Origin of the sequence: Micromonospora zamorensis (assembly GCF_900090275.1) — a bacterium.
Classification (GTDB): Bacteria; Actinomycetota; Actinomycetes; order Mycobacteriales; family Micromonosporaceae; genus Micromonospora; species Micromonospora zamorensis.
In genome coordinates this window covers 4,336,112-4,393,288 of record NZ_LT607755.1, presented here as the reverse complement: position 1 = coordinate 4,393,288, position 57,177 = coordinate 4,336,112, and the positions used below count along the sequence as shown (strand labels likewise).

Sequence of the window (57,177 nt, the reverse complement as noted above, 5' to 3'; positions counted from 1 at the left end):
CGAGCTGTTCGAGCACCCGCCGCAGGACCTGGGTGGTGACGAACTCCCGCAGCAGTCGAGCGGTCCACTCGTTGCTCACCGCGGAGCGCAGCAGTGCCTGGGCGGCGCTGCCGGCCGGTGAGTCCCAGACGCCGAGGAAGGTGCGCACCAGTCGCTCACCGGCCCCGTCCGGGTCGCCGGCGATCACCTTCGGCACCAGCTCACCAGGGTCGACCGGGAAGTTCATCGCGGTGAGGAAGAGCTGTTCCTTGCTGCCGAAGTAGTGGTGCACCAACGCCGGGTCGACGCCTGCCGTGCCGGCGATGGCGCGGATCGAGGCGGAGTCGAAGCCACGCTCGGCGAACGCCGTGCGCGCCGCGTCGAGGATCGCCTCCCGGGTGTCCGGGTTGCCGGGTCGCCGGCCGGTCCGCCGCGTCATCGCCGCCCTTCGTTCGTCCACCTGGGCAGCCGTGGGCCGGTCCGCCCACGGCTGCCGCAGCCTCACCCGCTGCGTCGACGCAGGGTGGCCGCCGCGAGCACGAGCGCGAGCACCACCGCCCCGAGCACCACCGCCACGTCCCGCCACATTCTGCCGGTCGGCTCGGCGTGGGCACCGACCTCCTGCAACGCCTCGATGGCGTACGACAGGGGGAAGGCGTCACTGAGCGCCTGGAGCCAGCCGGCCATCTGGTCGCGGGCCACGAACAGCCCGCAGAGCAGCAGTTGGGGGATCACCACGACTGGCAGGAACTGTACTGCCTGGAACTCGGTGCGCGCGAAGGCGCTGCACAGCAGCCCGAGGGCGACACCGAGCACGGCGTCGACGACGGCGATCCCGATCACCAGACCGATGCTGCCGGCGGTCTCCAGGCCGAAGATCCAGTACGCCACACCGGCGGCGACCGCGGCCTGCACGGCGGCAGCCAGCCCGAACGCGATGCCGTACCCGAAGAGCAGGTCGAGCTTGCCCAGCGGTGTGGTGAGCAGCCGCTCCAGGGTGCCGGAGGTGCGTTCGCGCAGCATGGCGATGCTGGTCACCAGGAACATGATCACGAAGGGGAAGATGCCCAGCATCACCAACGCGACCCGGTCGAACGTCGTCGGCTGGCCGGGCGGGGTGGGCTGGTCGGCGTACATGAAGTAGACCAGGGTGAGCAGGACGGCCGGCACCACCACGAGCAGCGCGATGGTCCGCCGGTCGTGCCGGAGCTGGCGCAGGATGCGGCCGGTGGTGGCCGCCAGGATCCGCGGGTTCATGACTGCTCCTGTCCGGCTGTCGTGGCGGTGGTGGTCGAGCCCGCCTCGCCGGCCCGGATCAGGCGCAGGAACGCCTCGTCGAGGTCGTCGACACCGGCGGCGGTGCGGATGGCGGCGGGGCTGTCGTCGGCGATCAGCCGTCCCTGGCGGATCAGCAGGAGCCGGTCGCAGCGGGCCGCCTCGTCCATGACGTGACTGGACACCAGCAGGGTGGTGCCGGCGGCGGCCATCGCGTGGAACCGGGCCCAGAGGTCGGCCCGCAGCACCGGGTCCTGACCGACGGTCGGCTCGTCGAGGATGACCAGTTCCGGCTCGCCGACCAGCGCACAGGCCAGGGAGGCCCGGCTGCGTTGGCCGCCGGAGAGGGTGGCGACCAGTTGGCCCGCCGCATCGGTCAGCCCGACATCGCTGACCGCGCGGTCGGCCTCGACCCGCCCCCGCCCGTACAGGGCGGCGAAATAGCGGGCGTTCTCCCGAACGGTCAGGTCGGCGTAGACGCTCGGCGCCTGGGTCAGGTAGCCCACCCGGTGGCGCAGCGCCGGGGTGCCCGCCGGTTGGCCCAGGACGGTGATCTCCCCGCCGCCGACCACCTGCACACCGACCACCGCCCGCATGAACGTGGTCTTGCCGCTGCCGCTGGGGCCGAGCAGGCCGGTGACCGCCCCGCGAGGGACGCGGCAACTGATGCCGTCCAGCACCCGCCGCCCGCCTCGGTCGACGACCAGGTCGCGGACGGCTATCGCGTCGTCCATCGCGCACCTCCAAAGAAACTCATCATCTGTTGAACTCAACGCTAGATGAAATACCGATCCGGGCGCAACGGTCGAGGCCGGGGTCTGACTGCCCGCCGTCGCGTACAGCGTGAGAACGGGCAGTAGGCTCCGGACCGGACAGCGAGTCCGCCAACGGGCATTGCGCGCTGATCGGACGTACGGCACGATGGCGCGGTGGGTCACGCTCCGTTACCGGACAGCGGTTTTCTTGAGGACTGGGCCGCGCGGTTGCGACAGGGCGCCGAGCGGCCGGTCGTCGGCATCCTGCTGCGCGGCAGTCACGCCCGCCGCGCCGCCACCGCACACAGCGACGTCGACCTCGACGTGCTGGTCGGCGGTGCCCCGTACGCCGCCCGACAGGCGTACCTGGCCGAGTCCGCAGGCCGGGTCACCCACGTCTCGGTGGCCGCCCGTGACGTCCGCTCCTGGGTGCACCGACTCGGCGAACCGGCCGACTGGGCGTTCGGACTGCCGGTCACCACACCGGCGCGACTGCTCTGGGCCGACCCGCACTGGCGGCCCCGGATCGATCTGCCGGTGCTCTGTCAGCCCGCCGAGCCACCCCGGCTGGAGGAGCTGATCGCCACGCTCGGTAAGGCCGCCGCCGCCCGCGTCGCCAACGACCGCGTGGGGGTCCGGCTCGCCGTCGCCGACCTGGCCCGCCTCTGCCCGTCGGTGCTGCGCCCGGCCAACCCGTCGGTGCGGGTCCACTCCCGTCGGGCGGCCTTCGCGGCGGCCCTGGAACTGCCGGTCGCCCCACCCGGCTACCGGTCGGACATGCTGCTCTGCCTCGGGCTGCGTCCGGGCGCCACCAGCCAGCTGTGGGCCGCCGCCGTACGGCTGGTCGCCGGCACACTGCCGCTCATCCGGCCGTACGCCGAGGAGATCGCCGACACGGCTGGCGCGGACCTGGCCGCCGCCCTGGTCGACGGTCGGCTGGACCGCTACGTGGCCCAGCTGGCCCGGCCCGCCGGGTCTGCGTCGCAGCCCGGGCGGGAGCGGTCGCCGGTACCCGCACCGCGTGCGGGACAATTCATCACTGTGCCCGTACCTGACCCGCCGCTGACCGGCGTTCCCAGCGATCCGAGCGACCCGGTGGTGTCCGAGCCGGCTCGCCCGTCCCGGCTCGACCCGGCCATCGCGGCCCAGCTGCGCCGCTCCGCCGACGGCCTGGTGGCCGCCGTGGTCCGCGCGCACGACTCCGGTGAGGTGCTGATGGTCGCCTGGATGGACGACGAGGCGCTGCACCGCACCCTCACCACCGGCCGCGCCACCTACTGGTCACGCAGCCGACGCGAATACTGGGTCAAGGGCGCCACCTCCGGGCACCACCAGTACGTCCGTTCTGTCGCGCTGGACTGCGACGGGGACGCGCTGCTGGTGAGCGTGGACCAGGTCGGAGCGGCCTGCCACACCGGCCACCGGACCTGCTTCTTCACCGAGCTGCCCGTCACCACGCCGGAGGCACGGTGAGCGCGGCGTGGCCGAGCCCCACGGCCGTGAACGAAAGGCAGACCCAGCCATGACCGACGGCATCGTCAGCCCCGACCTGGCCGCCTTCACCGAGCTGGCCACCGGCTGGCGGGTGGTGCCGGTCACCCGGCGGTTGCTGGCCGACGCGGAGACCCCGGTCGGGGTCTACCGGAAGTTGGCCGGCGGGCCGGGCACGTTCCTGTTGGAATCGGCCGAGCAGGGCGTCGGGTCCGCCGGCATGGCCTGGTCACGGTATTCGTTCATCGGCGTACGCAGCAGCGCCACCCTCGTCGAGCGGGACGGCGTCGCGACCTGGCTCGGCCAGCCGCCGGCCGGGCTGCCCACCGAGGGTGACCCGATGCGGGTGCTGCGGGAGACGGTGGCGGCGCTGGCCGGCCCGGTGGGGGACCCGTCCGACGGCCTGCCGCCGTTGACCGGGGGCATGGTCGGCTACCTGGGTTACGACCTGGTCCGCCGTTTCGAGCGGTTGCCGGAGCTGACCGAGAACGACCTCGGCGTGCCGGAGCTGGGCATGATGCTCGCCACCGACCTGGTGGTGCTCGACCACTACGACGGCTCGGCGATCCTGGTCGCCAACGCGGTGCTGCCACCACCGGACGCCCCGGACCGCGCCCCGCAGGTGACCGCCGCCTACCACCACGCGGTCGGCCGACTGGACGCGATGACCACCGCCCTGTCGCGGCCCATCCCGCCGATGATCTCCACCGTCGAGCGACCGCCGGCCGGGGAGGTGCTCTGTCGTACGCCCGACGACGGTTACCCGAAGGCGGTGGAGGCGGCCAAGGAGGCGATCCGGGCCGGTGAGTGCTTCCAGATCGTGCTCTCCCAGCGCTTCGAGCGGTCGATCCACGCCGACCCGCTGGACGTCTACCGGGTGCTGCGCACCAGCAACCCCAGCCCGTACATGTACCTGCTGCGCTTCGACGGGTTCGACATCGTCGGCTCGTCGCCGGAGGCACACCTGAAGGTCACCGGTGGCGTGGACGGGCGACGGCGGGCGCTGCTGCACCCGATCGCCGGCACCCGGCCGCGCGGTGGCACCCCCGCCGCCGACGCAGCGCTCGCCCAGGAGTTGCTCGCCGACCCGAAGGAGCGAGCCGAGCACGTGATGCTGGTCGACCTGGGCCGCAACGACCTGGGTCGGGTCTGTCAGCCGGGCAGCGTGGAGGTGCCCGAGTTCGCCACCATCGAGCGGTACAGCCACGTCATGCACATCGTCTCCACCGTCACCGGCACGTTGCGGGACGACCAGACCGCCTTCGACGCGCTCGCCGCGACCTTCCCGGCCGGCACGCTCTCCGGCGCGCCCAAGGTGCGGGCCATGGAGATCATCGAAGAGTTGGAGCCCGTCCGCCGGGGGGTCTACGGGGGCACTGTCGGTTACTTCGGCTTCGGCGGCGACCTGGACATGGCGATCGCCATCCGGACCGCGCTCATCCGCGACGGCCGCGCGTACGTGCAGGCCGGGGCGGGGGTGGTCGCCGACTCGGACCCGGCCGCCGAGGACCAGGAGACGCGGAACAAGGCCGCTGCCGTGCTGGCGGCGATCGCGGCCGCCGAAACCCTGCGGCCGGCTCGGTGAGCGCGAGGAGTGCAGCGCAGCGGAGCCCCGCAGTCGCGAACGGAAGGTGGGCTCGGTGAGCGCGAGGAGTGCAGCGCAGCGGAGCCCCGCAGTCGCGAACGGAAGGTGGGGCCGGTGAGTGCCGAGGAGCGGTCCGCCGTGGGTCGGCGCGAGTTGACGTACGCGGTGTTGCTCTGTCTGGCCGGCGCGGGCCTGGCGTTGTGGGCGGCGACGCGGAGCTGGTCGGTGGAGCTGACGGTGCGCCCGGCGCCGCTGCCGCCGGTGCGGGACACCCGCAGCGGCGGCGGGCTGCTGCCCTGGCTGCCGGCGTTGGCGCTGGTGGCGTTGGCGGGTGGTGGAGCGGTGCTGGCCACCCGGGGTCGACTGCGGCAGGTGCTCGGTGGGCTGCTCGGCGCGCTGGGGCTGGCCGTGGCGGCTGGCGGCGGGTACGGGCTGGTCGCCGACATCGGCGGTTCGGTGAGCCGGCAGTGGCCGGCGCTCTGTCTGCTCGGCGGTCTGCTGGTTGCCGCTGGCGGGTGGTGGACGGCGTGGCGTGGTGGCGGTTGGCCGGCGATGGGCGCCCGGTACGAGCGGCCGGTGCGTTCGGCCCCTGCGACCACGTCGGTGCCGGCTGGTTCGGAGGGTCCGCCGGCTCCGCTGGCGGGGCGGCGGACCACCGAGGCGTGGGACGCCCTGGATCGGGGCGAGGACCCGACGGCCGACTGACGCGGCGGCCGGCGCGGTGGGCGGGGGTCAGCCGACCGGCTGGTGCTCCCGCTGGGCTCGGCGACCGGCGGCGCGGGCGGCGGTCAGTTCGGCTACCAGGCGGTTCAGCTCGGCACGCTGGTCGGCGCGGGCCCGGTCGGCGCAGACGGCCTCCCAGGCGTTGCCGCGGGCGGTCCGCATCCGTCCTTCGCCCACCACGGCCCGCTCCACGCTGTGCACCACGCCGACGGCGAGCGACGCCACAGTGCGCGAGATGGTGGTCAGGCCGATGGTCGGCTGCGGCTCGGAAATGCTCATGGTCACCTCGCACGAGGAGTTGCGACGGTCGGGGTAGGCGCGCCATTGAGTCTGCCCGAGGACGATGCTCGCCGGCTGACGTTTCGCCGCCGTGAACGCCCGGTCAACTGTCCCGCCCTGGCCCTGACCAGGTCCGGCTGTCAAACCTTGAGCTTGCTCACAACATCGACCGGCGTCGTTGTCGCCGAGCGCCGTCCGCCGACTGGTGGCATGATCGATGGATCGGCCCGGTTCGACCGTGGTCGCCAGGCCCCGTACCCGTGACGGTGGTCGATATCGGAGGTGGCGCTGCGTGACACACCGTTCACGGCAAGTCGGCCATTATGCCGCAGCCCTTTTCGTGAGCAGCGCCATACCCCCGGCGTCCGGCGTAGGTCGGCTGCCCCTAGCATCGGCCCATGACGCCCGGAGAGGGGAGTCCGTTGGTGACTGCTGAGCATGCGCACGCGGAGGGGGACGACGCCGGTCAGGCAGCGTCCGTAAGCGTGCTCGACGAGATTCTGGCTGGCGTACGTGAGGACGTCGCCCGACGCCAGGAGCAGGTTCCGCTCGAGCGGATCCGTGAACTGGCAGCGGCTGCGCCGCCGCCGCTGGACGCGTACGCGGCGCTGCGCAAGCCCGGCGTCGCCGTGATCGCCGAGGTGAAGCGTTCCTCGCCGTCCAAGGGCCGGCTGGCCGAGATCGCCGATCCGGCCGACCTCGCCGTCGACTACGCGGCCGGTGGGGCTCGGGCGATCAGCGTGCTGACCGAGGGTCGCTGGTTCGGTGGTTCACTGGACGACCTGGCGGCCGTCCGGGCCGCGGTCACGGTTCCGGTGCTTCGTAAGGACTTCGTGGTCTCCAGTTACCAGGTGCACGAGGCGCGCGCGCACGGCGCCGACCTGGTTCTGCTGATCGTCGCCGCGCTCGAACAGAACGTGCTGATGGGTCTGCTGGAGCGCATCGAGTCGCTGGGCATGACCGCGCTGGTCGAGGTGCACGACGAGGAAGAGGCCGACCGCGCTCTGGAGGCCGGCGCGCAGGTGATCGGGGTCAACGCCCGTGACCTGCGTACCCTGGAGGTCGACCGGTCCGTGTTCGAGCGGATCGCGCCCGGCCTGCCCAGCAGTGTCGTCAAGATCGCCGAGTCCGGCGTCCGTGGCCCGCACGACCTGATCCGGTACGCCTCGGCGGGCGCCGACGCGGTGCTCGTGGGCGAGGGCCTGGTCACCCAGAAGAGCCCCCGCGAGGCCGTCGCCGAACTGGTCAACGCGGGCAACCACCCGGCAACGCCCAGGCCGGTGCGCTGACCTCGCACCGGACGCCCCACCGAGAGGATTTTCCGATGAGCGCCGACGCGCTGGCCCCGGTGGCCGGCTCGCAGCCCGACTCCGCCGGCCACTTCGGCCGCTTCGGCGGTCGGTTCGTTCCCGAGGCCCTGGTGGCCGCGCTGGACGAGCTCGACGGGGCGTGGCGCACGGCGACGGCGGACGAGTCCTTCCGGGCCGAGTTCGCCGCGTTGCTGCGTGACTATGCCGGCACCCCGTCGCTGCTCTACGAGGCCCGGCGGTTCTCCGCGAAACTCGGCGCACGGGTGCTGCTCAAGCGGGAGGACCTCAACCACACCGGCGCGCACAAGGTGCGCAACGTGCTCGGCCAGGCGCTGCTCACCAAGCGGATGGGCAAGACCCGGGTGATCGCCGAGACCGGTGCCGGGCAGCACGGCGTGGCCACCGCGACCGCCGCCGCCCTGTTCGACCTCGAGTGCGTGGTCTACATGGGCGAGGTCGACACCGAGCGGCAGGCCCTCAACGTGGCCCGGATGCGGATGCTCGGCGCCACCGTCGTCCCGGTCACGAACGGCTCGCGCACGCTCAAGGACGCGATGAACGAGGCGATGCGCGACTGGGTGGCCAACGTCGACGAGACGCACTACCTGATCGGCACCGCCGCCGGCCCGCACCCGTTCCCGGCGATGGTCCGCGACTTCGTCCGGGGCATCGGCGACGAGGCCCGCCAGCAGTGCCTCGACCTCACCGGCGCGCTGCCGGACGCGGTCACCGCCTGCGTCGGTGGCGGGTCCAACGCGTTGGGCATCTTCCACGCCTTCGTCGGCGACACGGACGTGCGGCTGTACGGCTTCGAGGCCGGCGGTGACGGCGTGACCACCAGCCGGCACGCGGCCAGCATCACCGGCGGGTCGGCCGGCGTGCTGCACGGTGCCCGCACCTACGTGTTGCAGGACGCCGACGGGCAGACGCTGGAGTCGCACTCGATCTCCGCCGGCCTGGACTACCCGGGCGTCGGGCCCGAGCACGCCTGGTTGCACGACACCGGCCGGGCGACCTACCTGCCGGTCACCGACGACGAGGCGATGGCCGCGTTCGAGCTGCTCTGCCGCACCGAGGGGATCATCCCGGCGATCGAGAGCGCGCACGCGCTCGCCGGCACCCTCACGCTGGCCCCGAAGCTCGCCGCCGAGCTGGGCCGCGAGCCCACCATCGTGGTGAACCTCTCCGGGCGGGGCGACAAGGACGTGCACACCGCCGGTGACTACTTCGGCATCCTCGACAAGGAGCGGTGAGATGAGCCGGATCGGGGTGGCCTTCGACAAGGCCCGCGCCGACGGGCGGGCACTGCTGGTCGGCTGCATGCCGGCTGGTTTCCCGACCGTCGAGGGCAGCATCGCCGCGATGACCGCCATGGTCGAGGCCGGCGTCGACGTCATCGAGGTGGAGATCCCCTACTCCGACCCGGTGATGGACGGGCCGGTGATCCAGAAGGCCAGTGACATCGCCCTGGCCGGTGGCGTACGCACCGCGGACACCATGCGCATCATCGAGGCGGTGGCGGCCACCGGCGCTCCGGTGGTCACCATGACCTACTGGAACCCGGTCGAGCGGTACGGCGTGGACGTGTTCGCCCGTGATCTCGCCTCCGCCGGCGGCACCGGGCTGATCACCCCCGACCTCATTCCCGACGAGGCCGACGAGTGGCTGGCCGCCTCGGACGCGCACGGGCTGGACCGCACGTTCCTGGTGTCGCCGTCGTCCACCGATGCCCGGCTGGCGATGACGGTGGAGCACTGCCGCGGTTTCGTCTACGCGACAGCGGTGATGGGGGTGACCGGTGCCCGGGCGAGCACGTCCGACGCCGCGCCGACGCTGGTCTCCCGGGTCCGGGCGGTCACCGACCTGCCGGTCGGTGTCGGTCTGGGCGTGGGCACCGGTGTGCAGGCCGGCACCGTCGCCGGGTACGCCGACGGGGTGATCGTCGGCAGTGCCCTGGTCCGGTGCGTGCTCGACGCGCCCAGCGAGGCGGAGGGGCTGGCCGCCCTGCGTACCCTCAGTGCCGAACTCGCAGAAGGCGTCCGCAACCCCACCCGCTGACGGCGCGGCGGGCCTGTCTGTCTCAGGCGTGCGATGCCGGTGAGTCATCCTGATGACTCACCGGCATCACGCTCGAACGGGTGCTGCCCGTCCGGTCGGCGTCGGGCCGCTCAGTCGTGTCGGCGCGGTCCGGGGCGAAGTGGGGCGTCCGCCGCCGTCTCACCACGTTGTTCCGGCGGCTGCGCCACGACCCCGTGCCCGTCAGGCCCGTTCACCGGCTCTCCAATGGGCTCGGGCGGTGCCCACGAAGCGTCGCGGAGCACGCCGGAGCGGCCGGCGCGAGCATCGGTGACGGCGGCGTGGGTGAGCGGCGTGACCGACTCGGGCAGCGCGTCGGGGGAGTGCCAGGACAACCGGCAGCCCGGCGGCGGGTCGGCGGCGGGTCGGACCCTGGCGGCGCGGGCCCGGAACACGTGCACGAGGACGTCCGGCAGTGGCCCGGCGCGCCCGGGGGACGTCCGCCAGGTGGGGCCGGTCAGGTGGTAGACGCCGACCAGGTCGACCAGCTCGATCTCCCAGCCGGTCTCCGCGCGGATGTCCCGCAGGGCCGCCTGCACCGGGCTCTCGGCCGGGCGTAGCCGCCCGCCGGGCAGCGCGTATCGGCGCTCCCCCCGGCCCTGCCGGCAGAGCAGCACCCGGCCGGTGTCGTCACTGACGACCGCGGCGACCGCCCAGGTGAGCGCGCTCATGGACAAAGAGCGTACGGGGGTGCAAACCAGAAGTCACCGGGATGCGCACTCCAGCGGCCCGGGGTGCCGCTGCGGGGGTGTGCAGCGGTAGCGTGTGCACCCGTGACCCTCGCCTCGCTGTCCCCCCAGGCGGCCCTGCCCAGCCCCAGCACCGCGGTCTGGCAGCTCGGACCGGTGCCGATCCGGGCCTACGCGCTCTGCATCATCGCCGGCATCGTGCTGGCCTGCTGGGTGACGGAGCGCCGGCTGCGGCAGCGCGGCGTCGCGCCCGGTGCCGTGCTCGACATCGCCGTCTGGGCGGTGCCGGCGGGCATCATCGGCGCCCGCATCTACCACGTGATCACCTCACCGGAGAAATACTTCGGCGCCGGTGGTGAGCCGATGAAGGCATTCGCCATCTGGGAGGGCGGTCTCGGCATCTGGGGCGCCGTCGCCGGTGGCGCGCTCGGCGCCTTCATCGCGGCCCGACAGCTCGGCATCCCGTTCGGGGTGGTGGCCGACGCGTTGGCACCCGGGCTGCCGCTGGCCCAGGCGGTCGGCCGGCTCGGCAACTGGTTCAACAACGAGCTGTTCGGTGGCCGGACCACCCTGCCGTGGGGTCTGGAGATCCACCGGATGGACCCGGACAATCCGGGGCACGCGCTGCGCGACGATGCCGGGCAGCCGATCCTCGAACCGGGCCTCTACCAGCCGACCTTCCTCTATGAGGCGCTGTGGAACCTCGGCGTGGTCGCGTTGGTCCTCCTCCTCGACCGCCGGCTCAAGCTGGGCCGGGGCCGGGCGTTCGCGCTCTACGTGATGGGCTACACCGCCGGCCGCTTCTGGATCGAGCTGATGCGCACCGACGAGGCCAACCAGATCCTCGGCGTACGGCTCAACGTCTGGACCGCCGCGCTGGTCTTCCTCGGCGGGTTGATCTACTTCGTCCGGGTGCGCGGCCCCCAGGAATTCCTGATCCCGATCGGCGCGGCGGCGACGCCGACCACGCCCCCCACGTCCGACCTGTCCCAGGTGGACCTCTCCGAGCGGGAGACCCCAGCGCAGGCCGCCGCCCCGGAGGGCTACCGGGTGGTCAGCGAGGAGCAGTACGCCGCCTGGCAGGACACCGGCGTCGTGCCGCCCGAGCCGACCGCCGACGAGGACGTCCGGCCCGGTGGCGCCGAGCCGCTGGGTGACGAGTCGCGTGTCGATGAGGCAACCGTCGACAGCCCGTCGACCGACGAGGACCCGGCGGACGACCCGTCGGCCACCCGTACCGACCGGGCCGACGCCACTGGCGCACGGCCCGCCGACCGGGACAGCTGAGCGGGGGCGGCACCGATGCGAAGCGCGGTGGTGGTCGGCGCAGGGGTCGGTGGCCTCGCGGTGGCCGGCGCGCTGGCCCGCTCCGGCTGGCAGGTGACCCTGCTGGAGCGCGCCGAACGGGTCCGTCCCGAGCCGACCGCCGTGGTGCTCTGGCCCAACGGCGTCCGCGCGCTGCAGGCCCTCGGTCTCGGCGCGGGCCTGGCTGCCATCGCCACGCCGCTGCCCGACGGTGGGGTCCGTCGCCCCGACGGGCACTGGCTCGTGCAGCCCCGACCCATTCCCGCCGACCGGATGCCGGTGGTGGTGCACCGCGAGGACCTGCACGACGCGCTGATCGCCGGCCTCGGCGAGCGGGTCGAGCTGCGGACCGGTGTGACGGTGCGCCATGTCCGGGTCGAGCCCGGTGAGCGGCCGGCGGTCAGCGACGGACGGCAGACCATCGAGGTCGACCTGGTGGTCGCCGCCGACGGCACGGACAGCGGCATCCGCCGCCAACTCGCCCCCGAATCCCGGGTGGTCAGCTCGGGCTGCGCCGCCTGGCGGGCCGTCATTCCCTGGTACCAGGCCCCTCGGCTACCCGACGACCAGCCACTCGCCGGCGAGATCCTGGGCGCCGGCTACCGGTTCGTGGCCGCGTCGCTGGGCGAGCGCGGCTCGTCCGGCGGGTCCACCCGGGGCGGCATCTACTGGGTGGCCACCGCCGCCGGCGCACCTCGCCCGGAACCACCGGAGACCCAGCTCGCCCTGTTGCGCCGCTGGTACGCGGGCTGGCCCGACCCGATCGGGGCACTGCTCGACGCCACCGACCCGGCCGACCTGGTCCAGCAGGAGGTCCGCGAGCTGCGACCGCTGCCCCGCGCGTACGGCTTTCCGTGCGGGCCGGGCGGCGTCGTGCTGCTCGGCGACGCGGCGCATGCCATGCCGCCGCACCTCGGGCAGGGCGCCTGCCTCGCGTTCGAGGACGCCGCCACCCTGGCCTCTCTGCTGCGGGAAGCCCGGCTGCCCGACGCCGTTCAGGCGTACGACCGGATTCGCCGCCCGCGGGCCGCGACAGTGGTCCGGCAGACCCGACGGATGTCGGCGGTGCTCCAGGCTCGGGGCCGGTTGGCGTTGCGAGCCCGGGACGCCGCACTGGGCACGATCAACTCGCGACTGCTCTCCAGCGCCGCTGCCTCCGCGGCCCAGTGGCGCCCCCCAACCTGACCCACCCCGGTCAGGAGATCAGGGCGACCGGTTCGGCGATGCAGGCGGTGCCGATGCGGCGGAAGCCGACCCGCAGGTAGACCCGGGCGATCTCGTCGCTGCCAGCGGAGAGGAAGACCAGGTCGGTGCCGGCGGCGACGAGCTCCCGGGCCAGGGTTGCGGTGAGCGCGGCGCCCAGCCCGCGTCGGCGGGCGGCGGGCAGGGTGGCCACCCCGGCGATCTCGGCGACGTCGCCGACGCGCATGGCCATGCCGCTGGCCAGCGCACCGTCGGTGGGCGTGCCGGCCAGCGCGGAAATCCGTCGACCGTCGGCGATCCGGGAACGCTCCTCGTCGAGCGCGGCCAGTTCGAGTTCGGTGACGGCGGCGTCCCGCTCGGCCGGGCCGGCCTCGCCGGGCGCGGTGCCGGCGGCGGCGAACGACACCGCTGCCACCGCACGCCGTGCGGCGACATCGGCGGCGAAACCGGGGGAGTCGGCGGCCAGCACCCGCACCGCCACGTCGGACAGCGTCGCCGGGTCGGGCAGCGCGGCCGGGTCGAGCACCATCAGCGGCGCCTCCAGCACGTGCAGCCCCGCCGAGCGGGCCACCGCCAGCAGCTCGGGGCTCGTCTCGTGCACCCACTCGAAGGCTTCCGGCAGGCCCAGCTTCCGCTGCCGCTCGCGGACCGAGGTCACGTCGGCCAGCGACGGCGGCTGGGTGGCGTCGATCCGGGGGCGGGCGTAGAACGGCCAGCCGGCGCCATCGCGGACGAACAGCACCAACCCGCCGTGCTCCTCCGCACCGGCGACGTCGCGGGGCACCGCGTCGTAGAAGCGTTCCAACCGGTCGAAGACGTCCTTGTGTAGCTGATCCACCGCGCGAGACTACACGTCCCAGCCTGTGGACGGTGTGATCAATCTCAGGTGGCCCTGCGACCCCGGCCCTAACGTAGACTCAATAGACCCCGGGCCGACGTCGTCCCCACCATGATCCAACCTGAGTGACGACAGGAGGCCCGGTGGCTCAGCCGTACGCGGACAAGATTCAGCCGTATCCGCACAGCCCGCAGGCGTCCCCGATGCCCGGCTCCCGCCCGCCCGCGCAGGGCCTCTACGACCCGGCGCAGGAGCACGATGCCTGCGGGGTGGCCTTCGTGGCGGACCTGCACGGCCGGCGTTCGCACGCGGTCGTCGCCAACGGGCTCGGTGCCCTCTGTCGACTGGACCATCGCGGCGCTCGCGGTGCCGAGCCGAACACCGGCGACGGCGCCGGCATCATGATCCAGGTCCCCGACACCTTCCTGCGCGCGGTGGCCGACGTCGCGCTTCCCCCGGCGGGCGAGTACGCCACCGGGCTGGTCTTCCTCCCCGACGACGACGCCGCCGAGGCGCGTGCCCGGCGGGTGATCGAAAAATACGCACTGGTCGAGGGAGCCGACCTGCTCGGCTGGCGCGACGTGCCAATCGACCCGAGTGAGCTTGGTGAGACGGCCCTGGCGGCGATGCCCCGGGTCCGGCAGCTCTTCCTGGCCGCGCGCCGGCTCACCGACTCGCCAGAGGGGCCGGCCGGTTCGCCGCTGCGCGGCATCGACCTGGACCGGGTGGCGTTCAGCCTGCGCAAACAGGCCGAGCGGGAGACCGCCGAGCGGGGCGTGCCGGCATACTTCCCGTCGCTGTCCAGCCGCACCATGGTCTACAAGGGAATGCTGACGCCCGACCAGTTGCCGGCGTTCTACCCGGACCTGCGCGACGAGCGGATCGACAGCGCGATCGCGCTGGTGCACTCCCGCTTCTCCACGAACACCTTCCCGTCCTGGCCGTTGGCGCACCCGTACCGGTTCATCGCCCACAACGGCGAGATCAACACGATCCGTGGCAACCGCAACTGGATGCAGGCCCGCGAGGCGCTGCTGCGCTCGCCGAACGTGCCGGGCAACATCCGGCGGGTCTTCCCGGTGTGCACGCCCGGCGCCTCCGACTCGGCGAACTTCGACGAGGTCCTGGAGCTGCTGCACCTGGCCGGACGGAGCCTGCCGCACGCGGTGCTCATGATGATCCCCGAGGCGTGGGAGAACGACCCCGGCATGGAGCCGGCCAAGCGGGCCTTCTACCGCTTCCACGCGAGCCTGATGGAGCCGTGGGACGGTCCCGCGTCGGTGGCCTTCACCGACGGCGAGATCGTCGGCGCGGTCCTGGACCGCAACGGGTTGCGCCCGGGGCGCTGGTGGCAGACCGACGACGGGCTCGTGGTGCTCGGTTCCGAGGCGGGCGTGCTCGACCTCGACCCGGCCCACGTGGTCGCGAAGGGGCGACTCCAGCCGGGCAAGATGTTCCTGGTCGACACCGTCGCGGGTCGCATCGTGCACGACGAGGAGATCAAGTCCGAGCTGGCCGCCGCCCAGCCGTACGGCGAGTGGCTGCACGCCGGGCTGATCGAGCTGGGCGACCTGCCGGCCCGCGAGCACACCGTCTACACCCACGACTCGGTGCGCCGCCGGCAGCAGACCTTCGGTTACACGGAGGAGGAGCTGAAGATCCTGCTCGGGCCGATGGCCCGCACCGGCGCCGAGCCGCTCGGTTCGATGGGTACGGACACCCCGATCTCGCCGTTGTCGACCCGGCCGCGGCTGCTCTACGACTACTTCCACCAGCTCTTCGCCCAGGTCACCAACCCGCCACTGGACGCCATCCGCGAGGAGCTGGTGACCAGTCTGGCGTCGACGATCGGGCCGGAGGGCAACCTGCTCGACCCGGGCGCGGCGAGCTGCCGCCAGATCGTGCTGCCGCACCCGATCATCGACAACGACGAGCTGGCGAAGATCCTCTCCATCGACGAGGACGGCGACCTGCCCGGCTTCAAGGCGGTCCGGGTGTCCGGGCTGTACCGCATCCGGGAGGGCGCGGCCGGGATCAAGGCACGGCTGACCGAGATCTGCCGGCACGTCTCCGAGGCCATCGAGGACGGCGTCCGCATCCTGGTGCTCTCCGACCGGGACTCGAACGCCGACCTCGCGCCGATCCCGTCGCTGCTGCTCACCGCCGCCGTGCACCAGCACCTGGTGCGGGAGCAGACCCGCACCCAGGCGGCGCTGATCGTGGAGTCCGGCGACTGCCGGGAGGTGCACCACGCGGCGGTCCTGATCGGCTACGGCGCCGCGGCGGTCAACCCGTACCTGGCGTTCGAGTCCGTCGAGGACATGATCGCCACCGGCGCCCTGGCCGGCGTCGAGCCGGCAGCCGCGGTCCGCAACTACGCCAAGGCGCTCGGCAAGGGCGTCCTGAAGATCATGTCGAAGATGGGCATCTCGACGGTCTCCTCGTACTGCGGGGCGCAGGTCTTCGAGGCGGTCGGCCTGGACACCCGGCTGGTCGAGCGCTACTTCCGGGGCACCCCCAGCCGGATCGGCGGGGTGAACCTCGCGGGCGTGCACGCCGAGGTGGCCGCCCGCCACGCGCTGGCCTGGCCCCCGGCGGGTTCCGCCGCCTCCGACCGGTTGGAGGTCGGTGGCGAATACCAGTGGCGCCGCGAGGGTGAGCTGCACCTGTTCAACCCGGAGACGGTCTTCCTGTTGCAGCACGCCACCCGCAGCCGGCAGTACGACGTCTTCCGGGAGTACACCGCGAAGGTCGACGCGCTCGCCGCGCAGGCCGGGTCGCTGCGTGGACTGTTCACCCTGCGCACCGGGCTCCGCCCGGCGGTGCCGATCGACGAGGTCGAGCCGGCCAGCGAGATCGTCAAGCGGTTCGCCACCGGCGCCATGTCGTACGGGTCGATCTCCGCGGAGGCGCACGAGACGCTCGCCATCGCGATGAACCGTCTCGGCGGCAAGTCCAACACCGGTGAGGGCGGCGAGGACGTCGATCGCCTGCACGACCCGGCCCGCCGTTCGGCGGTCAAGCAGATCGCCAGCGGCCGGTTCGGTGTGACCAGCGAATATCTGGTCAACGCGGACGACCTCCAGATCAAGATGGCCCAGGGCGCCAAGCCGGGCGAGGGCGGTCAACTGCCCGGCAACAAGGTCTGGCCGTGGATCGCCCGTACCCGGCACGCGACTCCGGGCGTCGGTCTGATCTCCCCGCCGCCGCACCACGACATCTACTCCATCGAGGACCTCGCCCAACTCGTGCACGACCTGAAGTGCGTCAACCCGACCGCGCGGGTGCACGTCAAGCTGGTCAGCGAGGTCGGCGTCGGCACCGTCGCCGCCGGGGTGGCGAAGCTCAAGGCCGACGTCATCCTCATCTCCGGCCACGACGGGGGCACTGGCGCCTCCCCGATGAACTCGCTCAAGCACGCGGGCACCCCGTGGGAGCTGGGCCTTGCCGAGGCCCAACAGACGCTGCTGCTCAACAAGCTGCGCGACCGGGTCACCGTGCAGGTCGACGGTCAGCTCAAGACCGGCCGCGACGTGCTGATCGCGGCGCTGCTCGGCGCGGAGGAGTTCGGCTTCGCGACCGCGCCGCTGATCGTCGCCGGTTGCGTGATGATGCGGGTCTGCCACCTGGACACCTGCCCCGTCGGCATCGCCACGCAGAACCCGGTGCTGCGCGAGCGCTTCACCGGCACCCCGGAGTTCGTGGAGAACTTCTTCCTCTTCCTCGCCGAGGAGGTCCGGGGATACCTGGCCGAGCTGGGTTTCCGATCCATCGAGGAGGCGATCGGGCAGTCCGAGCTGCTCGACGTGGCCCCGGCGCTGACGCACTGGAAGGCGCACGGGTTGGACCTGGCGCCCGTCCTGCACCTGCCGGAGCTGCCCGCCGGCGCGGCCCGACGGGGGATACGCGCACAGGACCACGGCCTGGAGCTCTCCCTGGACAACGAGCTGATCGCGCTCGCGCAGCCCGCCCTGTCCGCGGGTGCGCCGGTACGGGTCGAGGTGGCGGTCCGCAACGAGCACCGCAGCGTCGGCGCGATGCTCGGCGGTGAGGTGACGCGCCGCTTCGGCGGTGCCGGCCTTCCGGACGACACCATCGAGTTCGTGCTGCACGGCACGGCCGGGCAGTCGTTCGGCGCGTTCCTGCCGCGCGGGGTGACCCTGCGGCTGCACGGCGACGCCAACGACTACGTGGCCAAGGGCCTCTCCGGTGGGCGGATCATCGTCCGTCCGGACGCCGTGGCGCCGTTCCTCGACCCGGACGCCGAGCCGGGGCAGCGGGCCGAGGATCAGATCATCGCCGGCAACACCATCCTGTACGGGGCCACGGCGGGTGAGGTCTTCCTGCGTGGCCGGGTGGGGGAGCGGTTCGCGGTGCGCAACTCCGGTGCGGTCGCCGTGGTCGAGGGGGTTGGCGACCACGGCTGCGAGTACATGACCGGCGGCACTGTCGTGGTGCTCGGCGCGACCGGCCGTAACTTCGCGGCCGGCATGTCCGGCGGCACGGCGTTCGTGCACCACCTGGACCGCGCACGGGTCAACACGGAGCTGGTCGACCTGGCGCAACTGGGCGAGCAGGAGCAGTCGTTGCTGCACGAGCTGGTCCAGCGGCATGTGGCCGAGACCGGGTCGGCGGTCGCCGAGGAGCTGCTCAAGCGCTGGCCGGAGGCGGTGGCCGAGTTCACCGCCGTGGTGCCCCGCGACTACCGCCGGGTGCTGGAGATCATGAAGGCCGCCGAAGCCGCCGGCCGCAACGTCGACGACGCGGTGATGAGCGCGCTCAGCGCGCCGTCCGCCGCGCCGGTGCCGCCCGCCCCGCGGGTGGCTGCCCAGGAGGTGGCTCGTGCCTGACCCGAACGGTTTCCTGCGCTACGACCGGCGACTGCCGGCCCGCCGCCCGGTGCCGGTGCGGATCAGCGACTGGCGCGAGGTCTACCCACCGGCCGGCGAGGAACTGGTCCGCGAGCAGGCCACCCGATGCATGGACTGCGGCATCCCGTTCTGCCACGACGGCTGCCCGCTGGGCAACCGCATCCCGGACTGGAACGACCTGGTGCGGACCGGCAACTGGGACGCCGCAGTCGAGTCGCTGCACGCCACCAACAACTTCCCGGAGTTCACCGGCCGGCTCTGCCCGGCGCCCTGCGAGGCGGCCTGCGTCCTCGGTATCTCCGGCGGCCAGCCGGTGACCATCAAGCAGGTCGAGGTGGAGATCGCCGACGCCGCCGCGGCACGCGGGTTCACCCCTCGCGCGGTGCCGGCGCCGTCCGGTCGGTCGGTCGCCGTCGTCGGCTCCGGGCCCGCCGGCCTCGCCGCCGCCCAGCAACTGGCCCGCGCCGGTCACGCGGTGACGGTGTACGAGCGTGACGACGCGATCGGTGGCCTGCTCCGGTACGGCATCCCCGACTTCAAGCTGGAGAAGCGGCACATCGATGCCCGCCTGGCCCAGCTCGTCGCCGAGGGGGTGCGCTTCCGCACCGGCGTGAACGTCGGGGTGGACGTCACCGCCGAGCAGTTGCGCGCCGAACACGACGCGGTGCTGCTTGCCTGCGGCGCGTTGCAGGGGCGGGACACTCCGGAGACCCCGGGGCGGGCGCTTCGGGGCGTACACCAGGCGATGGCGCACCTGGTCGCGGCGAATCGCGCGGTCGCCACCGCGGCCACCGACCAGCCTGGCGTCGCGGCCACGGGTGAGGCCCGGCCGGCGCGTGCGCTGCTGCCGGACGGCAGCCCGATCGACGCGGCCGGCAAGCACGTGGTGATCATCGGTGGTGGTGACACCGCGGCTGACTGCCTCGGCGTCGCGCACCGGCAGGGCGCCGCGGGCGTGCACCAGCTCGACCTGTACCCGCAGCCGCCCCAGGAGCGCGACGAGGCACGGGACCCGTGGCCGACGTGGCCGTGGATCCTGCGCAGCTACCCGGCGCACGAGGAGGGTGGCGAGCGGGTCTTCGCCGTTGCGGTGCAGGAGTTCGTGGACGACGGCACCGGACAGGTGCGGGCGGTGCGGATCGCTGAGGTGACAGTGGAGAAGCGCGACGGTCGACGGGTCGTGACCGTGGTGCCGGGTTCCGAGCGGGAGCTGCTGGCAGATCTGGTGCTGTTGGCGATCGGCTTCGAGGGCACCGAGCAGCAGCCGTTGCTGGCCCAGTTCGGTGTGACCCGTAATCCCCGGGGCGCGGTCGACGCCCGCGACGACTGGCAGACCGACGCCGACGGGGTGTTCGTGGCCGGTGACATGCACCGGGGTGCCTCGCTGATCGTCTGGGCCATCGCCGAGGGGCGTGCGGCGGCTGCCGCCATCCACGAGCACCTCGGTGGTGTCGGTGCGTTGCCGGCCCCGGTCGGCCCGGCCGCGCAGGCTCTCGCCGCTCGCTGAGTTGTGGGCGTCCGGTCGGTGGGGCAGGTCTGCTGCCGCACCGGCCGGACATTCCCGCTGGTGAAGACGCTCGCGGAGTTGGCCACGGCCGGGCGGGTGGCGCGTCGCTGAGACAGCGGTCACCCCCGGTGCCCCGCGCACGGGACAGGACGAAATGAAGATCATCGTTACGCTGCGATCATGGACATCGAGGAGCGGCTACGACGGACCCGTCGGTGGCTGTGGATCGTGCTGATCGGGCTCTTCCTGAGCGGTGCCACCGCATTTCCGCTGGAGATCGAGGTGCGCTGGCTGCTGCGCGCACTGGACCCGCTCTCCGACCAACTGCCCGCCCTGGTCGCCTGGATCGAGCGGGTGCACACCGGCCTCGTGACGGCCGGTGAGGACTACCCGTTCCTGCTCTACGGCACCGACTGGCTGGCGTTCGCCCATCTGGTGCTGGCGGTGGCTTTCTGGGGGCCGCTGCGGGACCCGGTGCGCAACGTGTGGGTGGTGCAGGTCGGCATGATCGCCTGCGCGGGAATCGTGCCGCTGGCGCTGATCTGCGGGCCGGTCCGGGACATCCCCTGGTTCTGGACGCTCATCGACCTGTCCTTCGCGGTTGGGGCGTTCCCTCCGCTCTGGTTCGCCTACCGGCACATCCGTGCCGTGGAAGCGAGCACGGCCCGCCCCTGACGCCGTCGATCATGGAGTTGTGGTGCCGGAAGAACCACCCGTTTCGGGCCGAAGTTGGCACCACAACTCCATGATCGACAAAAGTCGGCGGGCGTGCCGCGAGCGCCCGCGCTCACGTGCGGGCGCTCGCGGTCCACACCGGATGCCTAGTGCGACAGCAGGTGGTGCGACTCGCGGATCTTGGCCCAGGACTTCGGCTCCGTCGGTGGGGCCGCCTTGCGTGCGGCGGTGGCCACGTCGGGCCGGCCGGCGGTGAACAGCCAGGTGGTGAACACCTCGTCCAGGTCCAGCCCGGAGATCCGTTCCGCCAGTGCCTGGAACTGCTCGATGGTGCCGTTGCCGTACCGGTGCTCGCTGGTCCAGGCCGGCAGGATCTCGAAGAACGCGTCGTCGCCGACGGCCAGCCGCAACTGGTGCAACGTCATCGCGCCGCGGTCGTAGACGGCGTTGTCGAAGACCCGGGCGGCACCAGGGTCACCGGGCAGCACCTGCCAGAACTCGTCGTCAGCCGGGTAGCTGGCGTAGGTGAAGTCGAACACCTCCTGCGCGGTGCCCTCACCCTGCTCCTCCGACCAGAGCCACTCGGCGTACGAGGCGAAGCCCTCGTTGAGCCAGATGTTGCGCCACTCGGCCACCGAGACCGAGTCACCGAACCACTGGTGGGCGTTCTCGTGCGCCACCACGTACGTGTTGGCGCCGCGCCGCCAGAAGCCCGGCCCGTACACCGGTCGGGTCTGAGTCTCCAGTGCGAAGCCGATGCCGTCGATCGGCCCGGCCACGCCGCCCTGCGCCTCGAACGGGTACGGCCCGAAGATCCCGCTCTCCCAGTCGACGATCTCGGCGGTCCGCTCGATGCTGGCCCTCGCGGCCGGCCCGAGCGCGCCCAGCGAGGTGCTGTACGCGTTGACCACCGGCTGGCCGCCCGGCGTGGTGTCGGTGACGATGTCGTACTGGCCGATGGCCATGAAGGCCAGGTAGGTGGCGGTGGGTGAGGTGGTCCGCCAGATCCACCGGGTGCGGTTGCCGGCCTCGGCCACCGGTGGTCTCGGCTGCACGCCGTTGCTGATCACCTCGACGCCGGTGGGCACCGACACCGAGATGTCGAAGGTGGCCTTGTCCAGGGGGTGGTCGTTGCTCGGGAACCACCACCAGGCCGACTCGGGCTCGTTGACGGCGAGGGCGCCGTCGTCGGTGCGCGTCCAGCCGGTGTAGCCGCCGACCAGGGTTTCCGACGGGATGCCGTTGTAGCGCACCACGATGGTGAGCTGCTGGCCCCGGGTCACCGTGCGGGCCGGGGTGACCACCAGCTCGTGTGCGCCCGCGGTGCTGGTGGTCGCCGCCCAACCGTTGACCCGCACCGACTCGACGTCGAGCAGGAAGTCGAGATTGAACGCCGACAGGTCCTGGGTGGCGGTGGCGAGGATGGTGGTGGTGCCGGTGAGCAGGTCGGTGGCCGGGTCGTAGCGCAGCCGGACGTCGTAGTGCTCGACGTCGTAGCCGCCGTTGCCGTAGTCGGGGAAGTAGGTGTCGCCCAGGCCGGCCGCGCCGGGTTGCGGCGCGGCCGTGACGATCGGCCGACCCCAGCCCGTCGGGGCGGCCTGGCCGGGGGTGCCGGCGAGCATGGTGCCGGCGGTGGTGAGGGTCAGGGCGGCGGTGGCCGCCGTGAGTGCTCGTCGCACGAGGTGGACTCCCTCCATCGGGTGTTCGCCACGCCAACCTAATCGACAGAAGTGAACGTCGCAGACCCGCCGCGCGGCGTCGTCCACCTATTCCATTGATGGACATGTTTCGATAGCATTACCGGCTAGTAACAAAAGACCCAACCTGGCCACGCGCGCGGTCGCAGGATCCCACCACCCCCTGTTCTGTGGAGGTCCGTCATGCCCCACCGTCCACTCGCCCGCGCCCTGGCCGCACTGGTCGCCCTCTGCGCCGCCGCCCTCGGCGCCGTGCTCGTTCCCGGCACCGCGCAGGCCGCCGCCGTCAACTACGTCGCGCTCGGCGACTCGTACTCCTCCGGCGTCGGCGCCGGCCCGTACGACTCGTCCGGCTGCCTGCGCAGCCAGAAGTCGTACGCCCCGCTCTGGGCGGCCGCCCACGGCGTGACCAGCTTCAACTTCCGGGCCTGTGGCGGTGCGGTCACCGCCGACGTGCTCAACGACCAGGTCAGCGCGCTCAGCGCCAGCACCACCCTGGTCACCATCACCATCGGCGGCAACGACGCCGGCTTCGTCAACGTCATCACCAGTTGCCGGTTCGGCAGCACCTCGTCCTGCACCAACGCCGTCAACACCGCGAAGACCTTCGCCACCACGACCCTGCCCGCCCGGCTGGACGCCACCTACACCGCCATCCGCAACCGGGCACCCAACGCCCGGCTGATCGTCCTCGGCTACCCGCGGCTGTTCGAGACGACCTCCTGCGGATGGTTGGCGATGAGCACCTACAAGCGCACCATCCTCAACGAGGCCGCCGACGTGCTCGCCTCGGTCACGGCTGGCCGGGCCAGCGCGGCCGGCGCCACCTTCGCCGACACCCGACGCACCTTCGCCGGGCACGGCGTCTGCGCCGGCGACCCGTGGATCAACGACATCTCCGGGATCATCGAGGCGTACCACCCGGACGCCGACGGCTACCGCTACGGATACCTGCCCGCGCTGAACGCTGTCACCGGCTAGAGCGAAACGGCACCGCACCGCCAGAACCCATCGGCCGGCGGCCGAGCGTCCCCTGTGGGCACTCGGCCGTCGGCCGGCCACGCGTCTGTACCCGATGCGTCACACTGAGTGGAATCGGAGGTGACGCGTGCGACGGTCCGAGGTGCCCAAGCAGGAGTTGATCGGCCAGCGGCAGGCGGCCACCGGGCGCGACCGGCTGCCGGCTGGCGGGCTGGAGTTCTTCGCGCTGCTCGCACGGCTGCTGCGGCGACCCCGTCGCGGCGACCGTCGGCTGCCGCTGCTCTGGCTGGTCCGCTCCGACACGGCGGATCTGATGGTGCCGCTGCGCCGCTTCCTCGGTCAGGGCGCCCGGCGGCGGGTGCCGCACGCCGTGTTGGACGCCGACGCGCCACCGGGCGCCGGGGACGTCCCGGCGCTGCTGCGCGAACTGCACCGGCAGCTCTCCCTGGAGGCGTTCGGCGCCGCCCGGCTGCGCTTCCGGCACTACCCGCTCGCCGACTGGCTGATGCACCAGAGCCTCAGCTTCGGCATCGACGCCGACGACAGCCGCGCGGCTCTGGTCCGACGGTTGCGCGACCGCCGGGGCCCGCGTACGCCCGAGGCGTTGCCCACCGGCGGTGACGCGGTCAGCATCGTCTCGCAGGTGCTGCTGTGGGTGGTCCGCCGCGCCGTGCCGGGGGTGGTCTTCCGGGCCGCCGTCTCCGGCCGGGTGCCGGTGCTCGGGCGGCACTACAACTGGTTCATGCGCCAGCAGTACCTGGCGCCCCGGCAGTCGGTCACCTTCCTCGGCTTCGCCGAACGCCTCACCGCCGGGTGGCGCGACGGCGAGCAACCCGACCAGGTCAACAAGCTGCTGCTGCACGCGTTCCTGGAGGACCTGCGGCAGGCGTACCGGCGTCGGCCGTGGCGCCCGTCGGACTGGCGGCGCACCGCGTACCCGGCGCTGCTGATCGATCACGTCGCCCCCGGCAACGTCGGTGGCGAACTGGTCCGCCTGATCGGCGACGTCCGCACCGAGACGGGCCGCAACGACCCGCTGCTCATCGTGGTGTCCGGCGGGCAACCACCGCCGGAACTTCCCGAGCCGCACCCGCTGACCGAGGCCGACGAGGCGTACGACGAGTGGGCCGAGGCGCTGCCGGAGATGCGGCGGCTGCGCCGCCCGGCCGCCTGGCTGGTGGCGTTGCGCCCCGACGACTCCGACACCGGCCCGCCGTCGCGTGGCGGCATGCGACCGTTCTCCGCGCCCGACCCGCCCTGGTGGTCGCGGCGCTTCCTGCCGGCGGCGCTGTGCCTGGTGCTGGTGGCGGCGCTCGGTGTGTGGGCGGGCAGCCGGTGGGCGCCAGGGTGTCACCCGTCGCTGACCGGCGGTCGGGTCTCGGTCGAGGTGGTCGCCAGCGGCGAGTGTGTCGGCTACAGCGACAGCGCCGCGCAGGTGTTCAACAACGACCCCGGTCAGGAGGGTCTGCGAAAGATCCAGGAGCGCATCTTCGCGCAGAACCGCGCCGCCGAGGAGGTCTGGCAGCGCAGCGACCGGCGTCGGCCCTTCCTGACCCTGGTCTACCTGGGCACCCTGACCGGCAACCGGACCCGCGCCGACGAGGAGTCCTACGTCTCCGAGCGCGAGGAGCTCGAAGGCATGGCCACCGCCCAGTACGCGTTGCTGAAGGAGTCGGCGGGCGCCGACGGCGCCGCGCTGCTGCGGATCGTGGTGGCCAACGGTGGCCGGCAGATGATCTACGCCGACCGGGCCGTGTCGATGCTGGCCGAGCTGGCCTCGGACGACCCCACTGTGGTCGGGGTCGTCGGGCTGGTGGAGAGCCGGACGAGCACCGCCCGAGCGCTGCGCGAGCTGAACAAGGTGGGGCTGCCGGTGCTGGCACCCACGCTCTCCGCCGACCGGATGGACGCCAACTCCCGCCTCTACCTGCAGATCTCCGCGCCCAACACCGATCAGGTGGAGATGGTCGACGCGTACGCCCAACAGGTGCTGAAGGTCGACGAGGCGCACGTCTACTACACGACGTTGGAGGGCAGCTCGCTCACCGAGGACCTCTACGTGGGCACCCTCGTCGACGGGCTGCGGCAGCGGTTCGGCGCCCGGATGACGCGCCTCGACGAGTGGCGCACCGGTGAGCGGCTGACCGACGAGTGCGGCTACCCCGGCCTGCTCTTCTACGCGGGCCGCTGGACGGAGTTCGACGGTTTCCTGCGGGCGCTGCGCGAGTGCGGCGGCAACCCGCCCCGGCACCTCGTCGCCGACGATTCGGTCAACCGCTACATGGCCAACCCCGGGCTGCGCGCCGCGGCCCCCGGCAACCTGCCGGTCACGTACGTCTCCAAGGCCTCCCTGGCCACCTGCGCCGCGCTGCGGGTCGCCGAGGAGCGCCGCGACGATGCCCGGGCCAGTTTCCTGTCCTGGATCCAGGCCGACGATCTGCTGGACCCGCCGCGCTGCCGGCCGGACTCCGGGCACCAGGTCGGCGAGCGGGTCAGCCTCGCCTACGACGCGGCGATGATGATGATCCGGGCGGTGGAGAGCCTCGCCGCCCGGCTGCACCACGCCGACCCTCGACAACGGTGGGAGCCGACGTCGGTCAACCCGGTCGCCGTGCACGCGGAGGTGCTCCGGCAGAACGCCGGCCAGGGCTACCGGGGGGTTGCCGGGCTGATCCGGTTCACGCCCGAGTCGGGCGAGCCGGTCGACAAACGGCTGGCCCTGCTGCGGGTGGAGCAGGTGCCGCAGGTGGCGACGGCGCCGGTGGAGGTGTTCCGTTGTGGGCTGGCCGACGCGCCCGACCCCGTGCCGTGCGGTCCTGCCTGACGGGTCCGGCGTGACACGTCCTCGCAGGACTGTCCGGGTGCCACCGCTGTCCGTTAGGGTTCCTGGGACCAGGCGGCCGTCGGCGTTGGGGGCAGAGGGTGGGCAGGCTCGCGTCGGCGTACGGGCAGGCGATCAACTCCCACCGGGCGGCCCGAGCGCACCTCGACGCCGCCCGGAACGCGCTCGGCGCCGCACCGGCTGCCGTCGCCCCGGTCGGCGTCGACGCGCTGGTGACCCGCCTCGCCCGCCTCGGCGGCGCCCTGGCCACCCCCGCTCCGGGCGCCACGCCCTTGACCGACGAGCCGGCGGCGGTCCGGATCGGCGAGGCGTCCATCTCGGATGGTGGCTTCCCGGTGCTGGTTCCCCTCGGCGGTGGGCACCACCTCGCCCTGGACACCGACGCCCGCGACCCGCGGGTCGCCGGGCTGCTGCGGGCACTGGTGCTGCGGCTGGTCGCCACCGCACCGCCCGGTCAGGTCCGGGTCGCCGGCATCGACACCGCGGCGCTCGGCGCCACGTTCGGCCCGTTGCGTCCCCTGCTCGACGCGGGGGTGCTCGACCCGCCGGCCACCAGCGAGGCCGAGGTGGCCGCGCTGCTCGATGCCGCCGAGCAGCATGCCCGCGCCGCCCAGCACGGTCAGCCCGCCGGCCGGCACCTCCTGGTGGTGGTCGCCACCGCCGCGCCACCGCCGCGCGAGATGGCCCGGCTCGCCGCGCTCACCCACGCCGGCCCGGCCGCCGCCGTCTGCGTGCTGCTCACCGGTCACCCGTCCCGGGTGCCCGGCGAAACCGCGCCGCCGCTGGGTGGCACCACCGCGATCCGGCTCCACCAGGGGTACGCGCAGGTCGGCGACCCGCCCGGCATCCCGTTCAGTGCCGACGGCAGCGGGCTCGCCGCACCCGTGGTGCTCGACGGTGACCCGCCGGCCGCCTCGGTACGCGCGCTCGCCGAGCACCTCGGCGCCGCCACCCGCCGCGCCGACGCGCTGCCCTTCACCGACCTGCTGCCGGAGCGGCGCTGGGCCGAGTCGGCCGGCAACGGTCTGCGGACGGTGATCGGCCGGGCCGGCACCGCACCCCTGACGCTCGCCTTCGACGACGCCACCCCGCACTGGCTGGTCGGGGGGCGCACCGGCGCGGGCAAGACCGTCTTCCTCCTCGACGTCCTCTACGGGCTGGCCGCCCGCTACTCCCCGGCGGAGTTGCAGCTCTACCTGCTCGACTTCAAGGAGGGCGTGAGCTTCACCGAGTTCGTGCCCACCGGTCGGGACCCGTCCTGGCTGCCGCACGCCCGTGCCGTCGGCATCGAATCCGACCGTGAGTACGGCCTCGCCGTCCTGCGGGAGCTGCGCCGGGAGGCGCAACGCCGGGCCGGCGCGCTGAAGCGCCACGGCGTCACGAAGCTCGCCGACCTGCCACGGGACAGCCCGCTGCCCCGCATCGTGGCGGTCATCGACGAGTTCCACGTGCTGCTCGCCGGCAACGACGCGCTGGCCCGCGAATCCGTGGACCTGCTGGAGGAGCTGGCCCGCAAGGGCCGCTCGTACGGCATCCACCTGGTGCTGGCGAGCCAGAGCATGACCGGCATCGAGGCCCTCTACGGGCGGGCCGAGGCGATCTTCGGCCAGTTCGCGTTGCGGGTGGCGCTGCCCGGCGGCGGCGGGGTGCTCGATCAGCTCAACGACGCCGCCGCGGCCCTGCCGGTCGGCTCCGCCGTGGTCAACACCGCCGCCGGCGCGGTCGGCGCCGACACCGTGCTGCGCTTCCCCGACGCGCACGCCGCCGCCGCGGACCTCGCCGCGTTGCGCCACGAGCTGTGGCAGGCCCGCCCGCCGGGCTCGCGGGCACCGGCGGTCTTCAAGGGGTACGAGGCCGCGCGGGTCGAGGATGACCCCACCTTCGCCGGGTTGCGCCCCGGTGGTCGGCGCCCGATGGCCCTGGTCGGCCGGACCGTCGACGTGCACGGCACCACCGCCCTCTTCCTGATGGACACCACGCCCGGCCGGCACCTCGCCGTGGTGGGCACCGCACCGACCGGCGCGGACGTGCTGCGCGCCGCGACGCTGAGCCTGGCCCGCCAGCACACCCCCGGCGACGCCCGGTTCCAGTTGGCCTCCCTCGTCACCGTCGCCGACCCGGTCGCCGACGACACCGAAGCGGTCCTGCGCGCCGCCGGCCACCCGGTGCACCGCCTCGACGCCGCCGGGCTGCGCGACCGGGTCACCACGTTGGCCGCCGAGCCCACCGGCCGCGAATACCTGGTGGTCTTCGGCATGGACGCCGCCGCGCCGGTGTTCGGGGCGACCGACCCGGGCACGTTCCGCTCCGGCCTGGACGACCTGCGCACACTGCTGCGCCAAGGCCCCGGGCAGGGGGTGCACCTGCTCGGTTGGTGGCGAGGGCTGCGCCGGCTCGCCGACGACCTCGGCGGCACCCAGAACCGCGACGACGTCGCCTGTCTGGTCGCCCTCAACGTGCCCGGGGCCGAGCTGGCCCTGCACCTCGGGACGCACGACCTGACCTACACGCCCCGCGCCGACCGGGCGCTGCTGATCGACCGGCACGACCAGCGCACCCGGCTGATCGTCCCGTTCGTCGGCGACGGGCACGACCCGGACGGGGAGCGGTGACAGTGTCCTTCGAGGAGTACGCGGCGCTGGCCCGACAACTCGCCGAGCAGCGCCGGGCCGGTGAGCAGCACGCCGCCACCGAGTCCGCGCGCCGCCGTGACCTGCACGCCGCCGTCGACTACCTCCAACAGAGGCTGACCGCACAGGGGCACCGCCTCGACCAGCTCGGCCGATCGATCCGAGTCGACCAGCCACCCGCAGGCTCTGCCCCGGGTGGTCCGGCCGAAGCCGCCGGCTGGCCGGGCCCACCGTCCGGCTCCGGGTCGGCCTCCGGCTCCGGGTTCGGCGCTGGTCCGGTCACCGCTGCCGGGTCGGGCCTTCCGTCCGCTGCCGGGTCCGGCCCTTCCACCGCACCCGGAGCGGGGGACGGGGGACCCGACGGCGCAGCCGGCGTGCCGGGGCGGGCGGGGGTCGGGGCGTACCCCGAGCTGCCGGCGGGGGAGGCGCGGCTGGCGCTGCCGACTGCGGTGAGCCCGGCGGGCGTCGGGGTGCCAGCGCAACGCGCGGCGGCGGTCGACCCGGCGGTGGAGCTGGAGTTGGCCCGGCGGATGGCCGACGAGGCCGACCGGCACGGACAGCAGGCGGAGCTGCTGGCCCAGCGGCCGGCGCTCCTGCCGACGTGGTCGCCGCTGGCGCGGGCGGTCGCGGTCTACGCCGCGTGCGGCGCTGCCGCCGGGGTGCTCGTGCTGGCCCTGGTGCTGGCGTCCGGCGTCGGCATGGTCGACGGGTTCACGCTCGGCGCGTGGATCTGCGCGGGGCTGCCGGCGGTGGCGTTCTTCGGTGGGTACCTGGTGCTGGGCAGGTGGGGGCGGCCCGCGATGGTCACCGGCACCCCGCCGCGTTATCTGCCGCTCGGGTTCCTGATCTGTTTTCTGCTGGTGCCGATGGCCTACTGCGCCTACCTGCTGCTGGTCCGTGGCCTGCGCTGATCCTCGCCGGGCTGGTCAGGCCGACTGGGCGGGCTCGTCGACCGTGATCTGACCGTCGCGCATCGTGATGACGTGGTCACAGGCGTTGGCGACACCCTCATCGTGCGTGGCGATGACCATCGTCGTGGACCACTCCGCGGCGACCCGCAGCAGCAGGTCCATGATCTCGGTTCCGGTGGTGGAGTCCAGGCTGCCCGTCGGCTCGTCGGCGAGGATCAGCGCGGGGGAGCCGATCAGCGCGCGGGCCACCGCCACGCGCTGCTGCTGGCCACCGGAGAGTTGAGTGGGCGCCGCAGCTTCGCGTCCCGCCAGCCCGACGGCGGCCAGCAGGTCCCTCGCCCGCGCAACCTTGTCGAACGACACCCGAAGCGGGATGACGGGTGCGAGGACGTTGTCCAGGACGGACATGGCCGGGAGCAGGTGAAACCGCTGAAATACCAGCCCCACCCGACGTCGGTGCTGTGTCAGGTGTCGTCTGGTGGCCCGGCCCAGGTCGACTCCACCGACGTTGAGCTCTCCCGACCCGGGTCGCTCGATCCCGGCGAGCAGATGAAGCAGAGTCGACTTGCCCGAACCGCTGGCACCGCGGAGCGCGACCACCGCCCCTGGTGAGATGGTGAGCGAGAGATCATCGACGGCGACGATCCGTGCGGCGCCGGTGCCGAAAGATCTGGTCAGGTGTCTCGTCCGGATCGACGCCCCGGCCTTCTCCGGTTGCTCTGCACCGACCGCCATGAGCGGGGACACCTGTTCTTCCGGCTGTGTGTTGGAGTCTGACCGGATCCTAGCTGGATGGTCATCAAGGGGCAGCCCGCACACGGTGCACGCGCTAACCTGAGCCCGTCAGTTGGGAACCGCTTCTTGCTTCGCATCATCATCGCTCAATTGCGGCACCGCGCGGGCCGCAGTCTCGCCGTGGTCAGCGCCGTCATGTTGGCCACCACCGGCTTTTGTGTGCTCACCGGGGCAACGACGGCCTCCCGGCTGCAAGCCGTCGGCGTTGTGCAGGCCAACTACCGCTCCGCGTACGACATCTTGGTCCGGCCGGCCGGGACGCGGGGCGAGTTGGAGACGCGACAGGGCTTGGTGCGGCCCAACTTCCTCTCCGGCCAGTTCGGTGGTCTCTCGCTCGACCAGTGGCGGAACATCCAGGCGATTAATGGCGTCGAGATCGCGGCACCCGTGGCCATGGTCGGCTATGTCAGCGTCGATCTCGGCCTGCCGGTGGACCTCACCGATCGGGTCGACCGACGGCTCAGGCAGCAGCTGTTGCGGTTGTCTCCGGCGACGGTCGCCGATCGAGGGCTGACCCGCGTGCCCAGCATGCCTGCCTTCGTCTACGTCACCCGTAACCGGTTGATCCCCGTGCGGGACTTCATCAACGACCGGCAGGTGCACGTGTACGCCGACGGGACCGAACTGTCGGCCGACTACGTCTCCCGCCGCTGTCCCGCCGCCAGCCAGCCTCCGCTGGAGGTGCTCAGCGACGGACACCGTGAACTGGTCTGCGACTGGCTTCGCGACGACTCCCGCAGCCCGGTGAGCCACGCGGTCAGGGCTTACCAGTTGATCGACGATGGCACGTTCCGGGACGCGACGGTGCTGACCCGGGGGCGGGCCCTGCCGGTCATGGAGCGGCTCGTTGTCAGGCAGCCCGCCCGCTTCTCGCTGTTGGCTGCGGCGATCGACCCGGATCAGGAGGCCCGGCTGTCCGGGTTGAACCGCGCGATAACCTCGGGGCGCTACCTGAACGCGGATGAGCGGCCACAGCCCGGCGGTGGAGAGCACCCGGTGCCCCGCGTGCCGATGCTGGCGACCGACCGCCTGGTCAGCGACGAGGAGATGACGGTCGCGATCAGTGCTCTGCCCGAACCGGGCCTGGTCAGGGCCGGCAATGCCCGGCCCGAGCTTGCCCGGCTCACTGTCGACGCCGGCGCGGCGCTGCCGCCCGAGCGGCGAGCGCTGAGCACCGTCTGGGCCGACTGGCTCGCCTCGAACACCGCGAGCGGCGAGACCATCGACATTCATGACGTGGTGACAGTAACTTCACCGTCGTACGACCAGGACGGCGACGCGCTGCGGGTGCGCCCCGCTGACCCACCAGAGCGCCTGCGCAGCGCAGCTGACACCGAGCGGTTCTCACCCCTTGCCGTGGACACCGCTATGCGGGCGATCGGGGACGACATCCGAACGGACCAGGAACTGGTCGTCGAGGGCACAGTCGTGGGGGCACTCGACCCGTTGGTCGTCACCAAGGGACGAGAGCTGACCGGTGCGCCGATGGAAACGTTCGTCGCGCCCAGCGTGAGCGGGGGCGACCGGCGTTCGAGCAGCGCGCTCGGCGGCCAGAACCTGCTGCCCACCAGCAGCATCACCGGGTATGTCGCGGCCCCGCCGCAACTGCTCACCAACCTGATGTCTCTGCCCGACCTGCTCCGTGGCGCCGATGCTGGGCAGGCTCAGTCGCCGCTGAGTGCCGTCCGGGTCCGGGTGGCGGGGATCGACCGGTTTGACGCTGTCGGCCGGGAACGCGTCCGAGTCGTGGCCGAGGAGATCGCCGAACGCACGGGCCTCGATGTGGACATCGTCCTCGGCTCGTCCGCGACGCGGGAGACGCTGGTCCTGCCCGCCGGCAAGTACGGCCGCCCCCCGCTCACTGTGCACGAGATGTGGACGGAAAAGGGAGTGGCGGCGGTGCTCGTGCGGGCGGTCGACCGCAAGAGCAGCATTCTGCTCGGCATGGTGCTCATCACCTGCGTGCTGTTCGTCGGCAACGCGGTGTCGGCGGCAGTGCGCGACCGGCGCCGCGAACTCGCCGTCCTCGCCTGCCTGGGTTGGCCGGCGCACCGCCTCGCCGCGTTGATTCTCGGCGAGGCCTGCCTGCTGGGTGCCCTCGCTGGAGTCGCGGCCGGGCTGCTCACCGTTCCGGTCGCCACCGCGGTCGGCATCGAGGTGCCTTGGTCGCGAGTCGCGGTGGCCTTCGGCGTCGCCGTCGCGTTGACGCTTGTCGCGGCACTCGTCCCCGCACTGCGTGCCGCGGGCGCCTACCCGGCCGCGGCTCTGCAGCCGGCCGTGGCGGCGGCCCGTGTGCGAGCAGGCACGCAACGGACGATTCTGCGGATGGCGGTGACCGGCACCCGCCGGGTGCCCGGCCGCACCGCACTCGCAGCGGTGAGCCTCGCCATTGCCGTGGCCGCGCTGACCTTCGCTGTCGCCGTCGACCTCACCTTCAAGGGTCGGATCATTGGCACTGTGCTCGGTGACGGGGTGTCGTTGACCGTCCGGGAGATCGACCGGGTCACCGTGGTGGGGCTGGTCGTGTTCAGCATCACCGCCGTGGCGGACGTCCTCTATCTCGGTGTGCGGGAGAGGGCGACAGAGTTCGCCGTGTTGCAGGCGACGGGCTGGTCGGACGGCGCACTCGTCCGCCTGGTGTCTCTGGAAGGGCTCGTCATCGGGATGCTCGGTGGTGTTACCGGTGGCGGGGTCGCGCTCGTCGCGATTTCCTTCTTCGCTGGTGGTATCACCCCGGCGATGCTCCTCGTCGCTGCCGGAACTGCGGGCTTCGGCGTACTGCTCGCCGCGACCGCCGGACTGCTGCCTGCGGTCCTGGTCCGTCGCATGCCTGCCAGACACCTGGCCGATGGGTGACGAGTTCATCATGCAATCGGTGATCACCCCGCTGCTGGTCGTCATCGGTGCGGTGGCCGTGCTGGTAGTACTGCGTCGGCGGTACCTGATGGCCACAGTGGCAGGCCACAGTATGGTGCCCACCCTCCAGCCTGGTGACCGGCTGTTGGTACGCCGGGCGTCTCTACGCGACCTGAGTGTGGGGGACATCGTGGTAGTGGCGCCCGATACCCGGATGGCGGGACCACGTCCACGCAGTGGACTTGTCATCAAGCGGCTGGTCGCTCTGCCGGGAGGCCCGGTGCCCGCAGACGTGCCGTACCCGGATGGCGACGTACTGCCCGAGGGGCGAATGGCGCTTCTGGGAGACAACCCAGCGGCCAGTCGCGACTCGCGGCACTACGGGTTGGTGGTTGAGGACCGGCTTGTCGGTGTCGTCGTCCGTCCCGTTGGACGGCGGGCCGAGCCCGACCCGCTGACCCAGGCCCAGGGTCACTTCGAGGTGTGACTCTCGGGCGACTGGCGCTCGCGGACCCCGCGCGCCCGGCTGTGGTTGTTCTGCGGCCAGGTCAAACTCCGAACGGCGATCGGTCCGCAGGAGGACCGCTCGTCTATTCCGCGTGGTAGGTGAGGAGCCTGCTGTCGCTGAATCTCTGCTCGGTGCCGCTGTTGGATAGGCCAAAGACGCGACAGGTGCGGCCGTCGGCTGGTTGGCCCGCTGACGCTTCGGTGTAGGACCAGACCTGACCCACCTGCGCCTTGAACGTGCGACTGGTCCGCGCTGGCACGTCGAGCGCCTTGTGTGGCTCGCAATCGTCGTCGAAGAGCCACAGCACGAACGGCTCGCTGCTCGCCGAGGCGGTGCCGCGGACCGGGTCGCCCCACCGGCCCACCGGGATGTCCCGGTGGAAGTACGCCACCGCCTCCTCGCCCTTGGTCTGCGCGATGCAGGCCCGGGCGAGCTGCGCCCCAGATTCTGCGGTCACCGTGGGCGCGGGCGTCGTCGAGGAAGATGACTGGGAACTGTCGAGGATGCCCCACCTGTCACCGGTGGAGTGGGCAGCGACGAGCACGAGGGCCAGAACCGCCGCGAGCCCGCCCGACAGCGCGATGGCCCTGGCCCGGCGACGACGGCCGGTAGCGGTGGCGGGGTTCCCTTGAGATGCCACGTCGCGTCACTCCTCCAGCGGCACGGACCGTTCACTTGACTGCCGGCAGCAGAGTCTATGGCGCTCCCCGCCCCGGCACTGTCCCGCAAAGGCGGTCCGTGCCGCGTCTACCGCTGGTCGGTCGCGCCTGCCTGCTGCCGATCCACGCCCAATGCTGAGTCGTCCGCAGCGTGCGCGGCGGCCGCGAGAATGTCGTTGCGCTCGCTGTCGGTGAGACCCTCGTCTTCGAGCAGGCCGAGCAGCAACACCGTCCGCGCGACGACCGCCGAAGCGTCGTCGGGCACCGGCGGACGCTCACCGAGCGCCGCCCAGACCAGCGCCTCAGCCAGCACCGGATCGACGTCGCGCCCGGTGGCGTCGTAGCGTTCCCGGACGGACGCCACGAACCGGATCACCGGAGCACGATCCTGCCCAGCCACGAACCGTCGCCGCACCGCCACCAGCAGCGCCCCGGCGAGCAGATCGGCGTACCGCCGCCAGTCCGGCTCGGTGAACCGGCGCAGCCGCCGTTCGTGGCCACGCAGCCGACCAGTCAGCAGGCCGCGTAGCGCCGCGTGTGGATCGGTCACCATCGTCGCTCCCTGATCATCGTGAGTGCGCTCCTGTGTCGGCGTGGTCTGCTCAATCGGTACCGCCTGGTCACCAGAACGCTCGCCGCGTGACAGCCGTGGGCGATCAGCTCGGCGCTGTCGCTGTCGCTGTCGCTGTCGCTGTCGGCGTTGCGGTGGCTGGTGGGCGGGGGCGGTGCCGTCGGTTCGCCGGTCAGTGCCGCCACCGAGCGGTCGATCCGGCAGCTGCCGACCGCGAGCCGGGCACCGACCAGGTCCAACCGGCTGATCGCCGCCGCGACGTGCCGGGCCGCGACCGCGTCCGCCACGATTCGGGTACGCCGCAGCCGGTCCTCAGCCGCACCCAACCGCCACCGGACACGGGCGGCCAACGCGGCGGCCCGGTCCGCGTCAACGCGAGCGGCGCACAGGCCGGCGAGCAGGTCCCCGGCCGAGCCTCCCGGCGAATTCCTGTCCGCGGCCAAGCCGGCGTAGACCAGACTCAGCGCCCGCCAGCACTCCGTGACCGCGTCCTGCCAGGGCAGCCGCCGGCCGGGCGGCCCTGCCCCGTGCAGGTGCGCGCCGGCGCGGTCGGCGGCGGAGATCGTGGCCAACCATGCGGCACGCAGGTCGTCCGCGGTGTCGATGCTCATTCGCCCGCCTCAGCGCTGGACTTGACCAGGAGGGCGAAGCGCACGTCGGCACAGGGGTAGTCCACGCCGCACTCGCACAGCCAGCGCCGCACGACACGTGGTGGATGGGCAAACAGGACGTCGTCGGCATCCTCGACGTCCTGTTCGGACACGAGGCGACGGCGCTGCTTGGACGGTGATGCTGGGTCAGTAGGGGATTCGTCGGGTCGATCGGGCATCGGGGGCTCCCGTCGGGTCGTCTCCTTGCTGGTCATGGCTTGTGCGCCAGGACGGCGTGCGGGCACGCCCCGGCACGCCCGGCCGAACGGGGGACCGACCGGCCGGGCGCTCTCTGCGCGGTGGGAATGAACCAGCTCCGGGTTGCAGACCTGGGAGCCGGCCAAGGGAGAGCGTATATAACAGGTCATGTATAGCAAGCACCAACCGCACATTGCTTGCTATACAAAGTTGCTCGTGATCGAATGGCGGGGCAGACCTGGGAGACACCAATGCCCGCCAAAGCGAAGTGGGCGCTGATCGCCGATGGCATCCGCGCTCAGATCAAGTCCGGCGAACTCGCGCCGGGCGACAAGCTGCCCTCGACCTCCGAGCTGTGCCGTCAGCACGACGTCTCAGCCATCGTCGTCCGTCAGGCCATCAACGCGCTTAAGATCGAGGGCTTGGTGGAGGGTGTTGGTGGCGTCGGCGTATTCGTCGCTGAGCGCTGAGCGCTCAACAGCGCCAGTGCCCGGGCGCCACTGTAGATCTTGGACACTTTCCGTTACCTCGGAACGGAAAGTGTCCAAGATCTAGTTGCTTGCGCGAGTCGAGGCTGGATCCCTTCTCGCTATTGGCGCTTTTCGGGCACTCATTAACCGTGCGGTGGCCGGTGAGCAAGCGTGTGGTCGCGCTGAGTGCGTAGATCTCGTACGCTCCCATGTGGTCTCCGCCGGTGCGGTGGTGGAGGCGATGGTTGACCACGGGGGAGGCGCGCGTGAGCGCAGCACAGATCATCGCGAGGCTGGCGGCGGCGTCGCAGAAGCTGGACGAGGCGAAGGCCAAGACCGCAGCGGCAGCCCAGGACGCGGCCGAGGCGCGGGCACTTGTGGCCGGTGCGCTGGAAGGCGTGGCAGCCGGTCCACTGGTTGGCATGATCGATGCGTACCGTCAGGCGCTCGCGCAGGCGTCCCAGGGCGGCGACCCGGCCAAGCAGCACGTCCAGGAGACGATCGCCAAGGTCCGAGCGCTGGGAAACTGACCACGGGTGGTGGTAGCACAACCCACCAACCACCCGCAGCGGTGCGTCCGATCATTCGTCCTCATGTGCCACGGCGGCCGCACACGCCTCCGAACCGACGACAAGGTGCTCAAGCTCGCCGGGATGCTGATGCGCAAGATATTGCACAACCCAGCCGGCGGCGGGAGCGAGTAAGCGCGGAGGCAGTCGGCTTCTGGGCGTCGGCTGGTGGGGCCGCTTGGGCAACAGTCGCCGAGTTCATGCCCGTGCTGCCGAAGGCAGTCGCCGGAACGCTCCTTGCGACCGCAGCCACGGTCAGCGCCGGCAAGTCATGGTTGAAGAGGCGTCGAGAGAGGAATCAGGATGAAGATCAATAGCTCTGTCGAGGTCACGATGCGAGCCGCTATCCATGCCGCCGTAAAGCGTGATTTCGCGACACTCGACGAACGGTTGCGCAGCCTCAAAGACGACGACAATGCTGCCGCAACTGTCGAGCTTGCCCTTGCCGTTGTCGGTTTCCTGATGGTGGACATCCACGGAGGCCGACCCGGTGACGACCAGATCGTGGCTGTGGCCGGAGAAGTCGCCGAGGCGGAATCCTGGGCGCAACCCACTCGCCGCGAGGTGGCTGACTTCTTGATGAAGCTGATGAGGGGTGAGCCGTTCGCGTCGGCAGTTCCCGCTGAGAACGTCATCGTCCTAGCCTTCGTCGTTGCCGCGAACCTGCTGTCATCCTGTCGCCGGGACGATGAGAAGTGGTGGGACTATCTCGACCGGATCGAGGCGACGATGGAGGCGGCGGGGTGACGGAGGAACAAGATTCGGTCGGGCCCGCCTTCAAGACGGCCGCCAACCTCCACCCACTTTGACGGTGCTCGCCGCGCCTGCTGGCGTCGCCGCCACATCCAGGGAGGGTGGTGGCCGGGCAGTTCAATGGCGGTGGTGACCGGAGATCAATCGCCTGTTGATTCTTTCCGAGGCGCGCGTTCGATGACGACGAGGGGGATCTCGCGGTCGGTGCCCTTCTGGTAGCGCTCGTACGTCGGGAAGACCTTCGTCATCACCGGCCACAGCCGGGCCCGCTCCTCGCCCGTCGCCGTGCGGGCCCGACCGGCGATGCGCTCCGCGCCGACCTGGATCTCCACCGCCGGGTCGGCGCTCAGGTTCAGGTACCAGGCGGGGTGCTTGTCCGCGCCCCCGTTGGACGCCACCAGCAGGTGGTTGTCACCGTCGCGGCCGTACATCAGCGCGGTGCGGCGCAGGGCGCCCGTGCGGCGTCCGCGGGTGGTGAGCAGCAGCGACGGTACGCCGTGGTAGGTGCCGCCGTCGGCGCCGTCGGTCTCGACGTACCGCTGGATGTGCTTTGCCACCCAGCCGACCGGGCTGTCCTCGATCGTCTCGTGCTGCTCCTGCGCGGTCATCGCTTCGCCTCCTTCATCGGGCCTGTCCGCTGGGGGGGGGGGGGGCAGGCCGGTGAGTCATCAAGATGATTCACCGGCATCAGGCTTTCACGGGACATGGCCTCCAGTTGGGTGGGGCCAAGCCCGAGGGGGTCATCCGCGCGAGCGCGGCAGGCAGCACTTCTTGTACTTCGCCCCGGACCCGCACCAGCAGGCGTCGTTGCGCCCGGGCGGCCAGGCCCTGAGGTCGGGGCCGGTGAGCGAGTCGGCGTACTCGTCCTGGGTTTCCTCGTCGGTGGGGTCGCTGCCCTCGCGTTCGGCGAAGGCCGCCAACCCGGCGACGGAACCGACGACCACGCCCAGGTCGAGGCCGCCCAGCCCGGAGGCGTCGACGAGGGCGCGTTCGGTCTGGGCGCGGTGCTCGTCCCAGCTGGCGGGGTAGCTGTCGGCGAGGGCGGGCCAGCGCAGCAGCAGCGCGTTGAACTCCGCCTGCGGCCAGAAGAGCAGCGTCGCGGGGCCCTCGTCCAGTGCGTCGAGCGCGTGGTCGCTCGCGGCGCGCAGCCGGTCGGCGAGGTTGTCGTACTCGTCGTGCGGGAGGCCCATCTCCTCGCGCAGGTTGTGCCGCCGCTGCGTCAGGCCGTAGATCATGGCTGCGGCCTCGTCCTGGGCGTCCTCGGATTCGTGCTGCTGGTTGCGGGTCCGTTCCAGGATCGCGTCGAGCGCCCCGGTCAGCCATTCCAGCGCCAGGTCGGTGTGGCCGTTATCGGCCAGCTCGTCGACCAGGTACGTGGCGTTGGGGTTGGTCTCCAGCAGCGGGCGCAGGGCGGTCAGCTCGGCCATGCCCTCGTCGGAGCGGCCGAGGCGCAGCAGCAGACCGCCGCGCACCGACCGGGCGTACGCGTCCTCGTCGGGCTGTTCGGCGATGGCGCGGGTGGCCAGCGCGAGCGCGTCGGCCAGGTCGCCAGCCTGCTCCAGGATGTCCGCGGCGACCAGCAGGGCGTACGCGGTGTCGTCGGGGTCGGCGACCCGCCCCTCGTCGACGGCGCCCACCAGCTCGGCGACCAGCGCGGCCGGGTCCGGGCTCTCCGGACCCAGGGAGCCGATCTCCTCGATGCGGTCGGTGGTCAGCAACTCGGGCATGTGGGCATCCTGAAGAACGGCGAGTGGTGGACGGGGAAGCGGCCAGCGTACTCCCGGACATGGTGGAGCCCGGGCGGCGAACCGCCCGGGCTCCGACACGTTCCCTCAGCGGGTCGCGGGCATGGTGGCGAACTCGCCGGCTAGCTCGGACTCGACGATCGTCGTGGCGGACGGCCGGGGACCGGCCGCCTTCCGCCGGGCGGACGGGACGGCGAGGGCCGCGAGCGCGGCGGCCAGCGCGATGGCCGTGAGGACCAGAAACCCCATCGTGAAGCCGGCCTCCCGGGGCAGGCCGTTGGCCTGCGGGTTCGCGGTGATCACACCGCTGACCACGGCGGCGCCGATCGCGCCTCCGATGGTGCGGATGTTGGCGTTCATGCCGGTCGCCACGCCGGTCTGGCTGGCGGGCACGCTGGCGACGATCAGGTTGGCCATCGACGCGAAGGCCAGGCCGATGCCGAGGCCGACCAGGCCACCGGCGATGGCGACCTCCCAGCGGGTGTCGTGCGCGACGGCGAGCATCGCGGAGGCGGCCACGTTGAACGTGGCACCGGTGGCGAGCTGCGCCTTGGCGCTGAAGACGGCCTGGAGTCGGCCGGCGACAATGCCGGCGACGAACATCGCGCTGACCATCGGCAGCATGAGCAGGCCAGCCTGGCTGATGCTCGCTCCGAAGCCGTAACCGGCGGCGGTCGGGGTCTGCAGGAACTGGGGGAGGAAGGCGTACACGGAGAACATCGACGCGCCGTAGAGCAGGGCGACCAGGTTGGTGGTCCAGACGCCGGGCAGGCGCATCATCCGCATGTCGATCAGCGGGTTGGGCGACCGCACCTCGGCGACCAGCCAGCCGACCAGCAGCGCCACGGCGAGGGCCAGCAGGCCGAGCACCCGGGGGCTGGTCCAGCCCCACGCCGCGCCCTGGCTGATCGGCAGGAGCAACGCGACCAGCCAGCCGGAGAGCAGCAGTGTCGCTCGCCAGTCGATGCGACCGGGGGTGCGGACCGGGGACTCGGGGACGAACAGGTGGGCGGCCACGGCGGTCAGCCCGACCACGACCATCGGGATCCAGAACAGCCAGCGGTAGTCGAGCGTGCTGACGATCGGACCGGCCAGCACGATGCCCAGGCCACCGCCGACGGCGACGATCGCCGAGATCGCGGCCACGGCCGTGGAGACCCGCGCGGCGGGGAACTCGTCGCGGATGATGCCGAACGACAGCGGGAAGACCGCTCCGCCGATGCCCTGCACGACCCGGGCGATGATGAGGACGCCGATGTTCGGCGCGATGGCGGCCAGCAGGCAGCCGAGGGCGAGCGCGGCGAGCGCGACGACCAGCATCCGCTCCTTGCCGACCATGTCGCCGACCCGTCCGAGGATCGGTGTGAAGATCGACGCGGAGAGCAGGTAGGCGGTCAGGACCCAGGTCACGGTGTTCTGGGAGGTGTGCAGATCGTGCTGGATGGTCGGCAGCACCGGGGTGATCAGCGACTGGAGCATCGCGAAGAACCCGGCACCGGCGGCGAGCACGGTGAAGGTGAGCCGACGCGAGCTGCGTCGGGAGGTCACTGCCACGAGAGAAGACTCCTGATAAAGGTACGGAAGGAGGTTTGTCACCCGTCGTCTGTGGCGGGCTGGCTGTCGGGTCCGGGCGATCGGGTGGCCAGGCAGATCGGGCGGGTCCCGAGGTAAGCTAAGCGGAGGCAGGCCTCCGGGATTCCGGAGGGGTGCCTCCACTAAGCTAGCGGAGGGTTGCCTCCGGTTGCAACCAGGACGAGGTGACGCACGTCATGACCAGCGCGGGGCAGGTGCCCGAGGTGTTCGCGCAACGCCCGAAGCGGGCCGACGCACGGCGCAACTACGATGCTCTGGTCGCCGCTGCGCGCGACGCGTTCGCCGAGAACGGCGCCGCCGCCTCCCTGGAGGACGTGGCCCGGCGGGCCGGCGTGGGCATCGGCACGCTCTACCGCAACTTCCCCAGCCGGCGGCACCTCTTCGAGGCCGTGTACGTCGAGGAGGTCCGGGCGCTGAGCCGCTCCGCCGAGGACCTGGCCGAGCTGCCACCGTGGGACGCGCTCGTCGCCTGGTTGCACCGCTTCGTCGCGTACGTCGCCACCAAGCGGGCGCTTGCCGAGCATCTGCTGCACGACTCGGAGATCTTCCGGAGCTGCCGGACGGAGATCTACTCCGCCGGCGAGCCGCTGGTGCGTCGCGCCCAGGCCGCCGGCGTGGTCCGTGACGACATCGGGTTCGACGACGTGGTGCGGCTGATCAGCGGCCTCACCATGGCCCAGTTCCCGTCACCCGAGCAGCGCGACAGGGTGCTCGGCGTGGCCCTGGACGGGCTGCGCGCCTCCACCCGCTGACGCTCGCCCGCCGACCGGTCAGCGGTCGACCAGCAGCAGCCACTCGTCGTCGAGCTGTTGGACCACCGCGCCCGCCGGCCAGCGGTGACCGGGATCGACCACCGCCCGGGCCTGATCGACCTGAGGTGGCCGGCTGAACTGCGTGTCGCGGAAGCTGGTCATGCTGTGGAACCGGGCCCGGCCGAAGTTCGCGGCGTCGGTGAAGCGGGCCTGGTCGAACAACGCCTCCGCCCCGAACACCGTCCAGCGGAACAGCGCCATGTTCGTGAAACGGGCGGCGTGGAAGTTGGCCGACCGGCCGAACTCGGTGTGCTCCATCGACAGGGCGCCCTCGAAGACGGCTTGCCGGAACGTGGTGGAGTCCTCGAAGCGGGTCGCGTCGAAGCTGGTCGGCTGCCCGAAGGTCACCTGGCGAAACGAGGTGTGACCGGCGAAGGTGGACCGTCGACAGGACAGGCCGTCGCTGAACGCCGCCCCGTCGAAGGTGGCCTGACCGCTGACGCGGACGCCGTCCAGCAGGACTTCGCCGTCGGCCGCGAGGCCCTCGAAGACCACGTCGCCGAAGGTCGCCGCCCCGAGCTGGAGACGCCCCCGCACCGTCGCGCCCGCGAAGGTGGTCGTGCCGGTGAACGCCGTCGCCGTGAAGTTCGCGTCGACCAGCGTGCAGCCCGCGGCGTCGAAGTCGACCAGCGTGGCGCCGGTCAGGTCCAGCACCACCTCCGGCCAGTAGGCCACGTCGTCCGCCCGCAGGTGGCGGGTCAGCACACGCTGCGCGGTGCGCCGGACCTCCGTCTCGCGCGGCTCGTCGTCGGGCGCCGGCATCCGCAGGTACGCGCAGAGCACCGCCCCGATCGTCGGGCGCTGCCCAGGGTTGTCCTGACCGAGGCGTTCCAGCGCGTGCAGCCCGCCGAGGCGTACCGCCGCGCTGTCGTTGCCGAGCAGCTCGACGGCCCGGGTGTAGAGCTCGGTCAGTCGACGTTCGCCGGCGTCGTGCTCGGCGGCGGTGGACTGCCGGTCCTGCTGGCGTTGCGCGGCCTCGGCCACCGACTCGGCGTGCGCCTGCACCCGGTCGCGGTGGGCCTGGTCCCGGGCGGCGACGCTCTCCTGGTGCCGCTGCGCGCGTTCGGTGATCCACTGGCGGCGGGCGGCCAGGAGCAGGGCGAGACCTCCGCCGGTGCCGGCGACCACGGTCAGGCCGGTGCGGATCGCGTCGATGCGCAGCGTGGCGCGGGTGTCCGGCTGGCTGGCCCGGTCGGCCTCGGTGAGCAGCAGGTCCAGCACCAGCCAGCCCAGGGCGGCGGCGAGCAGCAGGCCGACCAGGACCAGCCACCAGGGCATCACGCGTAGCTGGCGCTCGGTGGGTTCGTCGGCGGCCACGGCCACAGCATGCCATCCGCCGACCCGACCCGGGGTGCGCGCGCCGGGCCGGCGGTCCGATATGGAGAGCTGCGATTTGCGCGTTTGCGCCCTCGCCGGGACAACGGGTTACTGGCGCGTAACAAGCCATTGACGTTTCTGAATTGTTGCGGGGATGATCGTCGCACGGTCGACCGGACACCCCCACCCACCTGCCCGGTACGCCGGGTGCCTCCCCCCGGAGGTGCAGCCATGCTGCTCCGAAAGACCGCCCTCGTCGTGTCCCTCGTCGCCGCCGCCCTGTTCGCGTCCGCCGGCACGGCGACCGCCGCCCCCGCCGATCCCACCCCGGCTCCCGCCACGCCCGAAGCCTTCGCTGCCGCCGCCGCGGCCAACCCGGTGATCGTGGTCGGCGGGCTCAGCGGCATCGCCGTCGCGTACGAGCCGATGGCCGCCCGGCTGCGCGCCGACGGCTACCGCACCTTCATCTACCAGTTGCCGGGGCTGGGCCTCGGCGACATCCCCACGTCCGCCCGCGCGTTCGCCACCTACGTCGACCAGGTGCGCGCCAGCACCGGTGCCGCGACGGTGGACGTCGTGGCCCACTCCGAGGGTGGCCTGGTCAGCCGCTACTACCTCAAGCGGCTCGGCGGCACCGCCGCCATCGGGCGCTACGTCAGTCTCGGCACACCGCAGTACGGCACCTACGTCGCCAACATCGTGGCGTTCCTCGGGTTGGGCAGCTGCGCCGGCGTCGTGGCCTGCCAGCAGATGACCATCGGCTCGGCGTTCCTCGCCGACCTCAACGCCGGCGACGACACCCCCGGCGCGGTGCGCTACACCACCGTCCGAACGCTTCAGGACGAGCTGGTCCGGCCGACCGGGAACGCCGTGGTCAACGATGGTGCGACCAACGTGCTGATCCAGACGTACTGCCCGCTGCGGGTGGTGGGGCACCTCGGCCTGGTGCTCGACGGCACGGCGTACACCATCGTGCGTGGCGCCCTGGTCGACAGCCCGGTGCGACCCAACTGCCTCGCGCTCTGAACCGGTCCCCGGGGGTGGTCCCGACGGGACCACCCCACGGGCCCACGACGGTGAGTGTCGGGTCGGCGACGGTACGGCGAAACGGGATGGCAGACATCAGGTGTCCTCGATAGCCTGCTGCGGCTGTCCACTCGCGACAGAGAGAAACGACTTCCCCCAAGGAGCAGCCCGCATGACCGAGCCGCATCCCGTGCCGCCGGAGGGCACTCCGCCGACCGTGCCGCAGCTCGACGTCCGGGCCGCCGAACCGCCGGCGGCCGGCACACCGCCGCCAACCGGGGGGTTCGCCGACCGGCCGCCGGGCTATCCGAGCGCGTTGGTCTGGCTGCGCGCCGGGATCCTGCGGGACTGGCGCGGCGTGCTCGGTGCCTTCTTCGCCACCTGGTTCTACCTGCCGGTCGCGCTGCTCCTGGCGTTCTGGGGCGGTCTCGTCCTCGCTGTCAGCGGGCTCTTCGCCGGCGGGTTGGGCGCCGATGACCAGCTGCCCCAGGTGCTGCGCGACGCGCCGCTGCTCGGCCCCCTGCTGGAGGCGTTCCTGACCCGCACCGGCGGGGCCCTCGGCGGCGTGGTCGGCTTCGTCGTCGGGTTCCTCGGCGGCTTCCTCGCCGTGCTGGTGGTGCCCTGGCTGGGCGCCGACGCCGGGCCGCTCACGGTGGTCACCGGCCTGGTCGGCACGGTCGCCGCGGCGGCGCTGATCGGGGTGCTCTACACGCTCTACCGGGTGCTGCTGGAACCGCGACTGCTGGTGGTCTCCGGTGCCCGTCAGCCCAGCCGCCGCGAGTACGCGCGGCTGCGCCCGGTGCTGGACGACTGCGCCCGACGGCTCGGCCTGCCCAGCGTGCCGCGGCTGCTCATCGAGGACGATCCGGTCCTGAGCAACGCCCGCACGTACGCCCGGCACGTGGTGGTCACCACCGCCGTGCTGACCGAACCGGACGACGAGATCGCCGCGCTGTTCAGCCACGAGCTGGTGCACTGGCGCACCGGGGACGAGATCACCAGCGCCTTCGTCCGTGGTGTCGGTCTGCCGCTGACCCTCGCGCACGCCCTGCCGACCTGGCTGATGCGGACCTTCCCGCACCCGGCCACCAACTTCGTGGTCTTCCTGTTCTTCTGGCCGGTGCTGCTCACCATGCGGTACGTGGTGCTGCCGCTGCACGCCCGTGACGTCCGGGCTGCGGAATACCGGGCCGACCTCGGTGCCGTGCTCACCGGGCACGTCGAGGGAATGCGGCGCGTGCTGGAGCGGCGGCTGTCCTTCGAGACGGGCCGCAGCGGCTGGGACGAGGCGGTCTGCGCCACCCACCCGCCGCACGAACTGCGGCTCGACGCGCTGGAGCGGGCGTCGGTGGCGGGTGTGTCCGCCGAGGCGGGCGAGCCAGCGGTCACCGTCGAGCGGCTGTTCGGCCACTCCGGTCCGGTCGGCACCCGCCGCACCTGGCTGCTGGTCGGCGCCCTGATGCTGGCGGCCTGCGCCGGCACCGGCGGGCTCGGCGTGGTGCAGTGGGCGTTCTTCCGCCCCCAGTCGACGGTCGACGGATACTTCTCCGCGCTCGCCGACCGGGACAGCGACGCCGCGCTCGGCTTCCTGACCGACCAGAGCGGTGTCACCGACCGCAAGCTGCTCGCCCAACTGCTGCGCGGCGAGGGCTACCAACCACCGACCGACGTGGAGATCAGCTCACTGGAGCGCGAGGGCGACGCCGCCACCGCCATCGTGGCGTACCGGCTGGGCGGCGCGGCGCAGACCTCCACGGTCAGCCTGCGTCGTGACGACGAGGCGACCGCCGGGCTGTTCCACGGCTGGCGGGTCGACGGTGGGCTGGCCGCGCTCAACGCGCCGAGCGCCGGCCCCGGAGTGCGACTCAACGGTGTGGAACTGCCCGGCGCCGCCGAGGGCCCCGCGCTGATGCTGCTGCCCGGCGGCTACACCGCGACCGGCCCGTCCAGCGCGCTCAGCGAGACGCCCGCCGAGACCGTGGTGGTCGGCCCCGGGCAGAGCGCGGCGACAGTGCAACTGGCTCCGGTGCTCAAGCCCGCGGCGCTCGAGGCCGTCGAAGCCCGGGTGCGCGCCTGGTTGGACGAGTGCGCCAAGCAGACGGTCGCCGCGCCACCCGGCTGCCCGTTCCGCTACTACGGCAGCTCCGCGCAGAAGGTCACCTGGAAGATCCTGGAGTACCCGAAACTCACCGTCGAACTGACCGGCCCGGCCAGCGCCCAGGTCGCCACCCCGTACGAGACGCAGGGCAAGGTGCAGGTCAGGGGCACCACCACGTACTTCGGCACCAACTCACCGTTCACCGAGGAGGACGCGTTCACCGTCGCGGGTGTCGCCACCGCCGACGGGGACACCGTCGCCTTCCGACCCGCCGCCAACTGACCGGGGAGAGACCGTGACCGACAGCTTCGCCGCAGCCCGGCTGCCCGTGCGGCTGACCATCAACCCCCGGCAGCGGCAGCCCCCGTCGGTCGACCTGCTGACCTGGATCCACCGCCAGCCGGAGTACCGGCCGGTGGTCCGCCAGGCCGGTGGCGGCGGGGGCCGGCCGGGCTTCAGCGACGCGGTGATCATCGCGGTGCTGGCCCAGGGGCTGCTCCCGGGCTTGTTCAACCTGTTGCAGTCCTGGGTCGACCAGCAGCGCACCGAGGCGAGCATCCGGATCCAGGCCGGAGACACCGAGGTGGAACTACAGGTGAGCGGGCGCACCGACTCGGCCCGCCTGCTGGCCCAGGCAACCGAGGCGCTGCGGGCCGCCCGCGAGCCCGGCCCGGACGCCGACCGGGAGCCCGGCGCGGACGCCGTCGACTGACACCGACGGCGTCCGCACCGGTGGGTCAGCTCGCCTTGGCGAGCGCCTCGAACTCGTCGTCGGTGAGCCGCACGTCGGCAGCGCCCACGTTCTCCTCCAGGTGCGCCACCGAGGACGTACCGGGGATCGGCAGCATCACCGGCGAACGGCGCAGCAGCCAGGCCAGCGCGAGCTGGGCGGGCGACGCGCCGTGCGCGGTGGAGATGGCGTCCAGCGGGCCGCCCGGGCGGGCCAGCTCGCCGGTCGCGATCGGGAACCACGGGATGAACGCGAGGTCGTTGCGCTCGCAGTACTCCAGCACGTCCTCGGCGCTGCGGTTCGCGAGGTTGTACAGGTTCTGCACCGACGCGATCGTGGTGATCGCCCGGGACTCCTCGATCTGCGCGACGCTCACCTCGGACAGACCGATGTGCTGGATCTTGCCCTCCTCGCGCAGCAGCGCCAGCTCACCCAACTGGTCCGCGAGCGGCACCTTCGGGTCGATCCGGTGCAGCTGGTACAGCGGGATGCTGTCCAGGCCGAGGTGCCGCAGGCTCAACTCACACTGCTGGCGCAGGTACTCCGGGCGGCCCAGCGCACGCCAGTCGCCCGGACCGGAGCGGCTCAGCCCGGCCTTGGTCGCGATGACCAGGTCATCGGCGTACGGGTGCAGGGCCTCCCGGATCAGCAACTCCGAGACGAACGGGCCGTACGAGTCGGCGGTGTCGATGAACGTCACGCCCATCTCGACCGCGCGGCGCAGCACCCGGACCGCCTCGGCCGGGTCCTTCGGATCTCCCCAGACACCCGGGCCGGTGATCTGCATCGCCCCGTAGCCGAGCCGGTTGACGGTGACGTCGCCACCGATGCGGTACGTGCCGGACGCCTTCGCGGGCTGCTCACTGATGTTGGTCGCCATTGGCCGATCCCCAATCGTCGTGTCGTGGGGGCGTGGAAAGGCCCACCCGCCACCAGATAGATCATCCCCCGGCAGCCGGCCGGTATTCCGTTCGTCGGCCGACTGTGTGCGTGGACACCTCACCCGCAAGCCACGTCGGGCGGTCGCCTGGAGTCCGCGCCGGGCATTGCCCGGAAGCTGCCGGTACGACCGGGGCGTCCGTGCGACGCTGGCCGGAGCCGGTGCCTTCCGGCGCGACGGCAGAGGGAGCACCCATGGCGGGAGTGCCGCAGGTCAACTTCGCGCTCGACACGTACGAGTGCATCGTGATCTATCCCGGCGCGGCCGGACGGGTCCTGCCCGCCGAGACCGTGCAGCGGCTGCAGGCCGAGCACGCCGAGCACATGCAGGCGCTACAGCGAAGCGGCATCATCCTGGTCGCCGGTTCGGTGGACGGGCCGGCCCGCGAGCCGGAGCCACCGATCGGCTTCGGTCTGGCCCGCACCGGCAGCGTCGACGACGTCCGCAGCGTGCTGGAGGCCGACCCGGCGGTGCAGGCCGGGCTCTACCGGGTGGACGTGCTGACCTTCCTCTGCCCGGCCGGATCCCTGGAGTTTCCGCTGGTGAAGACGGAAAGCTGACCACCCGGTCGATCGACGGCTGTCGTGATGGCGACGGCGCTCGGCTGCCTGCCGGTGTTACGGTCGCGCCCAGCGAGGGCCGCCGCCGGGGCGTACCCGGAAAGCCTTGGGTAGGCCCCGGTCGAGGAGTCGCCATGATCTCCGCCGCCACCCCCGATGTCGCGACGGCCACCACCCGGCTGCGCGCCCTGCTCGGCGACCGGCTGCATGAGCCGGGCGATCCGGCCTACGTCACCACCACGACGCTCTGGAACGGTGCGGTTCAGCGCACGCCGCTCCTGGTGGCCCAGTGCCTGGACGCCGACGAGGTGGCCCACGCGGTCCGCGTCGCCGCCCAGTGCCACCTGCCGCTGTCGGTCCGCTCCGGAGGGCACGACTGGGCCGGCCGAGCGTTGCGCGACGGCGGCGTGGTGCTCGACCTGACCGGTCTGCACACGGTCGACATCGACGTGGACGCGGCCACTGTCACCATCGGCGGCGGCGTCACGGCCGCCGGTCTGCTGGCCGCCGCCCGCCCGTACGACCTGGTGGTGCCCACCGGCACCGTCGGCGACGTGGGCATGGCCGGGTTGGCCCTCGCCGGCGGGTACGGGCCGCTGTGCGGCCGGTTCGGCCTGACCCTGGACAGCCTGCTCGGCGCGGAGGTGGTCCTCGCCGACGGCCGCCGGGTCACCGCCGACCCTCGACACGACGCCGAGCTGTACTGGGCGCTGCGCGGCGGCGGTGGGAACGTCGGCGTGGTCACCGAGCTGCGTTTCCGCGCGCACCGGCTGCCCGGCGTGCTGGCCGGCATGATCATGTTCGCTCTGGCGGAGGCGCCGGCCGTCCTGCGCGGCTACGGCGCGCTCATCGCCGAGGCCCCGGACGAGCTGACCGTGATGACCGGCTTCCTGCCCGGCCCGGCCGGCGAACCGGTCATCTTCGTCTGCCCGTTCTACAGCGGCCCGGACCTGGACGCCGGGCGGCCGTGGATGGACCGGCTGCGCGCGCTGGGCACCCCGCTGATCGACCAGATCGCCCCGATGCCGTACGCGGACGCGCTGCGGATGTTCGACGGCGGGATGGTCGACGGCAACCACTACCTGCTGCGTACCCGCTGGCTGCCCGCGCTCACCGACAGCACGGTGGACGTGCTCGTCGACGCGGCCCGGCAGGTCAGCTCCCCGTTCTCCGCGCTGGCCGTGCACCACTTCCACGGCGCGGCCACCCGGGTCCGTCTCGCCGACACGGCGTTCGGCCTGCGCACCGACCACCTGCTGACCGAGATCATCGCGGTCTGGGCACCCGGCGACCAGGCCAGGCCACACCGGGAGTGGGCCGAGCACACCTCGGCGGCGCTCGCACCGCACGCCCTGCCCGGTGGCTACCCCAACCTGCTCGCCCCCGAGGAGACCGACCGGGTCCAGCTCGCCTACGGCGCGAACTGGCCGCGGCTACGCCGGGCCAAGCACCGCTACGACCCGCGTGACCTGCTCACCGCGGTGCCCACCCTGCCCCGGTCGCGGCGCTGATGGTGACCTGCCGCCGGGAGCACCCCGACAGCGCACGCCACCGGAGGCGTACGATTCCCGGCGCGCGGTCGCCGTTGCCCGTCGCCACAACGTTCCCGGTGCGGTTCCACCCGCCGGCCCGACGCGCACCGCGCGTCGTTGGACACATGTTCCGCTGCCTGCAATGGGTCGGCCCCGAGTCCGACCTGAAGGAGAGACTAGCCTGATGGGCGTGACACGCCGCGTAAAGATCGTCTGCACTCTGGGTCCCGCCACCTCGTCCCCGGAGCGCATCCGGGGTCTTGTCGAGGCCGGCATGAACGTGGCGAGGCTCAACTTCAGCCACGGCAGCCACGCCGACCACGAGGCGGTCTATCGACTGGTCCGGGAGGCGTCCGAGGCGGCAGGTAAGCCGGTGGCCGTCCTCGCCGACCTCCAGGGCCCCAAGATCCGGCTCGGCAAGTTCGCCGACGGCCCGCACGAGTGGCGCACCGGCGACTCGGTCGTGATCACCGGCGACGACATCATCGGCACCAAGGAGCGCGTCTCCTGCACCTACCAGAAGCTGCCGCACGAGGTGAAGCCCGGCGACCGGCTGCTGATCGACGACGGTCGCGTCGCCGTCGAGGTCACCGACGTCACCGGCAACGACATCCGCTGCCTGGTCACCGAGGGCGGCCCGGTCTCCAACAACAAGGGCGTCTCGCTGCCCAACGTGGCTGTCAGCGTGCCCGCCATGTCGGACAAGGACGCCGAGGACCTTCGCTTCTCCCTGGGCCTCGGTGTCGACCTGGTCGCGCTGTCCTTCGTCCGCTCGGCCGAGGACATCAAGCTCGTGCACGGCATCATGGCCGAGGAGGGCGTGTTCCGCCCGGTCCTGGCCAAGGTCGAGAAGCCGGAGGCGGTGGAGCACCTGGAGGCCATCGTGCTGGCCTTCGACGGTGTCATGGTCGCCCGCGGTGACCTCGGTGTCGAGATGCCACTGGACCAGGTGCCCCTGGTGCAGAAGCGCGCCGTGCAGCTGTGCCGGGAGAACGCCAAGCCCGTCATCGTGGCCACCCAGATGCTCGACTCCATGATCGAGAATTCCCGCCCCACCCGGGCGGAGGCCTCCGACGTCGCCAACGCGGTGCTCGACGGCGCGGACGCGGTGATGCTCTCCGGCGAGACCAGCGTCGGCAAATACCCGGTGCTGACCGTCAGCACCATGGCCAAGATCGTGACGACCACTGAGTCCGGCTCGATCGGCGTGCCCCGGTTGCAGCACGACCCGCGTACCCACGGCGGCGCGCTCACCGTCGCCGCCTCGTCGATCGCCCGGGCCATCAACGCCAAGGCGCTCGTCGCCTTCTCGCAGACCGGCGACACCGTCCGACGGCTGTCCCGCCTGCACTGCGACCTGCCGCTGCTGGCCTTCACGCCGGTGCCCGAGGTGCGCGACCAACTCGCCCTCTCCTGGGGCGTGGAGACCTTCCTGATGCCGTTCGTGCAGCACACTGATGACATGTTCCGTCAGGTCGACCAGGCGCTGCTGGGCCTCAACCGGGCCAACCCGGGTGACTACGTGGTGATCGTGGCCGGTAGCCCGCCCGGCACCCCCGGCTCGACCAACACGCTGCGCGTACACCAGCTCGGGTCGCTGGTCGACGCGGCGTCGGCGCGGGCGCTGCAGTGAGCGACGGTCGGGTCGCGGTCGGCCAGGCCGCGGTGGACCAGCTCCTGGAAGTGCTGGACCTCGACCCGACCGGGGACATGACCTTCCGGGGGATGAGCCCCCCGGTCGGCCCACAACGGGTGTACGGCGGCCAGGTCGCAGGTCAGGCCCTGGTCGCCGCCGGCCGCACTGTCGACCCGGAGCGCTTCGTGCACTCGCTGCACGGATACTTCGTCCGCCCCGGCGACCCGGTCGAGCCGATCGAGTACCAGGTGGAGAACATCCGCGACGGCCGGTCCTTCTCGGTTCGCCGCGCGGTCGCCCTCCAGCACGACAAGCCGATCTTCTTCATGTCGGCGTCGTTCCAGCGGGCCGAGGAGGGTCTGGACCACCAGGTCATCGCCCCGCTGGACGTACCCATGCCGCAGGACGTGCCGACGATGACCGACCGGCTCTCCCGTTACCCGGAGCGGCTGGGCATCTGGGGCCAGATCCCGCGTCCGATCGACGTGCGCTACGTGGGCGAGCCCGGCTGGGTCCGTCCCGGTGACCGGCCCGCCGACCCGCACCAGCGGGTCTGGATGCGCATCGACGGCAAACTGCCGGACGATCCGCTGCTGCACGCCTGCGCGCTCACCTACGCCTCGGACCTCACCCTGCTCGACTCGGTGCTCTCCGCGCACGGTGAGGTGTGGGGGCCGGGCGGGCTGGTCGGCGCCAGCCTGGACCACGCGCTGTGGTTCCACCGGCCGTTCCGGGCCGACGAGTGGTTCCTCTACGACTGCCTGAGCCCGTCGGCGTCCGGCGCGCGTGGGCTGGCCACCGGCCGGATGTTCACCACAGACGGCCAGCAGATCGCCAGCGCCGTCCAGGAGGGCCTGCTGCGCCGCGTCGGCGCCTGACCTTCCTCGATCATCCCCGCCAGGCGCGCGTCCGCAAAGGCCGCGTCGTGGCGGGGATGAGGCGGGTCAGGCCTGGTAGATGGCCTCGCCGGCGATCTCGATCTGCACCGTCTTGCCGACCAGCACTCCGCCGCTCTCCAGGATGACATTCCAGAGCAGGCCGTAGTCCTCGCGGTTGATCTCGGCCGTCGCGCTGAATCCGAAGATGTTCTGCCCGTACGGATCACGACGGGTGCCACCGAAATTCACCTCCAGGTCGACAGCCCGGGTGACCCCCTTCGCCGTCAACTCACCGGTGAGGACGAATCGTCCGGGTGTGCTGTCGGACTGCGGCGGAACAATGTGACTCCGGCCTCGTCCGCCCAACCGATGGTTGCGCAGACGGGCCCACTGGAATATGGGGTCCTCGGTGCCCTGCCATTTGATTCCGGTGCTTCGATATTCGAGAGTGGGATAACGCTCCACATCGAGGAAGTCGGCACTCTTCAGATGCGTGTCCCGGTCGACACTCCCGGTGGTGATGCTGGCCGACATTATGGTGGCCGTCACAGAGGAGAGCAGCGGATCCTCCGTCACGATGATCTCGGCGGTGGCCTCGGCGAACTCGCCGCGCACCGGGCTCACCATCATGTGCCGGGACAGGAAACCGATCCGCTTGTGCGCCTGATCGAGAAGATAGGTGCCGGCGACCGGGATGGTCATGCCATCCCAGGTGCGTGTGGCGACATCGGTCATCATATTGCCTTCCCCCCGAGCACACCCGGGTGTTTATCTATATCTTGCCGGCGGCCACGTAAACGGCCAGACATTCGTACTCCCGCCCAGCATAAGGACGCTCCAGAACAGCATTTCGGCCCCCACCGCGCGGTGGATCATGACGCGCTTCACCGCTGCGCATCGGTGGCGGGAACGGGCGCGAGCGGCACAGGTTTCCATCGATGCGTACCCGATCGGCCGAGGGTCGCCCGCCCAGCCGGCTGACCAGCGACTAACCTTGCCGGCATGCGCCTATCCGCCCGGGTCGACTATGCCCTCCGCGCGGCCGCCGAGCTTGCCGCGACGGCCAGTGGTCCTGGGCGCGGCCGGCCGGTCACGGCCGACCAGATCGCCCGTGCCCAGGAGATCCCGCCGAAATTCCTGGAGAGCATCCTGCTGCAGCTGCGTCGCGGCGGCATCGTGCACGCCCAGCGTGGCCCGGAGGGCGGCTACTGGCTGGCCCGCCCCGCCGAGGAGATCTCCCTGGCCGAGGTGATCCGGGTGATCGACGGGCCGCTCGCCCACGTACGCGGGCAGCGTCCCGAGCAGCTCGGCTACCACGGCCCGGCCCGGGCGCTCCAGGAGGTCTGGATCGCGCTGCGGGCGAGCGAGCGGGAAATCCTGGACCTGGTCAGCATCGCCGACGTGGCAGCCGGCACCCTGCCCGCACGGGTCACCGAGCTGGTCGCCGACCCGCGCGCCTGGATCTGAGCGCCGCCCCGCCCAGACCCGGCGTCACCCGCCGCCCCGCACCGCCCGGCGGCCGCTGCCGCGATGCGCGCCCTTGACGTCGTTCTCGGCGGCGCGCCGCGTCTGTTGTCCTCGCAGTGCGGCCACTGGTTACGTCATCCGTGGTGCGGCGCGGCGTGATGTCGTCTCTCGTGCCGGCTCCGCATGGAGGCGTCCCATCCACCGATCGGGGGCTTGACCCTGGCAGCCCCGTGCCGCATTGTCGACCAAGTCGATAGGAGATGCCGAAAAGTCAGGGGGCGCTCGTGCGCAAGCTGCTGGTCCTCGCTCTGGTCGGGCTCGTCGCGCAGCTGATCGACGGCTCGCTCGGCATGGCGTACGGGTTGACCTCGTCCACCCTGCTGCTGGTCGCCGGGGTAGCCCCGGCCGCCGCCTCGGCCTCGGTGCACCTGGCCGAGATCGGCACCACCCTTGCCGCAGGCGTCGCGCACTGGCGGTTCGGCAACGTCGACTGGCGGGTGGTGACCCGCATCGCCCTACCCGGCGCGATCGGCGCCTTCGCCGGCGCCACGCTTCTCAGCTCGATCTCCACCGAGGCGGCAGCGCCGTGGATGGCTGCCATCCTCTTCACCCTCGGCGCGTACCTGCTGATCCGCTTCGCTCGACCGCTGCGCACCGATCGGGTCGGCGGGCGTCTCCGCGGTCGTTTCCTCGGCCCCCTCGGCCTGGTCGCCGGCTTCGTCGACGCGACCGGCGGCGGCGGTTGGGGCCCGGTGGCTACCCCGGCACTGCTGGTCTCCGGCCGCATGGAACCCCGCAAGGTGATCGGCTCGGTGGACACCTCCGAGTTCGTCGTGGCCGCCGCCGCCAGCGTCGGTTTCCTGATCGGGCTGGGCACCGAGGGGTTCCTGCTGCCCACGGTCGCGGCACTGCTGATCGGCGGGCTCATCGCCGCCCCGCTGGCCGCCTGGCTGGTGCGCATCGTCCCCGCCCAACTCCTCGGCGCGGCCGTCGGCGGCGTGATCGTGCTGACCAACGCCCGTACCCTGCTCCGCTCCGCCGAGCTGGACGGCCCGGTCCGCCCCATCACGTACGCCCTGCTGGCCGCCGGCTGGCTGGCCGCCCTGGTGCTGGCCGTGCGGGCCCTGCGCCGGACCCGCCTGGCCCGCGCCGAAGCAGCGACCGCCGAGGCCGTCGCTGCTGCCCCCGACGCCCTTCCTGCTGCTCCCGCCACTCCGGCCGCGGTGGTCGCGGGCGAGTTGGCCGCGACGGGTACGCCCAACCAGCGCTGAACGCGCGCCACACCCGCGTGATCATGCCGCGCCGTGCAGATCGCACGGGGAGATCGCACGGGAAGATCCGCGCAACATCAGGGATGTTGCTGCCTCCCGCGCGCCGGAGACAGCAACATCCGGGAAGTTGCGCGGATTTTGGTGCGGGGTGCGGGGTGCGGGGTGCGGGGTGCGGGGCGCGGGCCGCGGGGTGCGCGGTGCGGCGGGGTGCGGTGCGGTGCGGGGGAGAGGGCGTCAGGGGGTGAGCAGGTCTTTGGCCGCGTGGGCGAGCAGCGTCCAGGCCTCGTCGACGTGCGCTTCGGTGGTCTGCGGGGAGCCGATGGCCATGCGCAGCGTGTAGCGGCCGGCGACCCGGGTGTGTGTCAGGTGCACCCGCCCGGTGTCGTTCACCCGGGCCAGCAGTGCGGCGTTGACGTCGTCGCCGGCGCGCAGTCGGAAGCAGACCAGTGAGAACGGGTGTGCCGCCGCCAGCTCGAAGCGGTCGTCGGCGCGTACCCGATCGGCGAACTGGGCGGCGAGCGCCACCCCGGAGCGGATGTGGGCCCGTAGCCCTTCGGCGCCGTACCAGCGCAGCACGAACCACAGCTTCAGGGCCCGGAAGCGCCGGCCCAGCGGCACCTGCCAGTCCCGGTAGTCGATGACCGCGCCGGAGTCGGAGGCGGCGTTGCGCAGGAACTCCGGCAGCACGGTCAGTGCCTCGATCAGTTCGGCGCGGTCGGCCACCCAGAACGCGTCGCAGTCGAAGCCGGTGAGCAGCCACTTGTGCGGGTCGAAGCAGTACGAATCGGCGTACTCCAGGCCGGCGTGCGACCACCGCAGCTCGGGGCAGACGGCGGCGGAGCCCGCGTACGCGGCGTCGACGTGCAGCCAGATCCCGTATTCGGCGCAGATCGCCCCGATCTCGGGCAGTGGGTCGATGGCGGTGGTGGAGGTGGTGCCGATGGTCGCCACCACGATGGCGGGAACGTCACCGGCGGCCAGGTCGGCCTTGATCGCCGTACGCAGCGCGTCGGGCAGCAGCGCCTGGGTGTCCGGGTCCACAGCGATGGACCGGACACCGTCGCTGCCCAGCCCGGCGATGCGTACGGCCTTCTCGATGGAGGAGTGGCCGTGGGTGGAGGTGTAGGCGCGGTAGCGCCGGTCAATGCCGGTGTCGCGCCAGCGCCCTCCGCTGGCCCGGTGCAGTGCGGTCAGGGTGGCGACCAGCGTCGCCGAGGAGGCGGAGTCCTGGATGACTCCGCCGCCGCTGCCGGTCGAGCGGAACCGCTGCGGCAGGTCCAGCAGGTGGGCCAGCCAGTCCATCATCACCGTCTCCAGCTCGGTGCAGGCCGGGCTGGAGGCCCAGAGCATGCCCTGCACACCGAGCCCGGAGCTGACCAGGTCACCGAGCACGCTCGGGCCGGAGGTGTTGGCCGGGAAGTAGCCGAAGAAGCCGGGGTGCTGCCAGTGGGTCAGCCCCGGTACGACGATGGAGTCCAGGTCGGCGAGAACCGCCTCGACCGGTTCGCCGCCGGTGGTCGGTGGCGTGGTGGGGAGGGCGGCGGCGACGGTGCCCGGCGGGTCGGACGGGGCGACCGGTCGCTGTTCGACAGTCGCCCAGTAGTCGGCGATCCAGTCGACGACGGCGTGGCCGGCTCGGCGGAACTCGTCGGGGCTCATGTGTGGGGCGCTCACACCCACGAGTTGATCAGGTGGCGCTTGTCGGGGCAAGACCTGAAAATGAACGACGGTCGTCGATATTGCGTACCGGAAAGCGCTTGCCTTACGATGCGCGGTGAGCCGGATCCGTGAGTTCCAGGGCGTTCAACCCCGATCAGATCGCCGTCCGCCGCAGTCGCGGCCGGGCCGGTCCACTGTGCTTCCCGGGCAGGGTCAGTGGGCCGCAGCGATCACCACCGGATCCCCGGAGGCAGTCCATGCA

At 72.1% G+C, this 57,177-nt stretch carries 50 protein-coding genes and 1 pseudogene (2 of these 51 only partly in view); 32 read left to right on the top strand and 19 right to left on the bottom strand.

What is annotated here, in order from left to right; genetic code table 11:
• From GA0070619_RS19220 to GA0070619_RS19210, 3 genes are all read right to left on the bottom strand, one after another.
• Positions 1-418: the 5' portion of a TetR/AcrR family transcriptional regulator gene (locus tag GA0070619_RS19220; RefSeq protein WP_088949341.1), read on the bottom strand. The gene continues 179 nt to the left of window position 1, outside the view; 418 of the gene's 597 nt are visible here — the first part of the coding sequence; it begins with the start codon at positions 416-418; its stop codon lies off the left edge, out of view.
• Between the two features lie 62 nt (positions 419-480).
• Positions 481-1,236: an ABC transporter permease gene (locus tag GA0070619_RS19215; protein ID WP_088949340.1), complete on the bottom strand. Its 756-nt coding sequence runs from the start codon at positions 1,234-1,236 to the stop codon at positions 481-483.
• Positions 1,233-1,988 (bottom strand): ABC transporter ATP-binding protein, encoded by a 756-nt coding sequence (locus tag GA0070619_RS19210; RefSeq protein WP_088949339.1) that lies wholly within the window; start codon positions 1,986-1,988, stop codon positions 1,233-1,235. The genes GA0070619_RS19215 and GA0070619_RS19210 overlap by 4 nt, the downstream gene beginning before the upstream one ends.
• A gap of 195 nt (positions 1,989-2,183) precedes the next feature.
• Here GA0070619_RS19210 and GA0070619_RS33950 point away from each other — a divergent pair.
• The 4 genes and pseudogenes from GA0070619_RS33950 to GA0070619_RS19195 all read left to right on the top strand — a co-directional run.
• A pseudogene (locus GA0070619_RS33950) lies at positions 2,184-2,870 on the top strand (phosphoribosyl-AMP cyclohydrolase); the annotation flags it as partial.
• A gap of 180 nt (positions 2,871-3,050) precedes the next feature.
• A complete protein-coding gene (gene hisI / locus GA0070619_RS33550) occupies positions 3,051-3,482 on the top strand; it encodes a phosphoribosyl-AMP cyclohydrolase (protein ID WP_088951909.1) in 432 nt (143 codons plus the stop codon).
• A 49-nt stretch (positions 3,483-3,531) separates the two neighbouring features.
• Positions 3,532-5,085, top strand: coding sequence for an anthranilate synthase component I (locus tag GA0070619_RS19200; RefSeq protein ID WP_088949338.1), 1,554 nt, complete (start codon positions 3,532-3,534; stop codon positions 5,083-5,085).
• Positions 5,086-5,190: 105 nt separating this feature from the next.
• A complete protein-coding gene (locus GA0070619_RS19195; protein ID WP_088949337.1) occupies positions 5,191-5,790 on the top strand; it encodes a Trp biosynthesis-associated membrane protein in 600 nt (199 codons plus the stop codon).
• A 27-nt stretch (positions 5,791-5,817) separates the two neighbouring features.
• Here GA0070619_RS19195 and GA0070619_RS19190 read toward each other — a convergent pair whose 3' ends face one another.
• The gene (locus GA0070619_RS19190) at positions 5,818-6,087 is read right to left on the bottom strand and encodes a hypothetical protein (protein WP_088951908.1); all 270 of its coding nucleotides are present in this window, start codon (positions 6,085-6,087) and stop codon (positions 5,818-5,820) included.
• A gap of 485 nt (positions 6,088-6,572) precedes the next feature.
• On the opposite strand from GA0070619_RS19190, the gene trpC reads away from it, so the two are divergent.
• Genes trpC through trpA form a run of 3 tightly spaced genes read left to right on the top strand, consistent with a single transcriptional unit; the run spans position 6,573 to position 9,455 of the window.
• Entirely contained in the window at positions 6,573-7,376 is an 804-nt protein-coding gene (gene trpC, locus GA0070619_RS19185; RefSeq protein ID WP_172862221.1) for an indole-3-glycerol phosphate synthase TrpC, read from the top strand.
• A 35-nt stretch (positions 7,377-7,411) separates the two neighbouring features.
• On the top strand, positions 7,412-8,650 hold the full coding sequence (trpB, locus tag GA0070619_RS19180) for a tryptophan synthase subunit beta (protein WP_088949335.1): 1,239 nt from the start codon (positions 7,412-7,414) through the stop codon (positions 8,648-8,650).
• A 1-nt stretch (position 8,651) separates the two neighbouring features.
• On the top strand, positions 8,652-9,455 hold the full coding sequence (gene trpA, locus GA0070619_RS19175; RefSeq protein WP_088949334.1) for a tryptophan synthase subunit alpha: 804 nt from the start codon (positions 8,652-8,654) through the stop codon (positions 9,453-9,455).
• Positions 9,456-9,565: 110 nt separating this feature from the next.
• Here trpA and GA0070619_RS19170 read toward each other — a convergent pair whose 3' ends face one another.
• Positions 9,566-10,144, bottom strand: a complete 579-nt coding sequence (locus tag GA0070619_RS19170; protein WP_088949333.1) for an NUDIX hydrolase — start codon at positions 10,142-10,144, stop codon at positions 9,566-9,568.
• 102 nt (positions 10,145-10,246) lie between these two features.
• Here GA0070619_RS19170 and lgt point away from each other — a divergent pair, with 102 nt between their 5' ends.
• A complete protein-coding gene (gene lgt, locus GA0070619_RS19165) occupies positions 10,247-11,449 on the top strand; it encodes a prolipoprotein diacylglyceryl transferase (RefSeq protein WP_088949332.1) in 1,203 nt (400 codons plus the stop codon).
• A gap of 15 nt (positions 11,450-11,464) precedes the next feature.
• A complete protein-coding gene (locus tag GA0070619_RS19160; RefSeq protein WP_088949331.1) occupies positions 11,465-12,652 on the top strand; it encodes an FAD-dependent oxidoreductase in 1,188 nt (395 codons plus the stop codon).
• Positions 12,653-12,662: 10 nt separating this feature from the next.
• Here GA0070619_RS19160 and GA0070619_RS19155 read toward each other — a convergent pair whose 3' ends face one another.
• A complete protein-coding gene (locus GA0070619_RS19155; protein WP_088949330.1) occupies positions 12,663-13,508 on the bottom strand; it encodes a GNAT family N-acetyltransferase in 846 nt (281 codons plus the stop codon).
• A 203-nt stretch (positions 13,509-13,711) separates the two neighbouring features.
• Between GA0070619_RS19155 and gltB the strand changes: the two genes are divergently transcribed.
• The 3 genes from gltB (at position 13,712) to GA0070619_RS19140 (ending at position 20,561) form a co-directional block, all read left to right on the top strand.
• The gene (gene gltB / locus GA0070619_RS19150; protein ID WP_088951907.1) at positions 13,712-18,358 is read left to right on the top strand and encodes a glutamate synthase large subunit; all 4,647 of its coding nucleotides are present in this window, start codon (positions 13,712-13,714) and stop codon (positions 18,356-18,358) included.
• Complete coding sequence (locus tag GA0070619_RS19145) at positions 18,351-19,886, top strand: glutamate synthase subunit beta (protein ID WP_088949329.1); 1,536 nt, start codon at positions 18,351-18,353, stop codon at positions 19,884-19,886. The genes gltB and GA0070619_RS19145 overlap by 8 nt, the downstream gene beginning before the upstream one ends.
• Positions 19,887-20,066: 180 nt before the next feature.
• Complete coding sequence (locus GA0070619_RS19140) at positions 20,067-20,561, top strand: hypothetical protein (protein ID WP_088949328.1); 495 nt, start codon at positions 20,067-20,069, stop codon at positions 20,559-20,561.
• Positions 20,562-20,707: 146 nt separating this feature from the next.
• Here GA0070619_RS19140 and GA0070619_RS19135 read toward each other — a convergent pair whose 3' ends face one another.
• Positions 20,708-22,258, bottom strand: coding sequence for a M1 family metallopeptidase (locus tag GA0070619_RS19135; RefSeq protein ID WP_414855608.1), 1,551 nt, complete (start codon positions 22,256-22,258; stop codon positions 20,708-20,710).
• 183 nt (positions 22,259-22,441) lie between these two features.
• Here GA0070619_RS19135 and GA0070619_RS19130 point away from each other — a divergent pair, with 183 nt between their 5' ends.
• From GA0070619_RS19130 to GA0070619_RS33545, 4 genes are all read left to right on the top strand, one after another.
• Positions 22,442-23,239, top strand: coding sequence for an SGNH/GDSL hydrolase family protein (locus GA0070619_RS19130; protein ID WP_088949327.1), 798 nt, complete (start codon positions 22,442-22,444; stop codon positions 23,237-23,239).
• 127 nt (positions 23,240-23,366) lie between these two features.
• Positions 23,367-26,063 carry a type 1 periplasmic-binding domain-containing protein gene (locus GA0070619_RS19125; protein WP_231927104.1) on the top strand — a complete coding sequence of 899 codons (2,697 nt, stop codon included), beginning with the start codon at positions 23,367-23,369 and terminating at the stop codon, positions 26,061-26,063.
• Positions 26,064-26,161: 98 nt separating this feature from the next.
• Entirely contained in the window at positions 26,162-28,693 is a 2,532-nt protein-coding gene (locus GA0070619_RS19120; RefSeq protein ID WP_088949326.1) for an FtsK/SpoIIIE domain-containing protein, read from the top strand.
• 2 nt (positions 28,694-28,695) lie between these two features.
• Entirely contained in the window at positions 28,696-29,622 is a 927-nt protein-coding gene (locus GA0070619_RS33545) for a hypothetical protein (RefSeq protein WP_088949325.1), read from the top strand.
• A gap of 15 nt (positions 29,623-29,637) precedes the next feature.
• Here GA0070619_RS33545 and GA0070619_RS19110 read toward each other — a convergent pair whose 3' ends face one another.
• Positions 29,638-30,357 carry an ABC transporter ATP-binding protein gene (locus GA0070619_RS19110; RefSeq protein WP_088949324.1) on the bottom strand — a complete coding sequence of 240 codons (720 nt, stop codon included), beginning with the start codon at positions 30,355-30,357 and terminating at the stop codon, positions 29,638-29,640.
• Positions 30,358-30,507: 150 nt separating this feature from the next.
• Between GA0070619_RS19110 and GA0070619_RS19105 the strand changes: the two genes are divergently transcribed.
• Positions 30,508-33,273 carry an FtsX-like permease family protein gene (locus tag GA0070619_RS19105; RefSeq protein ID WP_172862073.1) on the top strand — a complete coding sequence of 922 codons (2,766 nt, stop codon included), beginning with the start codon at positions 30,508-30,510 and terminating at the stop codon, positions 33,271-33,273.
• Between the two features lie 10 nt (positions 33,274-33,283).
• Positions 33,284-33,760 carry a S26 family signal peptidase gene (locus GA0070619_RS19100; RefSeq protein WP_088951904.1) on the top strand — a complete coding sequence of 159 codons (477 nt, stop codon included), beginning with the start codon at positions 33,284-33,286 and terminating at the stop codon, positions 33,758-33,760.
• Positions 33,761-33,863: 103 nt separating this feature from the next.
• On the opposite strand, the gene GA0070619_RS19095 is transcribed toward GA0070619_RS19100, so the two are convergent.
• The 4 genes from GA0070619_RS19095 to GA0070619_RS32505 all read right to left on the bottom strand — a co-directional run bounded on the left by GA0070619_RS19095 (position 33,864) and on the right by GA0070619_RS32505 (position 35,774).
• On the bottom strand, positions 33,864-34,421 hold the full coding sequence (locus tag GA0070619_RS19095) for a hypothetical protein (protein WP_088949322.1): 558 nt from the start codon (positions 34,419-34,421) through the stop codon (positions 33,864-33,866).
• Between the two features lie 107 nt (positions 34,422-34,528).
• A complete protein-coding gene (locus GA0070619_RS19090) occupies positions 34,529-34,993 on the bottom strand; it encodes a hypothetical protein (protein WP_088949321.1) in 465 nt (154 codons plus the stop codon).
• Entirely contained in the window at positions 34,987-35,622 is a 636-nt protein-coding gene (locus GA0070619_RS19085) for a hypothetical protein (RefSeq protein ID WP_088949320.1), read from the bottom strand. Before GA0070619_RS19085 ends, GA0070619_RS19090 begins: the two co-directional genes overlap by 7 nt.
• Positions 35,619-35,774 carry a hypothetical protein gene (locus GA0070619_RS32505; protein WP_157744051.1) on the bottom strand — a complete coding sequence of 52 codons (156 nt, stop codon included), beginning with the start codon at positions 35,772-35,774 and terminating at the stop codon, positions 35,619-35,621. The genes GA0070619_RS19085 and GA0070619_RS32505 overlap by 4 nt, the downstream gene beginning before the upstream one ends.
• Positions 35,775-36,083: 309 nt before the next feature.
• Here GA0070619_RS32505 and GA0070619_RS19080 point away from each other — a divergent pair, with 309 nt between their 5' ends.
• From GA0070619_RS19080 to GA0070619_RS19070, 3 genes are all read left to right on the top strand, one after another.
• On the top strand, positions 36,084-36,329 hold the full coding sequence (locus GA0070619_RS19080; protein WP_088949319.1) for a winged helix-turn-helix domain-containing protein: 246 nt from the start codon (positions 36,084-36,086) through the stop codon (positions 36,327-36,329).
• A 266-nt stretch (positions 36,330-36,595) separates the two neighbouring features.
• Positions 36,596-36,859: a DUF6244 family protein gene (locus GA0070619_RS19075; RefSeq protein ID WP_088949318.1), complete on the top strand. Its 264-nt coding sequence runs from the start codon at positions 36,596-36,598 to the stop codon at positions 36,857-36,859.
• A gap of 342 nt (positions 36,860-37,201) precedes the next feature.
• Positions 37,202-37,645: a hypothetical protein gene (locus tag GA0070619_RS19070; protein ID WP_088949317.1), complete on the top strand. Its 444-nt coding sequence runs from the start codon at positions 37,202-37,204 to the stop codon at positions 37,643-37,645.
• A 146-nt stretch (positions 37,646-37,791) separates the two neighbouring features.
• On the opposite strand, the gene GA0070619_RS19065 is transcribed toward GA0070619_RS19070, so the two are convergent.
• From GA0070619_RS19065 to GA0070619_RS19055, 3 genes are all read right to left on the bottom strand, one after another.
• Positions 37,792-38,259 carry a nitroreductase family deazaflavin-dependent oxidoreductase gene (locus GA0070619_RS19065; RefSeq protein WP_088949316.1) on the bottom strand — a complete coding sequence of 156 codons (468 nt, stop codon included), beginning with the start codon at positions 38,257-38,259 and terminating at the stop codon, positions 37,792-37,794.
• 132 nt (positions 38,260-38,391) lie between these two features.
• Positions 38,392-39,378 (bottom strand): SEC-C domain-containing protein, encoded by a 987-nt coding sequence (locus GA0070619_RS19060; protein WP_088949315.1) that lies wholly within the window; start codon positions 39,376-39,378, stop codon positions 38,392-38,394.
• A 105-nt stretch (positions 39,379-39,483) separates the two neighbouring features.
• Complete coding sequence (locus GA0070619_RS19055) at positions 39,484-40,950, bottom strand: MFS transporter (RefSeq protein ID WP_088949314.1); 1,467 nt, start codon at positions 40,948-40,950, stop codon at positions 39,484-39,486.
• Positions 40,951-41,165: 215 nt separating this feature from the next.
• Between GA0070619_RS19055 and GA0070619_RS19050 the strand changes: the two genes are divergently transcribed.
• On the top strand, positions 41,166-41,741 hold the full coding sequence (locus GA0070619_RS19050) for a TetR/AcrR family transcriptional regulator (RefSeq protein WP_088949313.1): 576 nt from the start codon (positions 41,166-41,168) through the stop codon (positions 41,739-41,741).
• Positions 41,742-41,759: 18 nt separating this feature from the next.
• Here the strand turns inward: GA0070619_RS19050 and GA0070619_RS19045 are convergent, their stop codons facing one another.
• The gene (locus GA0070619_RS19045) at positions 41,760-43,118 is read right to left on the bottom strand and encodes a pentapeptide repeat-containing protein (RefSeq protein WP_157744050.1); all 1,359 of its coding nucleotides are present in this window, start codon (positions 43,116-43,118) and stop codon (positions 41,760-41,762) included.
• 231 nt (positions 43,119-43,349) lie between these two features.
• On the opposite strand from GA0070619_RS19045, the gene GA0070619_RS19040 reads away from it, so the two are divergent.
• The 3 genes from GA0070619_RS19040 (at position 43,350) to GA0070619_RS19030 (ending at position 46,954) form a co-directional block, all read left to right on the top strand.
• Positions 43,350-44,144 carry a lipase family alpha/beta hydrolase gene (locus tag GA0070619_RS19040; protein ID WP_088949311.1) on the top strand — a complete coding sequence of 265 codons (795 nt, stop codon included), beginning with the start codon at positions 43,350-43,352 and terminating at the stop codon, positions 44,142-44,144.
• A 172-nt stretch (positions 44,145-44,316) separates the two neighbouring features.
• The gene (locus tag GA0070619_RS19035; RefSeq protein ID WP_088949310.1) at positions 44,317-46,524 is read left to right on the top strand and encodes a M48 family metalloprotease; all 2,208 of its coding nucleotides are present in this window, start codon (positions 44,317-44,319) and stop codon (positions 46,522-46,524) included.
• Between the two features lie 13 nt (positions 46,525-46,537).
• A complete protein-coding gene (locus GA0070619_RS19030) occupies positions 46,538-46,954 on the top strand; it encodes an effector-associated constant component EACC1 (protein WP_088949309.1) in 417 nt (138 codons plus the stop codon).
• Positions 46,955-46,979: 25 nt separating this feature from the next.
• Here GA0070619_RS19030 and GA0070619_RS19025 read toward each other — a convergent pair whose 3' ends face one another.
• Entirely contained in the window at positions 46,980-47,852 is an 873-nt protein-coding gene (locus tag GA0070619_RS19025; protein WP_088949308.1) for an aldo/keto reductase, read from the bottom strand.
• 254 nt (positions 47,853-48,106) lie between these two features.
• Between GA0070619_RS19025 and GA0070619_RS19020 the strand changes: the two genes are divergently transcribed.
• From GA0070619_RS19020 to GA0070619_RS19005, 4 genes are all read left to right on the top strand, one after another.
• Positions 48,107-48,472 carry a YciI family protein gene (locus GA0070619_RS19020; RefSeq protein WP_088949307.1) on the top strand — a complete coding sequence of 122 codons (366 nt, stop codon included), beginning with the start codon at positions 48,107-48,109 and terminating at the stop codon, positions 48,470-48,472.
• A gap of 134 nt (positions 48,473-48,606) precedes the next feature.
• Positions 48,607-49,983 (top strand): FAD-binding oxidoreductase, encoded by a 1,377-nt coding sequence (locus GA0070619_RS19015; protein WP_088949306.1) that lies wholly within the window; start codon positions 48,607-48,609, stop codon positions 49,981-49,983.
• Between the two features lie 205 nt (positions 49,984-50,188).
• Positions 50,189-51,637: a pyruvate kinase gene (gene pyk, locus GA0070619_RS19010; protein WP_088949305.1), complete on the top strand. Its 1,449-nt coding sequence runs from the start codon at positions 50,189-50,191 to the stop codon at positions 51,635-51,637.
• Positions 51,634-52,518: an acyl-CoA thioesterase gene (locus tag GA0070619_RS19005; RefSeq protein WP_088949304.1), complete on the top strand. Its 885-nt coding sequence runs from the start codon at positions 51,634-51,636 to the stop codon at positions 52,516-52,518. Before pyk ends, GA0070619_RS19005 begins: the two co-directional genes overlap by 4 nt.
• Positions 52,519-52,584: 66 nt before the next feature.
• Here GA0070619_RS19005 and GA0070619_RS19000 read toward each other — a convergent pair whose 3' ends face one another.
• Positions 52,585-53,253: a YceI family protein gene (locus GA0070619_RS19000; protein ID WP_088951903.1), complete on the bottom strand. Its 669-nt coding sequence runs from the start codon at positions 53,251-53,253 to the stop codon at positions 52,585-52,587.
• A 267-nt stretch (positions 53,254-53,520) separates the two neighbouring features.
• Here GA0070619_RS19000 and GA0070619_RS18995 point away from each other — a divergent pair, with 267 nt between their 5' ends.
• Together GA0070619_RS18995 and GA0070619_RS18990 are read left to right on the top strand one after the other, a co-directional pair.
• Complete coding sequence (locus tag GA0070619_RS18995) at positions 53,521-53,985, top strand: RrF2 family transcriptional regulator (RefSeq protein WP_088949303.1); 465 nt, start codon at positions 53,521-53,523, stop codon at positions 53,983-53,985.
• 284 nt (positions 53,986-54,269) lie between these two features.
• The gene (locus GA0070619_RS18990; protein ID WP_231927103.1) at positions 54,270-55,256 is read left to right on the top strand and encodes a sulfite exporter TauE/SafE family protein; all 987 of its coding nucleotides are present in this window, start codon (positions 54,270-54,272) and stop codon (positions 55,254-55,256) included.
• A gap of 234 nt (positions 55,257-55,490) precedes the next feature.
• Here GA0070619_RS18990 and GA0070619_RS18985 read toward each other — a convergent pair whose 3' ends face one another.
• Entirely contained in the window at positions 55,491-56,930 is a 1,440-nt protein-coding gene (locus tag GA0070619_RS18985) for a pyridoxal-dependent decarboxylase (RefSeq protein ID WP_231927102.1), read from the bottom strand.
• A gap of 242 nt (positions 56,931-57,172) precedes the next feature.
• On the opposite strand from GA0070619_RS18985, the gene GA0070619_RS18980 reads away from it, so the two are divergent.
• Positions 57,173-57,177, top strand: partial view of a rhamnogalacturonan lyase family protein gene (locus GA0070619_RS18980; protein WP_088949301.1) — the start only. It continues 2,257 nt past the right edge of the window; the window shows 5 of its 2,262 coding nt (coding positions 1-5); its start codon is at positions 57,173-57,175; its stop codon lies beyond the right edge, outside the window.

Coding starts and splice junctions, on each gene's coding strand:
- GA0070619_RS19100 (WP_088951904.1), top strand. CDS start 33,284: ATGCAATCGGTGATCACCCCGCTGCTGGTCGTCATCGGTGCGGTGGCC.
- GA0070619_RS19060 (WP_088949315.1), bottom strand. CDS start 39,378: ATGCCCGAGTTGCTGACCACCGACCGCATCGAGGAGATCGGCTCCCTG.
- GA0070619_RS19050 (WP_088949313.1), top strand. CDS start 41,166: ATGACCAGCGCGGGGCAGGTGCCCGAGGTGTTCGCGCAACGCCCGAAG.
- GA0070619_RS19040 (WP_088949311.1), top strand. CDS start 43,350: ATGCTGCTCCGAAAGACCGCCCTCGTCGTGTCCCTCGTCGCCGCCGCC.
- GA0070619_RS19160 (WP_088949331.1), top strand. CDS start 11,465: ATGCGAAGCGCGGTGGTGGTCGGCGCAGGGGTCGGTGGCCTCGCGGTG.
- GA0070619_RS19070 (WP_088949317.1), top strand. CDS start 37,202: ATGAAGATCAATAGCTCTGTCGAGGTCACGATGCGAGCCGCTATCCAT.
- GA0070619_RS19140 (WP_088949328.1), top strand. CDS start 20,067: ATGGACATCGAGGAGCGGCTACGACGGACCCGTCGGTGGCTGTGGATC.
- GA0070619_RS19085 (WP_088949320.1), bottom strand. CDS start 35,622: ATGAGCATCGACACCGCGGACGACCTGCGTGCCGCATGGTTGGCCACG.
- pyk (WP_088949305.1), top strand. CDS start 50,189: ATGGGCGTGACACGCCGCGTAAAGATCGTCTGCACTCTGGGTCCCGCC.
- GA0070619_RS19200 (WP_088949338.1), top strand. CDS start 3,532: ATGACCGACGGCATCGTCAGCCCCGACCTGGCCGCCTTCACCGAGCTG.
- trpB (WP_088949335.1), top strand. CDS start 7,412: ATGAGCGCCGACGCGCTGGCCCCGGTGGCCGGCTCGCAGCCCGACTCC.
- GA0070619_RS19135 (WP_414855608.1), bottom strand. CDS start 22,258: ATGGAGGGAGTCCACCTCGTGCGACGAGCACTCACGGCGGCCACCGCC.
- GA0070619_RS19000 (WP_088951903.1), bottom strand. CDS start 53,253: ATGACCGATGTCGCCACACGCACCTGGGATGGCATGACCATCCCGGTC.
- GA0070619_RS19020 (WP_088949307.1), top strand. CDS start 48,107: ATGGCGGGAGTGCCGCAGGTCAACTTCGCGCTCGACACGTACGAGTGC.
- trpA (WP_088949334.1), top strand. CDS start 8,652: ATGAGCCGGATCGGGGTGGCCTTCGACAAGGCCCGCGCCGACGGGCGG.
- GA0070619_RS19090 (WP_088949321.1), bottom strand. CDS start 34,993: ATGGTGACCGATCCACACGCGGCGCTACGCGGCCTGCTGACTGGTCGG.
- GA0070619_RS19025 (WP_088949308.1), bottom strand. CDS start 47,852: ATGGCGACCAACATCAGTGAGCAGCCCGCGAAGGCGTCCGGCACGTAC.
- GA0070619_RS19015 (WP_088949306.1), top strand. CDS start 48,607: ATGATCTCCGCCGCCACCCCCGATGTCGCGACGGCCACCACCCGGCTG.
- GA0070619_RS19210 (WP_088949339.1), bottom strand. CDS start 1,988: ATGGACGACGCGATAGCCGTCCGCGACCTGGTCGTCGACCGAGGCGGG.
- GA0070619_RS18995 (WP_088949303.1), top strand. CDS start 53,521: ATGCGCCTATCCGCCCGGGTCGACTATGCCCTCCGCGCGGCCGCCGAG.
- GA0070619_RS19080 (WP_088949319.1), top strand. CDS start 36,084: ATGGCGGGGCAGACCTGGGAGACACCAATGCCCGCCAAAGCGAAGTGG.
- GA0070619_RS19035 (WP_088949310.1), top strand. CDS start 44,317: ATGACCGAGCCGCATCCCGTGCCGCCGGAGGGCACTCCGCCGACCGTG.
- gltB (WP_088951907.1), top strand. CDS start 13,712: ATGCCCGGCTCCCGCCCGCCCGCGCAGGGCCTCTACGACCCGGCGCAG.
- GA0070619_RS19170 (WP_088949333.1), bottom strand. CDS start 10,144: ATGAGCGCGCTCACCTGGGCGGTCGCCGCGGTCGTCAGTGACGACACC.
- GA0070619_RS19110 (WP_088949324.1), bottom strand. CDS start 30,357: ATGGCGGTCGGTGCAGAGCAACCGGAGAAGGCCGGGGCGTCGATCCGG.
- GA0070619_RS19190 (WP_088951908.1), bottom strand. CDS start 6,087: ATGAGCATTTCCGAGCCGCAGCCGACCATCGGCCTGACCACCATCTCG.
- GA0070619_RS19215 (WP_088949340.1), bottom strand. CDS start 1,236: ATGAACCCGCGGATCCTGGCGGCCACCACCGGCCGCATCCTGCGCCAG.
- GA0070619_RS19065 (WP_088949316.1), bottom strand. CDS start 38,259: ATGACCGCGCAGGAGCAGCACGAGACGATCGAGGACAGCCCGGTCGGC.
- GA0070619_RS19130 (WP_088949327.1), top strand. CDS start 22,442: ATGCCCCACCGTCCACTCGCCCGCGCCCTGGCCGCACTGGTCGCCCTC.